53 protein-coding genes and 2 pseudogenes (2 of these 55 running past the window's edge) are annotated in these 55,974 nt (G+C 60.7%); 21 read left to right on the top strand and 34 right to left on the bottom strand.

Annotation, left to right across the window (positions count from 1 at the left end):
• From ABLU95_RS22825 to ABLU95_RS22785, 9 genes are all read right to left on the bottom strand, one after another.
• On the bottom strand, positions 1–30 hold the start of the coding sequence (locus tag ABLU95_RS22825) for an AzlC family ABC transporter permease (protein ID WP_004205700.1). 717 nt of this gene lie to the left of the window's left edge; the window shows 30 of its 747 coding nt (coding positions 1–30); it begins with the start codon at positions 28–30; its stop codon lies off the left edge, out of view.
• A gap of 181 nt (positions 31–211) precedes the next feature.
• A complete protein-coding gene (gene proX, locus ABLU95_RS22820) occupies positions 212–1,210 on the bottom strand; it encodes a glycine betaine/L-proline ABC transporter substrate-binding protein ProX (RefSeq protein ID WP_023290755.1) in 999 nt (332 codons plus the stop codon).
• A 77-nt stretch (positions 1,211–1,287) separates the two neighbouring features.
• The gene (gene proW / locus ABLU95_RS22815) at positions 1,288–2,355 is read right to left on the bottom strand and encodes a glycine betaine/L-proline ABC transporter permease ProW (protein WP_023290754.1); all 1,068 of its coding nucleotides are present in this window, start codon (positions 2,353–2,355) and stop codon (positions 1,288–1,290) included.
• On the bottom strand, positions 2,348–3,550 hold the full coding sequence (gene proV, locus ABLU95_RS22810; RefSeq protein ID WP_002914328.1) for a glycine betaine/L-proline ABC transporter ATP-binding protein ProV: 1,203 nt from the start codon (positions 3,548–3,550) through the stop codon (positions 2,348–2,350). The genes proW and proV overlap by 8 nt, the downstream gene beginning before the upstream one ends.
• A gap of 356 nt (positions 3,551–3,906) precedes the next feature.
• Positions 3,907–4,869 (bottom strand): class 1b ribonucleoside-diphosphate reductase subunit beta, encoded by a 963-nt coding sequence (nrdF, locus tag ABLU95_RS22805; protein WP_348880426.1) that lies wholly within the window; start codon positions 4,867–4,869, stop codon positions 3,907–3,909.
• A 10-nt stretch (positions 4,870–4,879) separates the two neighbouring features.
• Positions 4,880–7,021: a class 1b ribonucleoside-diphosphate reductase subunit alpha gene (nrdE, locus tag ABLU95_RS22800; protein ID WP_048298087.1), complete on the bottom strand. Its 2,142-nt coding sequence runs from the start codon at positions 7,019–7,021 to the stop codon at positions 4,880–4,882.
• Positions 6,994–7,404 (bottom strand): class Ib ribonucleoside-diphosphate reductase assembly flavoprotein NrdI, encoded by a 411-nt coding sequence (nrdI, locus tag ABLU95_RS22795; RefSeq protein WP_023290751.1) that lies wholly within the window; start codon positions 7,402–7,404, stop codon positions 6,994–6,996. The genes nrdE and nrdI overlap by 28 nt, the downstream gene beginning before the upstream one ends.
• Positions 7,401–7,646, bottom strand: a complete 246-nt coding sequence (gene nrdH / locus ABLU95_RS22790) for a glutaredoxin-like protein NrdH (RefSeq protein ID WP_348880425.1) — start codon at positions 7,644–7,646, stop codon at positions 7,401–7,403. Before nrdH ends, nrdI begins: the two co-directional genes overlap by 4 nt.
• A gap of 183 nt (positions 7,647–7,829) precedes the next feature.
• Positions 7,830–8,261 (bottom strand): carboxymuconolactone decarboxylase family protein, encoded by a 432-nt coding sequence (locus ABLU95_RS22785; RefSeq protein ID WP_087849604.1) that lies wholly within the window; start codon positions 8,259–8,261, stop codon positions 7,830–7,832.
• A gap of 88 nt (positions 8,262–8,349) precedes the next feature.
• On the opposite strand from ABLU95_RS22785, the gene ABLU95_RS22780 reads away from it, so the two are divergent.
• Positions 8,350–9,726, top strand: a complete 1,377-nt coding sequence (locus ABLU95_RS22780; RefSeq protein ID WP_048335065.1) for a PLP-dependent aminotransferase family protein — start codon at positions 8,350–8,352, stop codon at positions 9,724–9,726.
• 119 nt (positions 9,727–9,845) lie between these two features.
• On the opposite strand, the gene ABLU95_RS22775 is transcribed toward ABLU95_RS22780, so the two are convergent.
• Positions 9,846–10,193, bottom strand: coding sequence for a DUF883 family protein (locus ABLU95_RS22775; protein ID WP_032432206.1), 348 nt, complete (start codon positions 10,191–10,193; stop codon positions 9,846–9,848).
• Positions 10,194–10,342: 149 nt separating this feature from the next.
• Between ABLU95_RS22775 and ABLU95_RS22770 the strand changes: the two genes are divergently transcribed.
• On the top strand, positions 10,343–10,705 hold the full coding sequence (locus ABLU95_RS22770) for a DUF2002 family protein (protein WP_348880424.1): 363 nt from the start codon (positions 10,343–10,345) through the stop codon (positions 10,703–10,705).
• 78 nt (positions 10,706–10,783) lie between these two features.
• Here ABLU95_RS22770 and alaE read toward each other — a convergent pair whose 3' ends face one another.
• On the bottom strand, positions 10,784–11,233 hold the full coding sequence (gene alaE, locus ABLU95_RS22765; protein ID WP_004205719.1) for an L-alanine exporter AlaE: 450 nt from the start codon (positions 11,231–11,233) through the stop codon (positions 10,784–10,786).
• A 730-nt stretch (positions 11,234–11,963) separates the two neighbouring features.
• Here alaE and stpA point away from each other — a divergent pair.
• Positions 11,964–12,365, top strand: coding sequence for a DNA-binding protein StpA (gene stpA, locus ABLU95_RS22760; protein ID WP_086076428.1), 402 nt, complete (start codon positions 11,964–11,966; stop codon positions 12,363–12,365).
• Positions 12,366–12,440: 75 nt separating this feature from the next.
• Here the strand turns inward: stpA and ABLU95_RS22755 are convergent, their stop codons facing one another.
• Positions 12,441–12,620, bottom strand: a complete 180-nt coding sequence (locus ABLU95_RS22755; RefSeq protein WP_065883406.1) for a hypothetical protein — start codon at positions 12,618–12,620, stop codon at positions 12,441–12,443.
• A gap of 204 nt (positions 12,621–12,824) precedes the next feature.
• Between ABLU95_RS22755 and lpxO the strand changes: the two genes are divergently transcribed.
• A complete protein-coding gene (gene lpxO / locus ABLU95_RS22750) occupies positions 12,825–13,727 on the top strand; it encodes a lipid A hydroxylase LpxO (protein ID WP_065812313.1) in 903 nt (300 codons plus the stop codon).
• Here the strand turns inward: lpxO and ABLU95_RS22745 are convergent.
• The 3 genes and pseudogenes from ABLU95_RS22745 to ABLU95_RS22735 all read right to left on the bottom strand — a co-directional run bounded on the left by ABLU95_RS22745 (position 13,708) and on the right by ABLU95_RS22735 (position 15,242).
• Positions 13,708–14,254 (bottom strand): annotated as a pseudogene (locus ABLU95_RS22745) (rhodanese family protein). The gene lpxO and the pseudogene ABLU95_RS22745 overlap by 20 nt on opposite strands.
• Positions 14,255–14,261: 7 nt before the next feature.
• A complete protein-coding gene (locus tag ABLU95_RS22740) occupies positions 14,262–14,561 on the bottom strand; it encodes a metalloregulator ArsR/SmtB family transcription factor (RefSeq protein WP_002914277.1) in 300 nt (99 codons plus the stop codon).
• A gap of 75 nt (positions 14,562–14,636) precedes the next feature.
• Positions 14,637–15,242 (bottom strand): NAD(P)H-dependent oxidoreductase, encoded by a 606-nt coding sequence (locus ABLU95_RS22735; protein WP_048298082.1) that lies wholly within the window; start codon positions 15,240–15,242, stop codon positions 14,637–14,639.
• A 103-nt stretch (positions 15,243–15,345) separates the two neighbouring features.
• On the opposite strand from ABLU95_RS22735, the gene ABLU95_RS22730 reads away from it, so the two are divergent.
• Positions 15,346–16,242 (top strand): LysR substrate-binding domain-containing protein, encoded by an 897-nt coding sequence (locus ABLU95_RS22730; RefSeq protein ID WP_232689403.1) that lies wholly within the window; start codon positions 15,346–15,348, stop codon positions 16,240–16,242.
• Between the two features lie 32 nt (positions 16,243–16,274).
• Here the strand turns inward: ABLU95_RS22730 and ABLU95_RS22725 are convergent, their stop codons facing one another.
• Complete coding sequence (locus ABLU95_RS22725) at positions 16,275–18,062, bottom strand: sigma-54-dependent Fis family transcriptional regulator (protein WP_023290740.1); 1,788 nt, start codon at positions 18,060–18,062, stop codon at positions 16,275–16,277.
• 263 nt (positions 18,063–18,325) lie between these two features.
• Between ABLU95_RS22725 and ABLU95_RS22720 the strand changes: the two genes are divergently transcribed.
• The 5 genes from ABLU95_RS22720 (at position 18,326) to ABLU95_RS22700 (ending at position 25,678) form a co-directional block, all read left to right on the top strand.
• A complete protein-coding gene (locus tag ABLU95_RS22720) occupies positions 18,326–19,846 on the top strand; it encodes an aldehyde dehydrogenase family protein (RefSeq protein ID WP_032453792.1) in 1,521 nt (506 codons plus the stop codon).
• A gap of 699 nt (positions 19,847–20,545) precedes the next feature.
• On the top strand, positions 20,546–21,127 hold the full coding sequence (locus ABLU95_RS22715; RefSeq protein ID WP_348880423.1) for a fimbrial protein: 582 nt from the start codon (positions 20,546–20,548) through the stop codon (positions 21,125–21,127).
• A 197-nt stretch (positions 21,128–21,324) separates the two neighbouring features.
• A complete protein-coding gene (locus ABLU95_RS22710; RefSeq protein ID WP_218801914.1) occupies positions 21,325–21,984 on the top strand; it encodes a molecular chaperone in 660 nt (219 codons plus the stop codon).
• Positions 21,985–22,020: 36 nt separating this feature from the next.
• Positions 22,021–24,576 carry a fimbria/pilus outer membrane usher protein gene (locus ABLU95_RS22705; RefSeq protein ID WP_049013863.1) on the top strand — a complete coding sequence of 852 codons (2,556 nt, stop codon included), beginning with the start codon at positions 22,021–22,023 and terminating at the stop codon, positions 24,574–24,576.
• A gap of 7 nt (positions 24,577–24,583) precedes the next feature.
• Positions 24,584–25,678 carry a fimbrial protein gene (locus ABLU95_RS22700; RefSeq protein ID WP_348880422.1) on the top strand — a complete coding sequence of 365 codons (1,095 nt, stop codon included), beginning with the start codon at positions 24,584–24,586 and terminating at the stop codon, positions 25,676–25,678.
• On the opposite strand, the gene ABLU95_RS22695 is transcribed toward ABLU95_RS22700, so the two are convergent.
• Together ABLU95_RS22695 and ABLU95_RS22690 are read right to left on the bottom strand one after the other, a co-directional pair.
• A complete protein-coding gene (locus ABLU95_RS22695) occupies positions 25,675–26,364 on the bottom strand; it encodes a molecular chaperone (protein WP_348880421.1) in 690 nt (229 codons plus the stop codon). The genes ABLU95_RS22700 and ABLU95_RS22695 overlap by 4 nt on opposite strands.
• Before the next feature lie 36 nt (positions 26,365–26,400).
• On the bottom strand, positions 26,401–26,952 hold the full coding sequence (locus ABLU95_RS22690; protein WP_348880420.1) for a fimbrial protein: 552 nt from the start codon (positions 26,950–26,952) through the stop codon (positions 26,401–26,403).
• Positions 26,953–27,416: 464 nt separating this feature from the next.
• Between ABLU95_RS22690 and ABLU95_RS22685 the strand changes: the two are divergent.
• Positions 27,417–28,269: pseudogene (locus ABLU95_RS22685) on the top strand (transporter substrate-binding domain-containing protein).
• Between the two features lie 54 nt (positions 28,270–28,323).
• Here ABLU95_RS22685 and ABLU95_RS22680 read toward each other — a convergent pair.
• The 9 genes from ABLU95_RS22680 to speB all read right to left on the bottom strand — a co-directional run bounded on the left by ABLU95_RS22680 (position 28,324) and on the right by speB (position 36,885).
• On the bottom strand, positions 28,324–28,944 hold the full coding sequence (locus ABLU95_RS22680; protein ID WP_348880419.1) for a transporter: 621 nt from the start codon (positions 28,942–28,944) through the stop codon (positions 28,324–28,326).
• Between the two features lie 156 nt (positions 28,945–29,100).
• On the bottom strand, positions 29,101–29,895 hold the full coding sequence (locus ABLU95_RS22675) for an SDR family NAD(P)-dependent oxidoreductase (RefSeq protein ID WP_048335058.1): 795 nt from the start codon (positions 29,893–29,895) through the stop codon (positions 29,101–29,103).
• A gap of 60 nt (positions 29,896–29,955) precedes the next feature.
• Positions 29,956–30,888 carry a glyoxylate/hydroxypyruvate reductase A gene (locus ABLU95_RS22670; RefSeq protein WP_348880418.1) on the bottom strand — a complete coding sequence of 311 codons (933 nt, stop codon included), beginning with the start codon at positions 30,886–30,888 and terminating at the stop codon, positions 29,956–29,958.
• A 5-nt stretch (positions 30,889–30,893) separates the two neighbouring features.
• Positions 30,894–31,622, bottom strand: coding sequence for a class II aldolase/adducin family protein (locus ABLU95_RS22665; RefSeq protein WP_032453783.1), 729 nt, complete (start codon positions 31,620–31,622; stop codon positions 30,894–30,896).
• The gene (locus tag ABLU95_RS22660; protein ID WP_348880417.1) at positions 31,623–33,143 is read right to left on the bottom strand and encodes an amino acid ABC transporter permease/ATP-binding protein; all 1,521 of its coding nucleotides are present in this window, start codon (positions 33,141–33,143) and stop codon (positions 31,623–31,625) included.
• Positions 33,144–33,173: 30 nt separating this feature from the next.
• A complete protein-coding gene (locus ABLU95_RS22655; RefSeq protein ID WP_348875159.1) occupies positions 33,174–33,977 on the bottom strand; it encodes an ABC transporter substrate-binding protein in 804 nt (267 codons plus the stop codon).
• A 19-nt stretch (positions 33,978–33,996) separates the two neighbouring features.
• Positions 33,997–35,064, bottom strand: coding sequence for a 2-oxoglutarate and iron-dependent oxygenase domain-containing protein (locus ABLU95_RS22650; RefSeq protein ID WP_023290725.1), 1,068 nt, complete (start codon positions 35,062–35,064; stop codon positions 33,997–33,999).
• Complete coding sequence (locus ABLU95_RS22645; RefSeq protein ID WP_087775197.1) at positions 35,061–35,924, bottom strand: TIM barrel protein; 864 nt, start codon at positions 35,922–35,924, stop codon at positions 35,061–35,063. The genes ABLU95_RS22650 and ABLU95_RS22645 overlap by 4 nt, the downstream gene beginning before the upstream one ends.
• A 10-nt stretch (positions 35,925–35,934) precedes the next feature.
• Complete coding sequence (gene speB, locus ABLU95_RS22640) at positions 35,935–36,885, bottom strand: agmatinase (protein WP_348880416.1); 951 nt, start codon at positions 36,883–36,885, stop codon at positions 35,935–35,937.
• Between the two features lie 115 nt (positions 36,886–37,000).
• On the opposite strand from speB, the gene ABLU95_RS22635 reads away from it, so the two are divergent.
• Entirely contained in the window at positions 37,001–37,912 is a 912-nt protein-coding gene (locus tag ABLU95_RS22635; protein WP_002914199.1) for a LysR family transcriptional regulator, read from the top strand.
• 194 nt (positions 37,913–38,106) lie between these two features.
• On the opposite strand, the gene ABLU95_RS22630 is transcribed toward ABLU95_RS22635, so the two are convergent.
• Positions 38,107–38,730 carry a hypothetical protein gene (locus ABLU95_RS22630; RefSeq protein WP_348880415.1) on the bottom strand — a complete coding sequence of 208 codons (624 nt, stop codon included), beginning with the start codon at positions 38,728–38,730 and terminating at the stop codon, positions 38,107–38,109.
• A gap of 203 nt (positions 38,731–38,933) precedes the next feature.
• The gene (locus ABLU95_RS22625; RefSeq protein WP_214184106.1) at positions 38,934–40,055 is read right to left on the bottom strand and encodes an FAD-dependent oxidoreductase; all 1,122 of its coding nucleotides are present in this window, start codon (positions 40,053–40,055) and stop codon (positions 38,934–38,936) included.
• 185 nt (positions 40,056–40,240) lie between these two features.
• Between ABLU95_RS22625 and ABLU95_RS22620 the strand changes: the two genes are divergently transcribed.
• The 8 genes from ABLU95_RS22620 (at position 40,241) to ABLU95_RS22585 (ending at position 48,416) form a co-directional block, all read left to right on the top strand.
• A complete protein-coding gene (locus ABLU95_RS22620; protein WP_023290720.1) occupies positions 40,241–41,140 on the top strand; it encodes a LysR family transcriptional regulator in 900 nt (299 codons plus the stop codon).
• A gap of 120 nt (positions 41,141–41,260) precedes the next feature.
• On the top strand, positions 41,261–42,418 hold the full coding sequence (locus ABLU95_RS22615) for a prolyl oligopeptidase family serine peptidase (protein ID WP_102004640.1): 1,158 nt from the start codon (positions 41,261–41,263) through the stop codon (positions 42,416–42,418).
• Between the two features lie 22 nt (positions 42,419–42,440).
• A complete protein-coding gene (locus ABLU95_RS22610) occupies positions 42,441–43,361 on the top strand; it encodes a VOC family protein (RefSeq protein WP_044524437.1) in 921 nt (306 codons plus the stop codon).
• Positions 43,361–43,720 carry a Rieske (2Fe-2S) protein gene (locus ABLU95_RS22605; RefSeq protein ID WP_049115846.1) on the top strand — a complete coding sequence of 120 codons (360 nt, stop codon included), beginning with the start codon at positions 43,361–43,363 and terminating at the stop codon, positions 43,718–43,720. Before ABLU95_RS22610 ends, ABLU95_RS22605 begins: the two co-directional genes overlap by 1 nt.
• Positions 43,698–44,681 carry a fumarylacetoacetate hydrolase family protein gene (locus tag ABLU95_RS22600; protein WP_264980677.1) on the top strand — a complete coding sequence of 328 codons (984 nt, stop codon included), beginning with the start codon at positions 43,698–43,700 and terminating at the stop codon, positions 44,679–44,681. The genes ABLU95_RS22605 and ABLU95_RS22600 overlap by 23 nt, the downstream gene beginning before the upstream one ends.
• Before the next feature lie 3 nt (positions 44,682–44,684).
• Positions 44,685–45,476, top strand: coding sequence for a cyclase family protein (locus tag ABLU95_RS22595; RefSeq protein ID WP_264980678.1), 792 nt, complete (start codon positions 44,685–44,687; stop codon positions 45,474–45,476).
• 229 nt (positions 45,477–45,705) lie between these two features.
• Positions 45,706–46,908 (top strand): MFS transporter, encoded by a 1,203-nt coding sequence (locus ABLU95_RS22590; protein ID WP_264980679.1) that lies wholly within the window; start codon positions 45,706–45,708, stop codon positions 46,906–46,908.
• 197 nt (positions 46,909–47,105) lie between these two features.
• Positions 47,106–48,416 carry a carbohydrate porin gene (locus tag ABLU95_RS22585; protein WP_043521376.1) on the top strand — a complete coding sequence of 437 codons (1,311 nt, stop codon included), beginning with the start codon at positions 47,106–47,108 and terminating at the stop codon, positions 48,414–48,416.
• 137 nt (positions 48,417–48,553) lie between these two features.
• On the opposite strand, the gene ABLU95_RS22580 is transcribed toward ABLU95_RS22585, so the two are convergent.
• From ABLU95_RS22580 to ABLU95_RS22570, 3 genes are read right to left on the bottom strand one after another with little or no spacing between them, the layout of a single operon-like run.
• Entirely contained in the window at positions 48,554–50,998 is a 2,445-nt protein-coding gene (locus tag ABLU95_RS22580; RefSeq protein WP_264980680.1) for a glycoside hydrolase family 3 protein, read from the bottom strand.
• Entirely contained in the window at positions 50,973–51,596 is a 624-nt protein-coding gene (locus tag ABLU95_RS22575; RefSeq protein ID WP_048298064.1) for an NADPH-dependent FMN reductase, read from the bottom strand. Before ABLU95_RS22575 ends, ABLU95_RS22580 begins: the two co-directional genes overlap by 26 nt.
• Positions 51,597–51,616: 20 nt before the next feature.
• A complete protein-coding gene (locus tag ABLU95_RS22570; RefSeq protein WP_014907086.1) occupies positions 51,617–52,711 on the bottom strand; it encodes an LLM class flavin-dependent oxidoreductase in 1,095 nt (364 codons plus the stop codon).
• Positions 52,712–52,913: 202 nt separating this feature from the next.
• Here ABLU95_RS22570 and ABLU95_RS22565 point away from each other — a divergent pair, with 202 nt between their 5' ends.
• Positions 52,914–53,558 (top strand): TetR/AcrR family transcriptional regulator, encoded by a 645-nt coding sequence (locus ABLU95_RS22565; protein ID WP_012967405.1) that lies wholly within the window; start codon positions 52,914–52,916, stop codon positions 53,556–53,558.
• 11 nt (positions 53,559–53,569) lie between these two features.
• Here ABLU95_RS22565 and ABLU95_RS22560 read toward each other — a convergent pair whose 3' ends face one another.
• Together ABLU95_RS22560 and ABLU95_RS22555 are read right to left on the bottom strand one after the other, a co-directional pair.
• Positions 53,570–54,817 (bottom strand): MFS transporter, encoded by a 1,248-nt coding sequence (locus tag ABLU95_RS22560; RefSeq protein WP_348880414.1) that lies wholly within the window; start codon positions 54,815–54,817, stop codon positions 53,570–53,572.
• Between the two features lie 268 nt (positions 54,818–55,085).
• Positions 55,086–55,974, bottom strand: the 3' portion of a protein-coding gene (locus ABLU95_RS22555) for a GMC oxidoreductase (RefSeq protein WP_087775177.1). The gene runs 611 nt beyond the window's last position; only the last 889 of its 1,500 coding nucleotides appear in the window; its start codon lies off the right edge, out of view; the stop codon is at positions 55,086–55,088.

Below are 55,974 nucleotides of genomic sequence, written 5' to 3'. Positions count from 1 at the left end.
GGCACAGGTTAAGGGCGCGGGGTTTTCCATATGAATAACTTATCGCTGGATCCATGTGAAGGTGGCAAATTGACCGATGTCCCCACCTTAACAGAGCGCGACGCGCCTTAACACTATGAAAATGCCCGCAATCCGCTTTTCCCTGACCCAGACGGGATGAAAGGCGGGGAAGGGGGCCCGGATAAGGCGCCGGGCCTTATCCGGGAGCGGGTTACTGCTGCGCGGCGAGGGCGGCTTTCACCCAGCTGTCGAACAGCGGCTGGTGGGCTTTGATCCAACCATCAACATGACCGTTAATGTCGGCTTCAGAAGCATGGCCTTCGTGCATCATCGCATTCTCGGCATTGATGTCGGCGATCGGCAGCTTCATGACGCTAAACAGAGTGGCGGCGGCCGGATTTTTCTCCGCCCAGGCTTTGTTGGCGACGATGTGCATTGTGTTCACCGGGAAGCCATAGTTGGCGCCGTTGGCCAGTTTGGTATCGATGTTTTTCTGCTCGCCCGGCAGGGAGGAGAACGGCACCTGCAGCCAGACGACGTCTTTGCCAGGCTTCAGCACGTCGCTAACCCAGTACGGCGTCCAGGTGTAGTAGAGCACCGGTTTACCCTCTTTATAGCGGGCGATGGTGTCGGCCATCATCGCCGCGTAGTTGCCCTGGTTATGGGTAACGGTTTTGCTCAGGCCATAGGCGTCAATCTGGTGGTTAATCACCGCTTCGCAGCCCCAGCCCGGGGTGCAGCCGGTGAGGTCCGCTTTACCGTCGTTGTTAGTATCAAACAGTTTGGCGATCTGCGGATCTTTGAGCTGATCGATAGAGGTGATGTGGTACTGCTCGGCGGTTTTTTTATCGATCAGATAGCCCTGGGCGGCGCCTGAGACGTACACCCCCTTGCGGTAAAATTTGTTATCACCGCCCGCCGCGGCGTACATGTCATCGTGTAGCGGCTGCCAGTTGGTGGCGATAAAGGTCGTATCCCCGGCGGCAATCGAGGTATAGGCAACGTTATAGTCCACTTCGCTCGGTTTTTCGACGGTGTAGCCAAGCTTCTCCAGCGCGCGGCTGACCAGCAGGGTCTGGAAGCTCTCTTCGGAGATAGTGCTCTGCGCCGGCTTGACGGTAATTCCTTTGCCCGGCAGGTCGGCGGCGAAGGCGCTGGTGGCGATCAGGGTGGCAAAGGCGGCGGTGGCCATCATCGTGCTATGTCGCATGGTGGTTCCTCTTATTGTTTAACGGGAAGGCGGCTCCCCGGCATCGGCTGGTGCCGGGGTGCGGCGCTGTTATCGACTTATCGACAGAAAGGGCGAGTGAGAAGCCCCAGCGGGCCGGTGGTGTACCAGCGGCGGTTGCCGCGACTGCGGGCGTCGCGGCCGACGGCCTGGGTGAGGCGGTCAAGAATAATCGCCAGGATCACGATCCCCACGCCGCCGACGGTGGCCAGGCCCATATCCAGGCGGCCAATGCCGCGCAGCACCATCTGGCCAAGACCGCCGACGGCGATCATTGAGGCGATCACCACCATCGACAGGGCCAGCATTAGCGTCTGGTTAACCCCGGCCATAATGGTGGGCATCGCCAGCGGCAGCTGAACTTTAAACAGCAGCTGGCGCGGGCTGGCGCCAAACGAGCGCGACGCTTCGATCAGATCCGCAGGCACCTGGTTTATCCCGAGGATGGTCAGACGGACGATCGGCGGCAGGGCGAAGATAATCGTCACCACCACGCCGGGCACGTTGCCGATGCCGAACAGCATCACGATCGGCACCAGGTAGACGAAGGCCGGCGTGGTCTGCATGGCATCCAGCAGCGGGCGGATAATTTTCGCCGCTCGCGGACTGCGCGCCAGCCAGATCCCCAGCGGCAGGCCGATGATCATGCAGAACAGCAGGGCGGTGAGGACCAGCGCCAGGGTGACCATCGCCTGCGACCACGCGCCGATGGCGCCGATGGCAATCAGCGAGACCAGGGTGGCGACCCCCATGCCGAGGCTGGAGATCTGCCAGGCGATCAGCGCGAAGACGATAATCGCCACCGGCGCCGGCATCCCCAACAGCAGCTGCTGGAAGGCACTGAGGATGTAGTCGATCGGCACGCGGATCCCCTGGAACAGCGGGCGGAAGTGCAGCACGATCCAGTCGATGGCGTGGGTCACCCAGCTGTCGAGCGGGATCAGGGTCTTATGGAACGGATCCATGATATTGAACTGTTCCGGCTGCGGCGCCGGGGCGCTGTGCAGCCAGTCGGCGCCGCCGCCATTAGTCGGCGCGGCAGTTGAGGCGCCACCCCAGGCGTCTGCAGCCTGAGCGGCGCTGTCGGTTGCCGGGGCGCTGTCCCACGGATTGGTTTGATCAGCCATGATTCACCCCCTCGCGATCTAAAGCCTGGAGCAACATTCGTTTGGAAATGATGCCAATATATTGTTGTTCTTCATCCACCACCGGGACGGCGCACGGGGCGTGGCCGACGTGGGAGAGCAGATCGCTGAGCGGCGTTTGCGCCTCCACCGCCAGCGGGGCGTCAATCAGCGCCGCCTCGATCCCCTGGCCGGCGCTGAGCGCGGTTTTCAGAGAATCGATCGAGACAATCCCGACAAAGCGATTACCGCGCTCAATGACATAGCCATATTCCCGGTCTTCATCCTGTAATAATTTCAGCGCAGAGCGGGGGCCAAAACCTGGCGTTTTACGAATCAGGCCGACCGGGCTACGACGGGCAATATCTTTTGCGCTGAAGACCTGGCTAATATCGACGCCGCGGAAGAAGGTGCGGACATAATCATTGGCCGGATTATTCAATATTTCATCCGGAGTGCCGACCTGAACCACTTCGCCATTTTGCATAATGGCGATACGATCGCCAATTCGCATGGCTTCATCAAGGTCATGGGAAATAAAGACAATAGTACGCTGATGCTTAGCCTGTAATTTGATCAGCTCATCCTGCATTTCGGTGCGAATGAGCGGATCGAGCGCGGAGAAGGCTTCATCCATTAACAGAATATCGGGATTAATCGCCAGGGCGCGGGCTAAACCGACGCGCTGACGCATCCCGCCGGAGAGTTCATCCGGCCAGGCGTGGGCATAATTCTCCAGCCCCACCTGACGCAGCGCTTCCCGCGCTTTTTGCTCTCGCTCAGCGGCCGGGACGCCGGCAAGCGCCATGCCAAACGCCGTATTGTCGAGCACGCTCATGTGCGGCATTAGCGCAAAGGACTGAAAAACCATCGCAATTTTTTTACGACGCACCTCGCGCAGCTCGGCGTCCGACATTTTGGCGATATCGACCCCGTCAATCAGCACCTGGCCGCGGGTGGGTTCAATCAGGCGATTGAGAAGGCGAACCATGGTGGATTTCCCCGAGCCGGAGAGCCCCATGATGACGAATATCTCGCCTTCTTCAATGGCCAGACTGGCGTCTTTGACGCCAAGCGACAGCCCCGTTTTTTCCAGTATTTGCGCTTTGTTGAGTCCTTTCTCAATATATTTGAAGGCACGGTGAGGGTGCTCGCCAAATATCTTATAAAGATTTTTAATTTCTAATTTAATTGCCATGCAATAGAGAAGTTCCTGTTATTTGTTTATTGCGATATGGTACCCAATGGTGATAATGATCTTTTTACACCCTAACATACTCAGATTCTGTGACAACCCTCAATGGCGAACTCTCGGCAAAATGGAGGGAGGGACATGGCGGCACAGCCCCCGTGATATAAGGGCTGAGCGGTAATTTGTTGTGGGTAATATTTTTTGATTATCTTTGGATAATTAGACTGAAATGGGCCGGTTTTCTGCTAAATATGACGAAGTGATGACGGTTAGACCATGGAGAGAATATTTGGTGGATTAATCGCGATTCTGTGAAATTGATCACCAGGAATATGCGGGCGATATTCCTGGTGAAAGTACGGTTAAAAGTCCCAGTCGTCGTCGGCGGTCTCTTCCATTTTTCCTATCACGTAGGAGGAGCCGGAGCCGGAGAAAAAGTCGTGGTTTTCATCGGCGTTGGGTGACAGCGCCGCGAGGATCGCCGGGTTAACCGCCGCCATCTCCGCCGGGAACAGCGCCTCGTAGCCGAGGTTCATCAGCGCTTTGTTGGCGTTGTAGCACAGGAAGGCGCTGACGTCGTCGAACCAGCCGCTCTCGCCGTACAGTTCCCGGCTGTAGGCCAGCTCGTTGTCGTACAGATCCATCAGCAGATCGAGGGCGAAGTTTTTTAATTCTTCGCGCTTACCGGGGCTGACGATCTCCAGTCCTTTCTGATACTTGTAGCCGATGTAATAGCCATGCACCGCTTCATCGCGAATGATCAGGCGGATCAGATCCGCGGTATTGGTCAGTTTTCCCCGACTGGAGAAGTGCATCGGCAGCCAGAAGCCGGAATAGAAGAGAAAGGATTCGAGGAACACGCTGGCGATTTTTTTCTTCAGCGGCTCGTCGGCCTGATAGTAGCTCAGCATCAGCTGCGCTTTGCGCTGCAGGGGTTCGCAGCTTTCGCTCCAGGTGAAGGCGGCATCCACCTCTTTGCTGTGGCACAGCGTGGAAAAGATGGAGCTGTAAGAGCGGGCATGAACCGCTTCCATAAAGCTGATGTTCGACAGCACCGCCTCCTCATGCGGGGTCAGAGCGTCCGCCATCAGCGCCGGCGCGCCGATGGTGTTCTGAATGGTGTCGAGCAGGGTCAGCCCGGTAAAAACGCGAATGGTCAACCGCTGCTCCGCCGCGCTGAGGGTTTGCCAGGCGGGAATATCGTTCGACAGCGGCACTTTCTCCGGCAGCCAGAAGTTGCTGGTGAGACGATTCCACACCTCCAGATCTTTATCGTCATCGATGCGGTTCCAGTTGATCGCGCTGACGCGCGTTAAATGGGTCATCCTGTTCTCCTTACAGCGCGCAGGACACGCAGCCTTCAATTTCAGTGCCTTCCAGCGCCAGCTGGCGCAGTCGGATGTAGTACAGCGTCTTAATGCCTTTCTTCCAGGCGTAGATTTGCGCCTTGTTGATATCGCGGGTGGTGGCGGTATCCGGGAAGAACAGGGTCAGCGACAGCCCCTGATCGACGTGGCGCGTCGCCTCGGCGTAGGTGTCGATGATCTTCCGGGGGCCTATCTCGTACGCATCCTGGTAGAGGGCCAGATTATCGTTATTCATAAACGGCGCGGGGTAGTACACCCGTCCGGTTTTCCCCTCTTTGCGGATCTCAATCTTCGAGACGATCGGGTGAATGCTGGAGGTAGCATGGTTGATGTACGAGATCGAGCCGGTGGGCGGCACCGCCTGCAGATAGCGGTTGTAAATGCCATAGCGCATGACGTCGTCGCGCAGCTGGCGCCAGCTTTCCCGGTCGGGCAGGGAGATGCCGGCGCGGGCGAACAGCGCGCGGACCCGTTCGGTTTTCGGCTGCCACGACTCCTGCAGATATTTGTCGAAGTATTCCCCGCTGGCGTAGCGCGACTGCCCGAAGCCGGCGAAGCGCTGGCCGCGCTCGCGGGCCAACAGCATCGAGGTGTGCAGCGCGTGCCAGGTCACGGTGTAGAAGTAGATATTGGTGAAGTCCAGCCCCTCCGGGCTGCCGTAGGCAATGCCTTCCCGCGCCAGGTAGCCGTGAAGATTCATCTGCCCCAGGCCGATGGCGTGGGAGGCGGCGTTGCCAGCCGCCACGGAGGGGACCGACTGAATGTGGCTCATGTCGGACACGGCGGTCAGGGCGCGCACTGCGGTGGCGATAGTGAGGCCGAAATCCGGCGAGTCCATGGTGTGGGCGATGTTCAGCGAGCCGAGGTTGCAGGAGATATCTTCCCCGATATGGGCATAGCTAAGGTCTTCATTATAGGCGGACGGCGTACTGACCTGCAGGATCTCGGAACACAGATTGCTCATGGTGACCCGCCCGGCCACCGGACTGGCGCGGTTCACCGTGTCTTCAAACATGATGTACGGGTAGCCGGATTCAAACTGGATCTCCGCCAGGCGCTGGAACAGGTCGCGGGCGCGGATCCAGCGTTTGCGAACCCGATCGTCGGCTACCAGCTGTGGATAGAGGTCGCCGATGGCGCAGTCGGCGAAGGGTTTGCCGTACAGCCGTTCGACATCATACGGCGAGAAGAGCGCCATCTGCGCGTCTTCTTTCGCCAGCTGGAAGGTGATGTCAGGGATCACCACCCCCAGCGACAGGGTTTTGATGCGGATTTTCTCATCGGCATTTTCACGCCGGGTATCAAGGAAGCGCAAAATATCGGGATGGTGAGCGTGCAGCCAGACCGCCCCCGCCCCCTGGCGGGCGCCGAGCTGGTTGGCATAGGAGAAGGCGTCCTCCAGCATCTTCATCACCGGCACCACGCCGGAGGACTGATTTTCGATGCGCTTGATCGGCGCCCCGGCCTCGCGCAGATTGGAGAGTAAAAAGGCCACGCCGCCGCCGCGCTTCGACAACTGCAGCGCCGAGTTCACCGCCCGGCCGATGGACTCCATATTATCTTCAATGCGCAGCAGGAAGCAGGAGATCAGCTCCCCGCGCTGCTGTTTGCCGGCGTTAAGGAAGGTGGGCGTAGCCGGCTGGAAGCGGCCGCTGAGTATCTCCTCCGTCAGCTGCCGCGCCTGCTGTTCATCGCCCCGGGCCAGCGTCAGGGCCACCATTACGCTGCGTTCCGCGAAATCCTCGAGGTAGTGCTTGCCGTCAAAGCTCTTCAGCGCGTAGCTGGTATAGAACTTCCAGGCGCCGAGGAAGGTCTGGAAGCGAAACGCGGCGCGCCGGGCATGGGCGAACAGCGCCAGCACAAACCCGCGATCATAGCCGGCCAGCAGCTGGGGATCGTAATAGCCCTCGCGGACGAGCCAGCTGAGTTTATCCTCCTGGCTGGCAAAGGCTAGGGTGTTGGGCTGAACCTGGGTCGCCATAAAAGCCTCAACCGCCTGGCGATCTTTCTCAAACGGGATGCGGCCCTCGCTGTCGTACAAATTCAGCATCGCATTGAGGGCGTGAAAATCCACGGCGGCGGTTATACGTTCTGCGGTTGTCGTTGCCAAAATTCGCTGACTCCTTTACGCACGTTATCGATATCGTCGGGGGTTCCCATCAGCTCGAAGCGGTAGAGATAGGGCACGGCGCATTTCTGCGCGATGACATCCCCGGCGCGCCCCCAGGCGTCGCCAAAGTTGCGATTGCCGGCGGCAATCACCCCGCGGATCAGCCGACGGTTATGTACGTCGTTTAAAAAGCGGATCGCCTGACGCGGCACGGCGCCGGCGGTACCGCCGCCGCCATAGCTGGGAACGATGAGAATATAGGGCTCGTCTACCTGCAGAGGTTCACGCTCGTTCAGCGGGATGCGCACCGCCGGCAGCCCCAGGCGCTGCACAAAGCGATGGGTGTTCTCCGAACGGCTGGAGAAGTAGACGATGAGGCTCATGCGCTGGCCGCCGCGACGGAGGGGCGCAGGCGATTGATCATATCCGGGCGGAAGCCGCTCCAGCGCAGGTCGCCGGCGATCACCACCGGCAGCTGGCGAAACCCCTGCTCGCGCAGGGTGTCGGCGGCATCCGGCTGCTGGTCGACGTTGACCATTTTAAAGGCCAGTCCCCGGCTCTCCATGGCTCGTCGGGTGGCATGGCACTGCACGCAGTCATTTCGAGTGTAAATAGTAATGCGCATGATTCGTATTTCCATTTAATATAACAACACGGCGCTAAACGTAGCGTCGAACGTTGTGGGCCATTCGATAAGGAAATACTAGATGTAGTTATTTAAAACTTCAACCACTCAATATATAGCGTTTTTAGCAAAGCGTTCCCCCGCCGGGGTGGCCAGGCGGAGGAGGGGGAAGGCTGCGCGAAACTACAGACGCATGGCGACGGCGAGGCGGTTAAAGGCGTTCATCAGGCTGATGGCGAAGGTGAGATCGCTTATCTGACGTGGGGTAAAATGTTCGCGCAGCGGCAGGTAAACCTCATCTTCCGCATGGCTGGCGGCGATGTCGGTGACCGACTCGGCCCAGGCAAGCGCCGCGCGTTCGCCAGGGGTAAAATGGTCGCTCACCCGCCAGCCGGCCAGGGCATCCAGCTTGCTCTGCGCCATGCCGCCTTTGCGCAGCGCCTGGCTGTGCTTCTCAAGGCAGAAGGCGCAGCCGTTGATCTGCGACACGCGTAAATAGACCAGCTCCACCAGGGCGCTGCCCAGCTCGCTTTTCTCCATCGCGAGGCTGGCCTGCACCAGCCCTTTATAGACTTCCGGGCTCAGTTCACTGAATGGCTGACGTAATTGGCTCATGGTGTTCTCCTCTCTAAGACGGCAGCCAAAATAGCACTATAATGGACTGCAAAAGATAGCCATATTGTGATGAAAAAAGCAGACCATAATGGAAGCCAGCCACCTCCCTCTTTATCAACGCATCGCCCGCCAGCTGAAATCCGCCATTGAACGTGGAGAACTGGCTCCGGGCAGCCGTCTGCCCGCCAGCCGGGTGTTTGCCCAGGAGCAGGGCGTCTCCCGGGCGACCATCGAAAACGCCTGGGGCGAACTGGTCGCCCAGGGCTGGCTCGAGCGACGCGGGCAAGCGGGAACCTTTGTCAGCGAGCGGCTCAGTCCGCGCCAGCTGGCGCCAGTGCCGCCCGCGCAACCTGCCGCGCCGGCGGAGCCGTTGCCGTTTCAGATGGGGCTCCCGGCGCTGGATCTCTTTCCGCGCGGGCTGTGGGCGCGGGTGATGGGGCGTCGGCTGCGGACGCAGTCGCGGTTCGATCTGGCGCCCGGCGATCCCGGCGGCGACCCGCTTCTGCGTCAGGCGATCGTCGACTATTTGCGCCTGTCGCGCAGTATCGACTGCCAGCCGGAGCAGGTCCTGATCGCCGGCAACTATGCCACCGCCATGAACCTGATCCTGCGTACCCTGGCGCAGCCGGGGCAGCATATGTGGATGGAGGATCCGGGATATCCCTTTATCCGCCCGGTGGTCGAGGCCGGGCAGCTGGTGGTGGATGCGATCCCGGTGGACGACGAAGGGATGGATATCGCCTGGGGCCAGCGCCATCACCCGCAGGCGCGGTTTGCCCTGCTCACCCCGGCGCATCAGAGTCCGCTGGGAGTGGCGCTCTCGCTGCCCCGGCGTCGCCAGCTGTTGGCATGGGCCGCAGAGCGTGACGCCTGGATAATTGAGGATGATTACGATAGCGAGTTTCGCTATCGCGGCAAACCGCTGCCGCCGCTGAAAAGCCTTGATGCGCCACAGCGGGTCATCTACGCGGGCACCTTCAGTAAGTCGATGTTTCCGGCGCTGCGCACCGCCTGGCTGGTGGTGCCGACCGCGCTGGCGGCGCGCTTTCACCAGACCGTGGAGCGCCAGCCCTGCACCGTTCCCACCCTGTGGCAGCAGACGCTGGCGGATTTTATCCAGCAGGGCCATTTCTGGCGTCATCTGAAAAAAATGCGCGCCAGCTACAGCCAGCGCAGGGAGTGGCTGGAGTCGGCTCTGCAGGCGCAGGGCTTTCAGGTCACGCCGCAGCAGGGGGGGATTCAGCTGGTCATGCCGGTCAACGGCGACGATCGCCTGCTGGCCCAACGGGCGGTGGCGGCCGGGCTGGCGGTACAGGCGTTGAGCGACTGGCGGATGCGCCATACCGGCGAGGGGGGATTACTGATGAGTTTTACCAATATTCGCTCGCCGGCAATGGCTGGCGCGCTGGCCCGGCGGCTGAGGGAGGCGATCGGCGTCGGCGGCGTCACGCCCGCTGGCGCATAAAAAACCCCTGCGGCCAGAGGCGCGCAGGGGCTGACGCGTATTTGTTATCTTCATTGCTTTCCGTGAAGCTGGCGGGCTTCCGCGCGCTTATCGCGCGGCGGCAGCAAACGCTATAGCTATTATCGACGTAAATTGAGCAATACGCCAATAAATACCCCGACGGCGGCGGCGGCGCCCACGCTGTGCCACGGTTTATTGCGCACGTAGGTGTCGGCGCAGCCCAGCGCATCGCACGCTGCCTGGCGCGCATCCAGCGCCGCCTGCTGCACCCGGTTGTGGCCATTAAGGCGGGCGCGGGTCTCTTTTAACAGCGACTGCGCTTTGGCACGCGCCGCTTCCGCTTCCTCTTTCGCGTCACTGCCCCACGATTTCAGCACCTCTTCCAGCGTGTCCGCTAATTGGCTGACATCGTTATGAATATCTTCGGCGTTCTCGTCAAAATTGTTGCGGTTCACATGGTTAGCCATCGTTATCTCCCTTAATTCCATCGAGTGAGTAAGTGTAGGACAAGATTTTGAATTATGCTTACTGCTGTGGTTTCTGGAATATTCCGAAAGCACTGCCCTTAATGAATAAGGTAAGGTCAATGTGCGGTAAAAGATAACGAGGAATCAGTATGTATTTAAGACCCGATGAGGTGGCGCGTGTTCTTGAAAAAGCCGGCTTCACCATGGATGTTGTGACGCAAAAAGCGTACGGCTATCGCCGCGGCGATAATTATGTTTATGTGAACCGCGAAGCGCGCATGGGGCGAACAGCGTTAGTTATTCATCCAGCGTTAAAAGAGCGCAGCAATATGCTGGCTGAACCGGCTTCAGATATCAAAACCTGCGACCATTATGAACTGTTTCCGCTGTATTTAGCCGGGGATGCGCAGCAGCATTATGGTATTCCGCACGGCTTTAGCTCACGCATGGCGCTTGAGCGTTTTCTTAATGGACTGTTTGGCGAAGCCCAGCCGGCCATGTCGACGAATTAATTCGCTGGATAAAGACCCGGGCGAAGCTGGCTGGCGGGAGGAAGCGACTGGCAGAGCCAGTCGCTGTTACCGTGTCGGTCAGGCTTTTGCCTGCTGGTAGGGCGCCACGCGGAACAGGCGGCGGCAATAGTCGAGGAAGTAGCCGTAAGCGGCGCCCATCATCATTGAAACCGCCAGGTTCGAGCTCACCGCAGCGACAATCTGGTGCCAGTCCGCACCCACGCTCCACAGAATGGCGACATAAACCGGCGACTGAAAGGTCACGTAGGCCAGTACGTCGGCCATATTTTTCATCCAGCCGGCCGGAGTGATGCGCCGGGCCTGACGCATCGCGAAGTCGCGATAAATCCCGTAAGGGACAGCGATAATAATGTTGACCGGGATCGCCACCAGGCGCGACGATAACGACTGCTCAAACGTCATACCAGAGAGAAAAATTTCGATCATCATGTTGACGACGGTGCAGTAAACCACCATCGCAAAGGTGTCTGCAACCGCATGCCGCAAGCGGGAGTGCGCAGAGAACATCGGAGTGCTCCTCGAAAATGAAGTCAATAACGCCGAAAAATGCGCGTTGGTATAGCGTTTTTGGGCTGCCTGTTTTGATGTGCGTAGAGTATATCTCTGCATTAAAAGAGGCAACTAGCTATAAATTTTTATTTATTGCCTTTTTGTCGATAAAATACTCTGCGAAGGTCGGTTTTTTGCCCGTTACGCTACATTTATTGCTGGCTTTGTTAAATTCCTTTAATTTCAAATAGTTGTGTTGTTTTTTTCGCCATGGTATCTGACCAGGGGGTCGGCATCTGACCGCCCGCTGTGGCGCAAAATCGCGTTAGTCTGTGATTAGTGTCATGTTTAGATGTTTTTATGCCATTATGCCGGTTTTTGTGGTGAAAAATTCTAAAATGGTATGTGGCGTTTTATTCTTAATGACTGAGTAACTATTCATTCGGCCACGCGGAGAGGGCCTGCGCCTTCACCGACGATAAGAGGATAACCCGCTGACTATAAAGGTAATATCGCCTTCTTGATATATTTTCCTATCTCACCATCCGCCGCTTTTATTTATTCAGGGTCTTATTGGCCTGTGCTGGCGAAAAAGAACCGGGGATTTCCCGATATAAAGTAAGTGGAAAAGGTTTACTCTCTGCATAATATATTTATCTGGATAACCGAAGGCTGGAAATAAATAAACGTTTCTATTACACTTGCCGCGTTGTGTCTTTTAATTTGCTATTTGGAAATTTTTAATTTTATGTCTTCAATGTTACACAAACTGAATAATATCCGTTCACTGCGCGCGCTGTCCCGTGAATTCTCCATTGACGTGCTTGAAGAGATGCTGGAAAAGCTCAGGATCGTCACTGAAGAAATACGTACGCAACAGCAGCTGACGGCGCAGCAGCAGGCGGAATATCAGGAAAAAGTGAATACCTGGCTTGAGCTGATGCGCGCCGACGGTATTTCTCCTGACGAGCTGGTGGCCGATATTCAGCCGCCGATGGCGGGCGGTAAAAAGCGGAAACCGCGCCCGGCGAAATATCGTTATACCGATCATACCGGCGCCGAGAAAACCTGGACCGGCCAGGGAAGAATGCCGAAGCCGATTGCCCAGGCGGTCGCCGAGGGGAAATCGCTGGACAGCTTTTTGATTTAAAACCGATGCGGCCAGCGCCACGACGGCGGGGAGACCCACCGCCCGGCCTGGCCTTATGACCTGCAGCGAGGGGCTTCAGCAGACGCCGAAGTCCCCCTCTTCCTGATAGGACGTCACCTCGTCTGACTTCAGCGTATAGCGTTCTCCCTGCTCCTGCGCGGCCTGAACCACCACCAGAGCCTCGCCCTGCACTTCGACCACTTTCAGTTTTGGCCCGCCCGCACGCGGTTGTACCAGATCGCCGACAGAAAACATCATTCACTCCTCACTGTTAATACCACGGATGAACCTAAACCATAGCTCAACGCCCGCGCACTGAACACCGGGTGTGCTCTTTTTTGTTAAAACAATTTGGAGGTATATGTATTAATGTTGTTAATGTTTTGCTGGCGCCATACCGCTGCTGACAAGGGGGACGGCGAGGGTAGGGTTACCATCAATCAGGTCAGGAAAGACACCATGAAGTATATCATTCTGTTGATCATTGTTATTGCTGTGCTGTATGTCCATTACCGCGGACGGGTGCGCTATCGTTTCTGGCGACAGCTCTCCGACCATTCCACATTTACCGCGCCGTTGAATGGATTTATGTATTTATTTTCCCGCGTGCCGAATACGCCTTATCTGCGCCCGGAGATGTTTCCCGAGCTGGCGATATTGCAACAAAACTGGCTGGTTATTCGCGAAGAAGGCATCCGCCTCCAGCAGCTGGAGCAGATTAAAGCGGCCGATAAATATAACGATGCCGGATTTAACTCATTTTTTAAAACCGGCTGGAAACGCTTTTATCTGAAATGGTATGAGGATGCCCATCCCTCCGCCAGCCAGCTTTGCCCACAAACTACCGCGCTGCTGCGGGATATTCCGTCGGTGAAAGCGGCCATGTTCGCCACCCTGCCGGACGGCAGCCGTCTGCCGCGCCATCGCGACCCCTACGCCGGTTCCCTGCGCTTTCATCTTGGCCTGGCGACGCCGAACGATGACCGCTGCTTTATCGAGGTGGATGGTCAGCGCTACAGCTGGCGCGACGGGGAAGGGGTGCTGTTTGACGAGACCTATATCCACTATGCGGAAAATACCAGCGGTGAGAATCGGCTGATTCTGTTCTGTGATATTGAACGGCCGATGCGCTACCGCTGGGCGCAGAAGGTCAACCACTGGCTGGGGCGCTATCTGATGAGCGCCGCCTCGGCGCCCAACGACGCCAGCGATCGCACCGGCGGAATTAACCGGGCGTTTCGCTATATCTACCAGATCCGCATTGTCGGCAAGCGGCTGAAAAAATGGAATAAGACGGTCTATTACGTCGTCAAATGGCTGCTTTTCGGCGGCATTGCCTGGCTTATCTGGAGTGCGTTTTAACTCCCCTGGCGCCGGTTCCACGGCATGATCGCCAGCAGGCGCGCCATGCCGCAAAAGCCGGTCATCCCGGCGAAAGTGAGCCCGGCGCCGACCGCGCCGCTGAGCAGGAAAAAGCCGCCGTTCACGGTATAGCCCAGCAGCACCCCCAGTAAAATCAGAACGCCAGCGGCGATTTGCACCTGGCGCATCAGCGGCAGCGGTTGCGATTTATCTTCCTCAATCGGGAGCCCCGCGGCTTTCCATGCCTGAATCCCCCCCGCCAGCAGGCTAACCTGCGCCGGCGCGGCGGCGGCGGCCAGACGAATGGCGTTATTCTGCGTCCGGGAGCCGGCCTGGCAGTGGAAGATCACGCGCTCGCCGGCCCGGGCGTTTAGGGTCGCGCCGCCGTTCAGGGTGGCGAGCGGCACCAGCTCGGCATCGGGAATATGTTCGCGCGCGTATTCATCCGCATCGCGGATATCTATCAGTCTGGCACCCTGGGCAATCTGCACCCGGGCTTCGGCAGGGGTTAAGGTGGCGATGGTCATAGGATCCTCACGGGCAATAGAGCGTTTTCAGCGTGTTGATCACCTGCTGTACCGCAGGATGGGTGATGAAATAGTGGATGCGCTGAGCGTCGCGTTCGCTGTCGATCAGCCCCTCGTCACGCATCCGCGCGAGGTGCTGCGAGGTGGCGGAAGGGCTCAGGCCGGTAGCGCGGGCCAGTTCACCGGCGCTGGCCCGCGGCGCGTCGCATAGCATGCACAGGATCAGCAAACGGTGAGGGTTGCTCATCGCTTTCATCAGCGCGGCGGCTTCGCCGGCGCGGGCCTGCAGGTCTTCGGGTGTGGTCATGTATTTTAGCTTTTTCTAAATTTAGATAACTCTAAAATAAAAAAGCCGCCAGCGCCAGCCCTTTTTCCCCGCGACTCAGGCCGGAACGGCGAGATCGGCTATCTGCGCCCGGGCGCTGGCGATCCCGGCGTCGCGACCGTGCGGGCGGTTATCCAGCCCTTCGGCATAGATAAATTCCACCTCATGGATCCCCATCAGCCCCAGCACCGCGCGCAGATAGGGGGTGACGGCGTCGGTGGTTTCTCCCTGGTGAACACCGCCGCGGCTGCTGACGACCACCGCCCGGACGCCCTCGACCAGCCCCTGCGGCCAGCTGTCGGTGTAGCGAAAGGTTTCCCGCGCCCGCGCCACGAGGTCGAACCATTTCTTCAGATCGGTCGGGACGTTGAGGTTATACATCGGGGCGCCGATCACCAGCAGGTCGCTGGCTTTTAACTCGGCAATAAACTGGTCGGAGAGCGCTACCGCCGCGCGGATGGCCGGCCGCGGATCCGCCGCCCCGCGCAGGGCGGCAAACAGCGCGCCATCCAGCGTCGGCAGCGCCATAGCGCTGAGATCGTGTTCGCGGATCCGATCGTGGCGGCCCGCCGCCTGGCGCGCCGCGAGAAATTCGTTAATCAGCTGATTGGTCAGGGAAGTTTCGCCATTAATGCTGGACTTTAATACCAGAACGTTAGCCATGATGAGTGCCTCAAGTGAAGGATAGAAGCAGAGACTAACACTGTCTTTTTTCTCTCTGGAGTGACATTATTTTCCTCTATTGTATCCCGTAAGGAATCAATCTGTGCGCGACGATCTGAACGCGATCCCGGTGTTTGTCACTGTGGTCGAGAGCGGTAACTTTGCCAGCGCGGCGACGATCCTCCACGTGACGCGATCGGCGGTGGGAAAAACCATTGCCCGGCTGGAAGCGCGTCTCGGCGTGGCGTTATTCCAGCGCACCACCCGCAGGCAACTGCTGACGGAAGAGGGAGAGCAATTTTATCACCAGTGTCGGGAGGCGCTGGGACGCATTCGCGAGGCCGAAGAAGCGCTGCAGCGCGGCAAAGGCGAGGTGCAGGGACGGCTGCGGATTTCGCTGCCGGTGCTGTTTGGCCAGCGCTGCGTGGCGCCGCTGCTGTTCCGCCTGAGCCAGCGCTATCCATTGCTGAAGCTCGAGCTCCACTACAGCGACCGGCAGGTCAATCTGCTGGAAGAGGGGTTTGATCTCGCGGTGCGTATCGGGAGCCTGGCCGACACCGGGTCGCTACGGGCGCGGGCGCTGGGGGAGCATGGCATGGTGCTGTGCGCGGCGGCGGAGTACCTGCGTCGCCAGCCGGCGCCGCAGACCATCGCCGGGCTGAGCGAGCACCGCACCCTCGGCTATCTGCATAACGGTCAGCTGCAAAAATGGCAACTTTTCGACCCGCAGCAGGGAGAAGTGCGCTTCACCCCGGAGGCGTGGCTGGTGCAGGATGACTTTGCCGCCATCGCCGCAGCGGCGCAGCAGGGAATGGGCATCGCCTGGCTGCCGGACTGGCTGGTGGCGCAGGCGCTCGCCGACGGGACGCTGCAGCAGGTTCTGGCGCCCAGCGACCGTGTGCGTTTCGCCATCCACGCGGTGTGGCCGGAAGGGCCGTGGCTGCCGCAAAAAACGCGGGTGACGATCGATGCCCTGCGGGCGGGGCTGGGTCTGGCGTAGCGTCCTCGGCCGGCGCGCTTTAGGTCATCGCCTCAGCGGCGTGGCCGTCCGGCACGGGCGGCGCGGCGGTATAGCGTGCTGCGGGCGATGCCCAGCATCTGCGCCGCCCGGCTGACGTTGCCGTTGACCCTGGCGAGGGTATCGACAATCAACTGCTCGTCATGGGCCTGTAATCCCCCACGCGGCAGCGGCGCAGGCGCAGCGCGGTATGCGTCCGGCAGCGCATCGGGCGTCAGCGTGTCGCCCTCATCGGCCAGAGCCAGCATCACCTTCAGGACGCTCTGCAGCTGGCGCACGTTTCCCGGCCACGGCAGCTGGCTGAGGTGGGTCAGCAGCGCGGTGGACAGCGTCACCCGGCGCGAAGCGCCGCCCAGGTCGCGCCACAGGGTGGCGATAAAGGTTTCCAGCGCCGGCCACTCGCGTAGCGGAGGCAGCGCCAGGGCGTACTCCCGCAGGCGCCACAGCAGATCTTCGCGAAATTCGCCGGCGCTGACCCGCTGGGTCAGGTTGCGGTGCGTGGCGCAGATCAGGGCGAAGTTCACCGGCACGCTGCGGCTGGCGCCGAGCGGGGCGACCTCTTTCTCCTGCAGTACTCGCAGAAGGCGGGTCTGCAGCGCCAGCGGCATATCGCCGATCTCATCAAGAAACAGCACCCCGCCCTCGGCCTCGCGGATTTTGCCGATATAGCCGTTTTTGCTGGCACCGGTAAACGCCCCTGGCTGGTAGCCGAAAAGCTCGGACTCGATCAGCGATTCCGGAATGGCGGCGCAGTTAATGGCGACGAATTTACCGCTGCGCCAGCGGCTGTGCTGGTGCAGCGTGCGGCTGACATACTCTTTGCCGCTGCCGGTTTCCCCCTCAATACAGAGCGCGATGCCGGCGTTAAGCAGCCGGAGCAGCTTTTCGCCTTCCCGCGGGCTGGTGAAGGGGAGCTGCATGGCCGGCGGGGCACTCACCGCCACCCGGCGGCGGGTGGGCTCGCGCAGGCGATAGTGATAGCGGCCCTGCGGGGTGGTCAGGGGCAGGGGAACGCTGACCGCCGTTTGCGTCAGCGTCGGAAAAAGCGACGCAAAGGTGAGCTGGCCAAACTGCGCCGCGCTCAGGCCGAACTCGCGCATCGCCAGCCGGTTGCCAGCGGTAAGGACGTTGTCGGAAAAGACCAGCAACAGTTCCTCCACGCTGTCGAGTTTGTCCACCTGCCGGTGGAGGCTCATCAGCCACTGCTCAGGATGCAGGCTCTGCTTCACCCACAGATACTCAATCTGCTTTGCCGCCGCTTTCACCCAGCCAAAGGTGTGCTGGTGGGGAAAATCCGCCGGGCCGGAGATATCCAGCACGCCGGCGATGCTTCCGTCCGGCCGCTGGAGCGGCATCGCCGCGCAGTACAAATTCTGGTTGCGGGTGAGAAAGTGCTGACGGCCATCGATTTCGCAGCCGTCGTCAATCGCCAGCGCGGTGCCGATGGCGTTGGTCCCGCGTCCGCTTTCGCTCCACAGATTGCCCGGCGCCAGCGCGACGCGCTGAGCCTTCTGCATCGCCTGGGTATCGCCGACGGTATGGAGCACCAGACCGCCGGGGTCGGAGAGGATCACCACCGACTGCAGGTCCGCCACCTGGCGCGACAGGGCTTCCACCACCGGCTGCGCCAGCTGCTGCAGGCTGCGGTGGCTGGCGAGCCGGTCCGCCAGCTCGCCGGCGTCGAGGCGGGGAAAATCCTCGGTGGCGGGATCCAGACCGTAGCGTTGGCAGCGAGACCATGAATCGCTCAGCAGGGGATTGGCGTTAACCTCTGGGGCGAGAAGAAAGGGATTGCCTGGCACAGGGCACCTCTGGGTCGATGTTGCTGTGTTGCAATATTGTAGCTATTTGGTTTATTTGGTGTTGCGATTTGCAACACATAAGTGGAAACCCGTGCGACAGTGGCTGACCATCTGCCCAGTTAGTAAATGCAACCTGTTAATAAATAAACCTATTTAGAGAAAATGAAAAACTGGCATAACCCCTGCAAAGTGAGATGCGTTCGGCGGCAAGTTTAAAAAATCAATATGCCGCTGCGTCTCAACCCTACAGAAGGAGATTTGCGATGCGTTATGCACACCCTGGCCAGCCCGGCGCCCTGGTTTCATTGAAATCCGCTTACGGCAACTTTATTGACGGTAAATTTGTCGAGCCGCTGAGCGGTGAATTCTTTATGAATACCTCCCCGGTAGACGGCAGCAACATTGCGCAGTTTCCCCGGTCGGATGCCAGAGACATTGACTTCGCCCTCGACGCCGCCCACCGTGCGGCGCCGGCGTGGGGCAAAACCTCAGTGCAACAGCGCTCCAGGCTGCTGCTGCAGGTCGCCGACCGTATTGAACAGCATCTGGAATATCTGGCGGTGGCGGAGAGCTGGGACAACGGCAAACCGATCCGCGAAACGCTGAATGCCGACCTGCCGCTGGCGGTGGATCACTTTCGCTACTTCGCCGGCTGCCTGCGCGCCCAGGAGGGAAGCACTGCCGAAATTGACGAAACCACGGTGGCCTACCATTTCCATGAACCGCTGGGGGTGGTCGGTCAGATTATCCCATGGAACTTCCCGCTGCTGATGGCCGCGTGGAAGCTGGCCCCGGCCCTGGCGGCGGGTAACTGCGTGGTGCTCAAGCCGGCGGAACAGACGCCGCTGAGTATTACCCTGCTGCTGGAGCTGATCGGCGATCTGTTCCCGGCGGGGGTGCTGAACGTGGTGCAGGGCTTCGGCAAAGAGGCGGGCGAGGCGCTGGCCACCAGCAAGCGTATCGCCAAGCTGGCGTTTACCGGCTCCACGCCGGTCGGGCGACATATTCTCGCCTGCGCGGCGGAGAATATTATCCCCTGCACCGTCGAGCTGGGGGGCAAATCGCCCAATATTTACTTCGCCGACGTGATGGAGGGTGAAGAGGAGTTTATTGAGAAGGCGGTGGAGGGGCTGGTGCTCGGTTTCTTCAACCAGGGTGAGGTCTGTACTTGCCCGTCGCGGGCGCTGATCCATGAATCCATCTATGAGCCCTTTATGGCGCGGGTCATGGAGAAGGTGGCGCAGATCCGTCGCGGCGATCCGTTAGATACCGACACCATGATCGGCGCCCAGGCTTCCCGCCAGCAGTTCGACAAGATCCTCTCCTATATTCAGATTGCCCGGGAAGAGGGCGGACAAATCCTCACCGGCGGCGAGCGGGCGGCGATCGCGCCGGCGCTGGATAATGGTTTTTATATTCAGCCCACGCTGATTAAAGGTCGCAACGATATGCGCTCCTTCCAGGAGGAGATCTTTGGGCCGGTGATCGGGGTGACCACCTTTAAGGACGAAGCGGAAGCGCTGGCTATCGCCAATGAGACCCAGTTTGGCCTCGGCGCTGGGGTGTGGACGCGCGATACCAATCTCGCCTATCGCATGGGGCGCGGTATTCAGGCCGGTCGCGTATGGACCAACTGTTATCATGTCTACCCGGCACATGCGGCGTTCGGCGGCTATAAACAGTCCGGCGTCGGGCGGGAAACGCATAAGATGGCGCTGGATGCCTATCAGCAAACCAAAAACCTGCTGGTGAGCTACGGCACCGCGCCGCTGGGCCTGTTCTGAAGCCCATCTCATTACTGATTGATCCTCAGTCCGCAATCCGTTCGGGTTGCGGATTTTTTTTGCGTCAAAATAACCCGGTGAAAGCGAGCGGTTACGGTGGCGGATAACGGCAATACATTTGGGTTAATGAAGTAATGGCTTTCATTTGAAAACAAAAACACTTCCAGAACAAGAAATTACAGCGCGGGTCAGGAGCGCTTTGCCTTAATTTGTGTAGAAATGATGAAGATTAATACCAGGAAAATTCCTAATTTTTTAGTGGCAACGGGTTTGGGCACAATAAAACAAGACGCTTTTTTGAGCAATTACCTTTAAATTTGTTAATAAAATGGACGTGTTGTTGTTGAGAGGTATTTAATTTTCTTTTGTATAGATATGTAAATTAACATTGAAATGCCATTTCAAAAAATAACTTTATGCCGAGTATAGTCGTTAACCTGTATGTAACATTTCATCAGGTTGCCTTTTTTTACATCGGGTAATATATTTATTTCGCACATCAAAATAACTCTTTTTCTTCTGCTTGTTATTCATGGCCACCTTTCGGCGAAATAAAGCGGAGTTAAAGGACGTGTGCCGATTATCCTGCGGAAGGAACGCAATGAACATTTACAGGGAGGAACGGACGAGCCGTTTCGCGATAGCCATGGGGCTATTGTCGATCACGGGAAAATATATTCGTTAACGATGAGATAAATAATGAAAACGCAACTTCGTATTATGGCAATTCTCATGGGAGCGCTGGTTTCTGGCGCTGCAATTTCTGTTACTACGCCAACCATTAACGTTAACCCTGGCTCCAACGCGGGTACCCAGGGTACCGGCGGACAGGTTATCTTCAATGGATCAATCACCGACAGCTCCTGCAATATCGACAGCGCATCCACCAGCCAGACGGTGGATCTGGGCAAATGGGCCAGCACCTATTTTACCAGCACAGGTTTTGAAACCACCAAAACGCCTTTCCATATCAAAGTAAAAGATTGCCCTGCCAGCGTGACAAATGTCGCGGTGCTGTTTGACGGCGCGCGCGATCCGTCTGATAACACGCTGTTGGCGACCACCGGCGGCGCCGCTGGCGTGGCGATCAAGCTGTATGAAGATGACAAGTCTACGGCGGTCAGCCTCGGCAGCGTGTCTAAAGCCAAAAATGTCGTTACGGGCGCGACTGCCGGCACCGGCACTGCCGACCTCAAGTTTTTCGCCGACTATATCTCCACCGGTGCGGTGACGGCTGGCGATGCCAACGGTACGGCTAATTTCAATATGATTTATAACTAATCATATTGCGCGCTATTCAGAGTCAGTCCACTGCGTGCTGATTAATTGCAGATAGCTAAAGTGATAATTGTCATAAAGTCACGAAATATATTCGTGACGGTATAGTTATTTTTGCTAATTATCCCGACGGGTACTGGCTCTGATATTCCCTGCTTTATTTTATTGTTTGTTCAACCTTTACCTGATGGTAAGTCATAATGAAGAAAATAATTGCCGTTGCGGCCTTTCTGCTGTGCTCCACGGCAGCGCAGGCCGGTATTGTCATGGGTGGAACCCGTGTGATTTATCAGGAAGGGAAGCGTGAAGCCGCTATTTCAGTCACTAATGCCGATACCCATACGCCCTATCTGGTGCAGTCGTGGGTGGAAAATTACGCGGAAAACGATAAGGCCAAGGTGCCCTTTATTGTTACGCCGCCCTTATTCCGTCTCGATCCGGAGCAAAATAACGTCCTGCGCATTAACTTTATTGGCGCCTCGCTGCCCAGCGACCGTGAATCGGTCTACTGGCTGAACGTCAAGAGTATCGCCCCGACGCCCAAGGGCGAGGTGAACAAGCTGCAGGTCAATATTAAGTCGAAATTCAAAATCTTTTATCGACCCAACGGCCTGGCGGGCGACCCGGCTAAAGCCTGGCAGCAGCTGAAGTTTAGCCAGTCCGGCGGCCATCTGACGGTGGCAAACCCCACTCCCTATTTTGTCTCTTTTTACGCCGTCGAGGTGGGCGGGCAGGCAATCGACGAGCCTGGCATGGTGGCCCCCTTTGGCGAGAAAACGTGGCCGGTGAGCGGGCACGGCACCGTCAAATGGCGGGCGATTAACGACTACGGCGGCGTCAGCGATTACGCCCAGCAGTAATTCCCCTTTGTGATGAGCTTACCGGACGGCGCCAGCATGAAAAGAATAACAACAGCCAGGGTGCGGGAGTATGCCGCGTTGCCCGTCACCGCCGGACGGGCGCTGGCGCTGGCGACGCTGCCGACGATGATGTGCTGTCTCAGCCCGCTGAGCCGGGCGCTGGCCGACGACTATTTTGATCCGGCGGCGCTGGAGTTTGCCGACCCGCAGCAGCAAACCTCCGATCTGCACTACTTCGCCAAACCCGGCGGGCAGCAGCCGGGGACTTATCCTGTCACCGTGGTGGTTAACGACCAGGAGCTGGGCCAGGCCAATATCACCTTTGTTGACGATGGCGGGCAGCTGCAGCCGGTGCTGACGCCCGGGCAGCTGGCGGATTATGGGGTCAACGTCAGCGCGTTTCCGGCTTTTCAAACGCTGCATGAAGGTGAGACCTTCACCCGGATCGAGAAGTTTATTCCCGACGCCAGCAGCCGCTTCACCTTCGCTAACCAGCGCCTGACGCTGAGCATTCCCCAGGCGGCGATGAACGTGCAAAGCCGCGGCTATGTCGATCCCTCGCGCTGGGACGATGGCGTGCCGGCCGCGTTTGTCGATTACTATTTTTCCGGCGCGCAAATAAAGAATGCCGATGAAGGGGAGAGCAGCCGCTCAAACTATCTCAATTTACGCAGCGGCGTGAACCTGGGCGCCTGGCGGCTGCGCAATATCTCCTCAATGCAGTACGACCAGCAGCGCCGGCACTGGGATTCACAGAGCACCTGGCTGCAGCGCGACGTCCGCTCGCTGAAGAGTCTGCTGCGGATCGGCGATACTTACACCACCGGCGATGTGTTTGACAGCATCCCGTTTCGCGGCGTCCAGCTGATGTCTGACGATGAGATGCTCCCGGACAGCCAGCGCGGCTTTGCCCCTACCATCCGCGGCGTGGCGCACAGCAATGCCAAAGTGACCGTCTCCCAGCATGGGTATGTGATCTACGAAACCTTCGTGTCGCCGGGGGCGTTCGCCATCAGCGATCTTTATCCCACCTCGCAGAGCGGCGATCTGGAGGTGAAGGTGACCGAGAGCAATGGTTCGGTGCGCACCTTTACCCAGCCCTATTCCGCCGTGCCCTACATGCTGCGCGAAGGGCGCGGCAAATTCAGCCTCAGCGCCGGTCGCTACCACTCCGGGGCGGATTCGGTGCGCTCGCCGGAATTCCTGCAGGGCACCCTGTTCTATGGTCTGTCGGCGGGATTTACCCTCTACGGCGGCACGCAGCTGGCCCAGGATTATCAGTCGTGGGCGCTGGGCCTGGGCCGCGGCTTTGGCGAGTTCGGTTCGCTGGGAGGCGACGTCACCCAGGCCGTCACCCGTACCCCGTCGGGCAAGCGCTATGCGGGCCATTCGCTGCGCGCTCAGTATCAGAAAGATTTCGTCAGCTCGGGCACCACGTTCAGCCTCGCCAGCTATCGCTACTCCTCCAGCGGCTATTACGATTTTGCCGAAGCCAGCGCCCTCGAAAGCGCGCAGGGGCAGGTGGACAACCGGCGCCGCCGGGAGGAAGTGTCGGTGTCACAACGCCTCGGCGGTCTGGGCAGTCTGGCGGTTTCCGCCTGGTCGCAGGAATACTGGCACCGGCAGAGTCGGGATGAGACGGTGCATCTCGGGTTCTACAGCGCCTGGAAAGGGATCTCCTGGGGCGTGGGCTATTACTACACTCGCGCCAGCGGCCAGCAAAAAAATGACCGCTCCTGGTCATTCAATATCAATATTCCGCTGGGCGGTCCGCTGTCCGACAGCGCGGTGAGCTACAACACCACCTCGGACAGCAATGGCTATACCTCGCAGCAGGTGTCGCTGTATGGCGCGGTGCCGACGCGGCCGAATCTGTTCTACTCGGTTCAGCAGGGCTACGGCAACCAGGGGCGGGGCACCAACAGCAGCGTCGCCCTGGACTACCACGGCGGCTTCGGCAACGCGCAGCTCGGCTATCGCCATGACGCCGCCAGTAATCAGCTGACCTGGGGAGGCGCCGGCTCGGTGGTCGCGCATCCGCACGGCGTGACCTTCGGTCAGACGGTGGGCGAGAGCTTCGCCATCGTCCGCGCGCCGGGGGCTGCCGGCGTGGCGGTGCAAAACGGCAACAATGTGCACACCGACTGGCGCGGTTATGCTGTGGTGCCGTCTCTGACCACCTACCGGAAAAATGTCATTACCCTCGACACGGAGTCGATGGCGGATGATACCGACGTCGACCAGCAGGGTCAGACGGTGATCCCCGGCGGCGGCGCGGTGGTGATGGCCAACTACCGGACCCGCATAGGCAACCGGGTGCTATTTACCCTGCGCAACGCGCAGGGGCCGTTACCCTTTGGCGCCAGCGCACGGTTGGTCGGGACGGAGGAGAGCGGCAATGCGCCGGGCGGCATGGTAGCCGACGGCGGTCAGGTGTACCTCAGCGGCGTGCCGCAGGAGGGAACCCTGGCGGTGAGCTGGGTCGTCAATAACCAGTCGCAGAGTTGCACGATGCATTTTCATCTTGCGGATAACCCACAGCAGAGTCTGAATACGGTGAAAACCGTCTCCGGGCTGTGCCAGTCACGCTGAGGCGGCTATGAAATCTGTTTTTCGTCTACTTCCTTTTCTCTTTTTGCTGGCGCTGAGCGGCTATCTTCCCGGCGCGCGGGCTGAAAACTGCCGCGCGAATATCGGCCAGACCACCGTCAATATTCCCAATATCAAGTATTTGCCCACGCTGCCGGTCAATACCCAGATGACCAGCGCGATGGCGGATAACGGCAGCGGGATCCCCTTTTCCTGCGACCTGCAGCTGCCGACGGCGAGCGCCAAACGCATTGTCTACAAACAACTGAAAACCGGCGGCTCGCCTGTGGTGATTAACGGACAGCACGTCTACCCCAGCGCCATCGACGGCATCGGCTACTCGCTTAGCTTCCAGTGCGCCGGCGGCCCGATGCGCGCTATCGACGGCAGCCACTCCGCTGGCGGCGAGTCGGTGGTGGTCTGCGACAGCACGATGCTCCCGGCGCTCATGACGCAGCAGCAGACGACGGTCAGGATCGCGGTAACCTTCTATAAGACCGGTACGGTACAGCTGGCTGACGGGACGCATACCAACTCGCCGCCGCTGCCGCAGGTGGGGGAGGTGACCATTGAACAGCAGGCCAACGGGAACGCCGGCTTTGTCGCCAGCGAGCCGGTCAGCATTGATATCGCCGCCCTGAACGTGGACATTGGCAGCAGCGGCAGCTGCCAGGTGGCGACCTCAACGATCCAGGTCAGTCTGGGCACGGTAAATCGGGCGGAGTTTCACGGTAAAGGGAGCACCGGCGGCCAGGCGAAGCGCTTTTCGATCCCGGTGTTCTGTCCGACGCCGACCGATGTGCGCATCGGCTTTTTCGGCGTCAGCGTGGAGAGTGATACCCTGGCGCTAAGCAAGGCCAGCAACAGCGCCAGCGGCGTCGGCGTGAAGCTGACCTACGGCAATAACCCCGGCGCGGCAGTGTCCGATGGCACCAGCGTTAAAATCAATGAGGCCAGCAACTTGCCGATCCTGAAAAGGGTAACCGGCAGTAACGCCGGCACGGCTGAGGCCATTAATTTTAACGCCCAGTATGTGCAAACTGACGCCACGGTGACGGCGGGCACAGCCGACAGCATGGTGACCTTCGCCCTCGAGTATAACTAGCGTGGGGCCGGAGCATAGGCCGCCTGAAGGGGGATCGCCACCACCGCGCCGTCATCGTCGATATAGTTCAGCTTGTACAGGCGAGCGCTGTCGGTCGTTGACACGGTATAGCTGCTGTACGGCCGGAGCATCACGTTTCTCATTGGCGAAATGTGGCCTTTATTATCGATCAGCGCCCCGTTGACCAGGGTGATATGCAGTGGGCCTGAGTTAGTCAAGCGCAGGTTATTGCCGCTCTGCTGCCACTGCAGCTTTTGCACCTCTCTGGCGAGGGTGGTGGCGATGGCAGGAGGACGATAAAACAGCTTCAGGCGGGTGCGGACGATAAACTGCAGCGTATGGTTACCGTCTGACGGCGGCGGATTCTCCTGAATATTGACCCAGTACAGGCTTTCCCGATCGGCGGGGAGCCCGCCGCCGTGATAGATAAAGCGCAGCTGGGCGCTTTGCTGGGGGGATAAATAGACCAGCGGCGGGGTCGCCACCATCGGCAGGTCGACGCGCGACCTGTTGAGCCCGGCGTCCAGCCAGATCTGCACTTTATAAGTTGTGCGGCTGCGGTTATGAATGTTCAGGGTGGCGGCTTTGTCTTTTCCTGAGTAGACCACCCGCGTGGCATCGATGGAGATCCCGGCGCAGGCCTGAAAGGTCATGACGCTAAACAGAACAGCCAGCTGTATTTTCATCTTCGCTCCCTTTGCGTCTCATCCCTGACCGGGAAGCTATTCTTGCATAATGGTGAACCGGGCCGTTGCGTTGCCGTCGCCGGGGAGTACGTGGGCTTTATCCCAGGTATAATAGAAGGCTTTCAGCCTGAAGGTGCCGGAGCCGCCGTCCACCGGGATCTCGATGCGGGGATCGTGCTGCGGATCGAGGTGTGCATCAAGGCCGAGCGGCGTCCCCGTACGGTCGGTGAGCAGAATACCCACGCTACCGGCCGGCTTACCGCTATCGTTGAGGGCCAGCACATGATTTTCAGGCGTGGCGGTGGGAGAGGGGCCATCCACCACAATGTAGTAGGTGCCTTTCTCGCAATCTTTGACGCGAATATCGACGCCGACCGCTGGCCCGGTACCCGACTGGCTATTTTTCAGTCTCGACAGCGGAATATTGCCCATGCTGATGTCGATGGCTCCGTTATTGCCCGCCCCTTCGAGTTTGCAGGCGCCGTTCACGACCCTGCCGATGAAATTTAGCGTACCGTCTGCCGCGTAAACCGGGCTGACGGCCAGTCCGACGAAGAGCATCGCCAGACCCAGCATGGTTATTTTCATGTTCATTCCTCCTGTCGTGCCGGTAAACCTGGCGCCAGGGTCATTATTTTACGGGTCAGATACGGCACAAAATGATTTTAATCGGGCATGTTTTTTATTAATTCATTTATTTGGCAAATATATTGTCGTCTGGAATTAATATATGCTTGTTATTTATTACCTGCGTTTTCCGGGATAGTACTGTGGAGGAATGCTGGAGTAAATAAGACGGTAGTTATCGGTGTCTGAACGCGAAATATCGTGCATTTAAATAAATTATTCATTAATTCAATTAGTTACTTCTCTCTTGCTGCTGTTTTTTGTGCTTAATTCGGCACGATGTCAGTCTGGAAAATACGATCGCTGGCGTAAAGCTACGCCCGGCGGATGAGAAATCATTCACCGGGCGATAGCCCTGTTTCGTTGTCAGATTTGCGATCGGCAACCCGATCGTCGGGTTGTATGTCCCGATGTTTAAAAATAGGATGAATTCCCTGTTACGCGCTGCGGATGGTGTTGACTGAGAAGCGGCCGGCCACCCCGGCGCGAAAACCCGATAACAATAAGGATGGCGAGATGAAACTGACGGTGGGGCTGGCGCTGACGCTGGCGATAATGACCTGTGGCGCCCAGGCGCGCGATATGCAAACCATTGAGCGCAGCGGTGAACTGAAGGTCGGCGTGCCGGGCGACTACGCCCCGCTGGCGTTTCGCAATGCCGCCGGCGAGCTGCAGGGCTATGACGTGGACATGGCCCGCGATCTCGGGCGCACGCTGGGGCTGAAGGTGAGCTTCGTCTACACCAGCTGGCCGGCGCTCGCCGCCGATCTGCAGGCGGACAAGTTTGATATTGCGATGGGCGGCGTGACGCAGACCCCGGCGCGGGCGAAGGACTTCGCCCTCAGCCACCCGGTGGTGGCGAACGGTAAAATCGCCTTAGCCAACTGTCAGGCCGCCCCCCGGCTTGGATCGCTGGCGAAGATAGACCGTCCGGAGGTGAAGGTGGTCGTCAACCCTGGCGGCACCAACCAGAGCTTTGTCGATGAGCATATTAAGCAGGCGCAGATCATTCGCGTGAAGAACAACGTCGATAACCTGGAGGCGCTGCGGCAGAAAACGGCCGATATGATGGTGACCGATCTGATCGAAGGCGACTATTACCAGAGCAAAGAGCCCGGCGTGTTCTGCGTCGCCAACGAGACACCGTTCGCCGGCACCGCCAGCGACAAGGTGTATATGATGAGTAAAGATAATCCGGCGCTGCTGGAGAAAGTGAACCAGTGGCTGGATAGCCAGGATAAAGAGGTTCTCAAACGGAAGTGGAAAATTCGCGGTTAAGCGCTGAGGCACCCACCGCCGACGGGCGCGTCCGGCGGTGGTTGTCGGCCGCGGTCAGCGCTGCGGCGACAGCGTCTGTCGCGCCAGGTCGCGGAAGTAGCAGGCGTAGCCGAGGGTGGCGGTCAGGCACAGCATATAGCCAAACGACTCGCTGCCTTCCTCCACCGTATTTTTCACCACCCGTGCGTAGTTCTCATCCAGCACGGCGTACCACAGGCCGTGCATACCGAACAGCTGCGAGAAGACCAGAATCGCCAGCAGGCCGCTGATCATCATCCCGTAATACGGGGTGCGGGTATAATCCGCCAGCTGCGACAGGGTCTGGCGCAAATGGCGCAGCGGCATCAGCAGGGACCCTGCGGTAGCCAGCAGGGCAAACCACACCCAGCTGCCATGGGAGAGTAAATCAAACAGGCCATCCAGTTCGCGGATCAGCATGGCGAGGAAGAAGCCGCCGATGAGGATATTGCTATAGCGCAGGTGGGCATATTTGCGCGCCAGCAGAAGATGAACCAGCACGATGACGGCCAGCACGCTCTCCTGAACCACTTCGGTGAGCGACACCTCCGGGATGTCGTTGCCAAATACCCGAATATCCACCCACAGGCAGAGTACCGCGATGGCGGCCGCGACCGCCGCGCCGAGAAAGAAAAGCAAGCTTCGTAACAGAGACATTAACACCACAACTTATTTTTAAAACAAATATCATAAGTTTTGGGAATACATGTTCCTGTTCACTTTGTGCGACTTTGCGGCTGTTTTTTAACGTTTTGCGCTTTTTAGCGCCGGGAAAGACGACAGGGGAGGGGGACTCCCCTGAATGAGAGGACGTCAGAGAATATCATCCACCACGCCGCCGTCAACGCGCAGCGCGGCGCCGGAGGTGGCCGACGCCTGCGGCGAGCAGACGTAAACCACCATATTGGCGACCTCTTCCACCGAGGCCGCCCGCTGGATCACCGAACTCGGACGATGGGTCATGACAAACGCTTTCGCCAGTTCCTCCAGCGACTGGCCGGTTTTCGCCACTTCGTCTTTCAGCATTTCGGCAAAGCCGTCGGAAATCGTCGGCCCCGGCAGCACGCTGTTAACGGTCACTCCGCTGCCGGCGACATATTTCGCCAGGCCGCGGGCCAGCGACAGCTGGGCGGTCTTGGTGACGCCATAGTGGATCATGTCCGCCGGGATATTGCGCGCCGATTCCGAGGAGATAAACACCACCCGCCCCCAGCCTTTACTGACCATCGCCGGCAGCAGCCCTCGCGACAGGCGCACGCCGGACATGACGTTGGTCTGCCAGTAGTTTTCCCAGGTCGCGTCATCGGTGGCGTAAAAATCCTGCGGGCCGTAGATCCCGGCGTTATTGACCAGAATATCGACGCCGGTCACGGCCTGCAGCAGCTGTGCCGCGCCGTCAGCGCCGCTGAGGTCGGCGACGGCGGGGCGCGCTTTCGCCCCCGGCACCTCATTTTGCAAGCGGGCGATCGCGGCGTTCACACTCTGCTCGCTGCGCCCGTTAAGGATGATCTCTGCGCCGCTCTCCGCCAGGCCTTTGGCGATAGCAAAGCCAATACCCGCCGTGGAGGCGGTGACCAGCGCGACTTTCCCCGATAAATCAATCTTCATGTTCCTGCCTTCTGGTTGTGGATCTCCCATTAAGCGTAGCAGCGGCGGTATCGGTGAGGATCAGTAACCGGCGTGCTTATTGACCAGGTTTTTGAGCTGCAGCCCGCGACGCTGGCGCTGAATGTTCTCCAGCAGCTGGCGGGCGATCACCTCGGCGGGGGCCGCAGAGGCCATATGCGGGGTGATCACCACCTGCGGATGGCGCCACAGCGGATCGTCCGCCGGCAATGGCTCCTGCGGGAAGACGTCGAGCACCGCTCCGGCGAGCTGGCCGCTCTCCAGCGCCGCCAGCACATCCTCATTGACCATATGCTCTCCACGCCCGCAGTTGATTAACACCGCCCCGGCGGGAAGCCGGCTGAAGAGCGGCGCGGCGAGAATACCCCGGGTCTGCGCGGTGAGCGGCAGGAGGTTAATCAGCCCGTCAAGCGACCCGAGGAAGCTGTCGAGCGCCTCCTCGCCGCGGTAGCAGGTGACGCCAGCCAGCTGCTTCTCACTGCGCGACCAGCCGGAGACCCGATAGCCAAGACGGGCCAGCTGGTCGGCGATATAGCCGCCAATTTCGCCGAGGCCCATAATGCCGATATGGAAGTCGGCGGCGGCGCGCTGGGGATAGAGCTTCCAGGTTTGGGTCCGCTGGTGGGCCAGCGCCCGGTCAAAATAACGCTGGAACCACAGCACGCCCCACAGGGCATATTCGAACATGCCGTGACGAAAGTCCTCATCGATCACCCGGCACAGCGGGATATCGCTGGCGAACAGCGCGGGCGGCAGATGATCGACCCCGGCGGACGCGGCCTGGATCAGCTTCAGCCCCGGCGAGCGGGTCAACAGCTGCGGGCTAGGGAACCAGCAGCTGGCGTACTGCGCGTCCCGCGCCGCCTGGTGATGGGGCAGGAGCGCGGTGACGTCGGGAAACTGCTGCAGGGCGGCGCAGATATCGCGGGCGAAATCCGCGTCGTTACAATCCACCACGATAGTGATATCGGACATAGGCGTTAGTCTTTGTAAGAAGTATCGAGACGGTCAAGACGGCGCAACCACGCCTGCCAGACCTGTTGACGTTCATGCTCCACGCCCATCAGCTGCTCGCAGGCGTGCTGGCTGAGGTGCGGGGCGATGGTGTGGATCGGGCTGAGTGCCGCCAGCTGGGCGGCGGCCATCTGGATCTCGCAGGCACGATTGAGGTAGAACATGATGTAAAAGGCGTCAGCCACGGTACGGCCCACCGACAGCAGGCCGTGGCTCTGCAGGATCATGGCGATATTATTCCCCAGCGAGCGCTGAATGCGCGCCCGTTCGTCGAGGTCAAAGGCCACCCCTTCATAGGGGTGGTAGCCGACGCGCTGGTAAAACTCAGTGCTGATCTGGTTGAGCTGCAGCAGGCCGTCCTCGCAGGCGGCCACCGCCATCCCCGGCAGGGTGTGGGTGTGGATCACGCAGTGGGCGTCTTCCCGGGCCATATGCACCGCGCTGTGGATGGTGAAGCCCGCCGAGTTAGCCGGCGCCTCGCCCTCTACGACCTTGCCCTGCATATCCACCACGATCAGATTGCTGGCGGTGACCTCATCAAACATCATGCCGAAGGGATTAATTAAAAAGCGCGGCTCGCCGTCGCCGGGCAGGCGCACGGAGAAGTGGGTGTAGAGGGTATCCTCCCAGCCGAACAGCGCCGCCAGACGGTAGGCGGCGGCCAGCTGCTGGCGCAGGTGTTGCTCAGTTGCCATTTAGTGCACTCCCATAAATTCACGGATTCGTTGCAGAGAAGGGGCCTCCAGCGGGCTGCGGATCACCTGCGGGGCGATGTCGGCCTGCACCACGCCGTTCTCCATCAGCACCACGCGGTCGGAAATCGACAGGGCGAAGTCCATCTCGTGGGTGACAATCAGCATGGTCATACCTTCGCGGGCCAGCGACTGAATAACCTTCAGCACCTCGCCCACCAGCTCGGGATCCAGCGCCGAGGTCGGTTCGTCAAACAGCATGATGTCCGGCTTCAGCGCCAGCGCCCGGGCGATCGCCACGCGCTGCTGCTGGCCGCCGGAGAGCTGTCCGGGGTACTTGTGGGCATGGGCCAGCAGACCGACGCGGTCGAGCAGCGCCAGGGCCTGCTCGCGGGCGACCGGCTGATCCAGCAGCTGGTGGTAGCGCGGGGCCAGCATCACGTTGTCGAGCACCGTGCGGTGGGGGAACAGGTTGAAGCTCTGGAAGACCATGCCGATGCGCCGCACCCCGGCGCGCATCTGGCGCTTATCGACGATGGCTCCGCCTTTCAGATAGTCCTCGCCGTAGAGAATGATCTCCCCGCCATCAATGCTTTCGAGGGCGTTGATGGTGCGGATCAGGGTTGTTTTGCCGGAGCCGGACGGGCCGATGATGCTGATCACCTCCCCGTTATCTACCTGCAGGTCGATGCCTTTCAGCACCTCATGCTGGCTCCAGGATTTGCGGATGTCCCGCAGATCCAGCGCCGGCGGCGCGCCGTTGACGGCCGGGGTGGTGATCGCTTCCGTCATCGCCGGCAGGCTCTGGCGCAGCGCCTGGCATTCCGCCTCGCTGAGCGTTTGCGGACGCTTGCGCTGAATATCGAGGCTATTCTCCAGCGCCCGGAACAGCCAGGTGAAGACGGTAACCACCATGACGTAGTACACCGCCACCGCCAGCAGCGTCTCCATCACGAGGAAATTTTGCGCATACAAGCGCTGGCCGGTGAGCAGCAGCTCGGGTAAGGAGACCACCGATAAAATCGAGCTCAGCTTAATGATGGTAATGTATTCATTGATCAGCGTCGGCAACGAGATGCGAAACGCCTGAGGAATAACAATCAGCCGCTGGATGCCGATAAAGCTGAAGCTCAGCGCATGGCCCGCCTCGCTTTGCCCTTTGGCCACCGACAACAGCCCGCCGCGGTGGATCTCCGCCATATAGGCCGCTTCGGTGACAGTCATCGACACCAGCCCGGCGATAAACGGCACCCCGAGCAGCGGCTGGGTCACCGGAAACAGCTGCGGCAGGTTGTAGACAAACACCAGCAGCACCATCAGCGGCACGCTGCGGAAAAACCAGATATAGAGTTCGACGGGGATCTTGATCCAGCGCGGCGCCGAGAGCTTCGCGCAGGCTAGCAGAAAACCGACCACCAGGCCGATCCCCCAGGACAAGGTGCTGATCACGATAACCGTCACGCACGCCTGCCAGAATGCCCCAATGCTAAATAATGAAAAAAAGTATCCCCAATCGAACGCCATACTGACTCCTGTTGCGCAGTGCTTATTGTCTTAATCGATGCTTTCTAAGTTGTATTTTTTGATCAGCGCGGCATATTTGCCGTTGGCTTTGAGCGTGGCGAGGGTGGCCTTGATCGCCTCCGCCAGCTCGGTGTTGCCTTTGGCGACATAGATCCCCAGCGGCAGCGGGTAGACGAGGCGCGTCGAGCTTATCCCCAGGCGACCGCGGCTCTTATCGACGATAATCTGCGCCGCCGGGGCTATCTCAAGCTGGGCGTCGATGTTCTTCGACAGCAGCGCCTGGGAGGCTTCCGGCGCCGTCGGGAACTCCTGAATAGTGATGGCCGGTTTGCTGTTTTTCAGGCACCACTCATCGGAGTGTTTTTTCAGGCTGGTCACCCAGGTGGTGCCTGCCTGCAGGCCGACCTTCACGCCGCACAGCTCATCTTCGGTTTTCGGCTGCACCGCGCCGCCCTTCAGGGCAATGATCGACGCGCCGGAGAGGGCGTAAGGGATGGCGTCGGCCTGCTTCTGGCGCTCCGGCGTCACGTACATCCCGGAGATCACCGCATCATATTTCTTGCCGATGCCGAGGATCAGACTGGTGAACTTGGTGTCGATCAGCTGCGGTTTGGCCTGCAGATGCTCGGCAATCAGCGTCGCGAACTCCGGGTCGAGACCGACGATATTGTTATTGCTGTCATAGGACTCAAACGGCGGGTAGGTGACCTCCATCCCCACCTTAAAGACGCCCTCGGTCAGCAGTTCCGCCGCCTGGGTGACAGAGGAGAAACAGGCGCTGACGGCGAGGGTAAGCGCGACGCGGCGCGAGATTTTTTTCAGGGTGCTAGTCATCATGGATCCTCACGGGTGGTTAGGGTTTTTTTTGCTGTGCCTGTTTTTTCAGATGGCCAAAGGTATGGGTGCCGCGCGCGCGCGCCGGCAGCTGGAGCTCGCCGCGATTGACCTTCTCGCGCAGATAGCGATAGGTTTGCAGCGCCTGGCTCCACATATGCTCGCCGATGCTCAGCTCCTGATATTCGCTGGCTTCGCCGGCGGCGAGAAAGGTCGGCAGCGGGCGGATCAGCGTGTGGTAATCGCAGGCGAAAAACAGCGGGAAGGAGTACCGTTCCTGCGGCACTTTGCGCACCCGGTGGGCTGTAGCAACAAATGTGCCAGCGCTGAGCACTTCCAGCATGTCGCCGATATTGATCACGAACGCCTCTTCTCCGGCGGCGTTCGTGACGGGAGGCGCGTCGATCCACACGCTTTCTTCATTGAGGACTTCAAGCCCGGGCTGGTCGGCGAGCAGCAGGGTGAAGCACTCATAGTCGGTGTGTGCACCAATTCCGGGAACATCTTCGACGCTGGCGTCGAACGGGTAATGGATGAGCCGCAGCTTGGCCGGCGGGCAGGTCACCATCGGTTTGAAATACCCTTCCGGCAGACCGAGCGCGAGGGCGAAAGCGTCGAACAGGCGGTGGCCGAGGGCGAAGACCGCGTCGTAGTAGGCCAGCACCCGCGCGCGGAAATCCGGCAGGTCGGGCCACTCGTTGGCGCCGATCAGCGGCGTACCGGCGAGCACCAGCGGATGGTCGTCCGCCGCCTGGAAGCCAATATCGAAGGCCTCTTTATGGTCCGGCTTGCCGGCGCCGTAGATCTCTTCTCCTTCCGGGACGTAGCCCTTATGGCTTTTGGAGCGGCCGATGTAATAGTTCATCTTCTCCGCCATCGGCAGAGCGAAGATCTGCTTCGCCGCCTCGCGGACGCCGGCGATCAGCGCCGGGTCGATGCCGTGGCCGGTGATGTAGAAAAAGCCCACCTCGCGCGCCGCGCGGCCGATGGCGTCGGCCACCGCCTGGCGCCTGGCGAGATCGTCGCCGGCCAGATCGCGGATATCGATGGTCGGGAGTTCAGTAAAAGCGTGCTTCACGGCGGTCATGGCTGCGGTTCCTGTTCAGTGAGCGTTAAAAACTGCTGAAAGTGGGCCTGCTGGCGCGCGGCCATCCAGGCGTTGAGCGACCAGAGGTCGGCCACCGGAACGTTGGTGAACGGCAGATGGTGCAGATAGCCGTCGGCGCCAAACTCCGGCGTCAGGGTGGTCTGCGGGTAGCCGCGCCGGCGCTGCGAATGCCAGATTTGCTCCCAGAAGCGCTCGGCAAAGGACAGCGCCGGCTGATACTCCGGCGCCGCCGGGTGCGGCACCTGCGGCCCCTGGTCGTAGCCCACCCGGGCCTGCACGTGATGCACGCGGTCGATAAAGGCGCTGAAGTCATCGCAGGGGTCATCCAGCAGGCGCTCGCTGACCACCACCCAGTGGCTGATGTCGGCGGTTAAGCGCAGCTGGGGGAGCTGCTGAATGATCTCCAGGGTGAGCCACGGGCTGTACAGCGAGGTGGCGCGATGGGTTTCAAAGCTGCAGGTCAACCCAAACCCGGCGGCCAGCTCGTGCGCCTTGCCGAGAAAATCGACCTGCTGCGCCAGCGGCCAGCGATCGTTGCCCGCCAGCAGATTGACAAAGCGCGGGTTGAGGCCGCTGGCCTCGGCGAAGCGGATCCGCAGGCGCGCCAGATGCTGCTCCGGCGTTTCATGCTGAGCGGGGAGCACCCCGCCGCCGCTGAAGAGAATGGCGATATACTCCAGCCCCGACGCCTGCAGGCGGTCGGCGAGCTGCCGCCGCTCCTCCGCGGTTAACGGGACGCGGGCTTCGATACCGCAGCAGCCGACGCGCTGCAGTTCATCCAGCGTTTGCGGCCAGGGGGTCGTCACTCCCCAGAGGGTGCGAAAGCATTTCAGCTCCATGGCGGCTTCCTCAGGCGTACTTCACGCCGGGCAGGACGCAGAGAATCTCGTACAGCAGGTTGGCCGCCAGCTGGGAGGTATTACCGCTCACGTCATAGGGGGGCGAGACTTCAACCAGATCGGCGCCAATCAGGTTCAGGCCGCGGCAGCCGCGGACGATCTCCAGCGCCTGAATGGAGGTCAGGCCGCCGACCTCCGGCGTCCCGGTTCCCGGGGCCCAGATAGGATCGAGGCTGTCGATATCAAAGCTGAGATACACCGGCCCGTCGCCCATCTGCTGGCGGACTTCGGCCATCAGCGGCGCCAGCGAGGTATGCCAGCACTGCTCCGCCTGCACCAGGCGAAAGCCCTGGTCGACGCCCCACTGGAAGTCCCCGGCGGCATAGCCCTGGGCGCGCTGGCCAATCTGCACCACCCGCTTGAGGTCGAGTAGTCCCTCCTCAACGGCGCGGCGGAAGGTGGTGCCGTGGGCGATTTTCTCACCGAACATCTCATCATTGGTGTCGGTATGGGCGTCGACGTGGATGAGCCCCACCGGCCCATGTTTTTTGGTCAGCGCCCGCAGGATGGGCAGGGTAATGGTGTGGTCCCCGCCGAGGGTGAGGGGGATCAGCGGATAACTATTCAAACCGGTGTAGTAATCTTCAATAATTTGCACCGATTTGAGCAAACTGTAGGTATTGATCGGCACATCGCCGATGTCGGCTACCGACATCGAGTCGAACGGCGCGGCGCCGGTCGCCATATTGTACGGACGGATCATCACCGATTCGGCGCGAATATAGCGCGGTCCGTAGCGCGTGCCTGAGCGCTGCGAGGTGCCGATATCCAGCGGAATGCCGACAAATGCCGCATCAAGTCCCTGTAAATCTTCGATAAACGGCAGGCGCATCATCGTGGCGCGGCCGGCGAAGCGTGGCATCTCATTGCCACCCTGCGGTTGGTGAAAGAGGTTATCCATGTCTGCTCCTGAATCTGACGGATGAAACGTAACAGGAGAGATAGTGCGCAACCCGCGCTGGACTTTACATCGTCTGGCGTAAATACTCAGTTCATTTATTGGTGAACTAAATACGATGCATCACGACGCCAGCCTCAATATTCGTCAGCTGCAGGTTTTCGAGGCGGTGGCCCGCCTGGAGAGCTACAGCCGGGCCCAGCAGGAGCTGGGCATTTCGGTCTCCGCCATCAGCAATGCGATGTCGCAACTGGAGGGGCAGCTCGGCTTCACCCTCTGTCAGCGTGGGCGCGGCGGCTTTTCCTTAACGGAAAAAGGACAGCAGTTTTTACAGCAGGCGATCCGCGTGCTGAGCGAACTCAATGAGCTGGAGCGGCAGTCGGCCCTGCTCAAAGGGGAGCACAGCGGCACCCTGTGCATTTCGACGCTCGACTCCATCGAGACCGAAACGGCGCTCTCGCTGCCGGTGGTCTTGCGCAGCTTCAGCGACAAATTTCCCCATGTGCATATCAAACTGATTATTCGCACCCCGGCGGAGCAACTGAACGGGGTGCTGAACAACCATATCGACCTGGCCATCGGCAGCTACAACTCGCAGGTGCATAACATCATCAGCGAGCCGCTGTATCGCGAGCAGCACTGGCTCTATTGCAGCGATCTGCACCCGATGTTCTTCAGCCGCCAGCTCGATAAAGAGCAGATCAGCCAGTGTCCGCTGGTGACCCGCAGCTACTGGAACACCAGCGATCTCCGCCGCCGGGGCTTCAGCAAAGGCAGCGCCACCGTTGAGACCGTCGACGCCCAGCTGCTGCTGATTCTTTCGGGGAAATATATTGGCTATCTGCCGGAGCATTACGCCTGGCCGTGGATCAAAGAGAACCGCCTGCGGGTGCTGTTGCCCAACGAGTTTGGCTTTCAGTCGCCGTTCTCGGCCATCTGTAAGCGCGGGCGCAGTAATGAACCCTATCTGAAAGCGTTCCGCGATCTGCTGAAGAAAAACACGGTGGCGCGGCCGAAGTGGAATTATTAAGCGGGGCGGACGCTTCCCTCCGCCGTGGTGGCGGGGTTCGCGCTCAGCGCGCGGTCCGGCGGGGGTGTTTTCCTGTTCAAAAAACGAACGGTGGCCGGTAGCCCGCTTGTGCTGGGGCTGCCGGGCAACTGCCTCCAGGTTATCCACAGGGTTAGGGGCCGCTGATGTGGACAGGTCGCCGGGCGGTGGGCGGGTTAGCGATTCGCTTTGATGGTTTTTTCCGCGATCGAGAGGGTGGAGAGTTTATGCAGGCAGATCAGCGCCAGACAAACCCCACAGGCGAACAGATAACTTGCCATACTCAATTTTTGCAGACGCGATAAATGATTAATCCGCTCAATCACCGCCGGGCTGGCGAGGCCTTCATACAGGAAAGGCAGAGCCGTTAAGAAGCCGCCAATAAAATAGAGCGCCAGACTGATGACTTCGACGCATTTGCGATAGAGCCAGAAGCGATAGCCCCGCTTTTTCCATTTGAATATCCGCTTTTCATTATTGACGGAAATTAAATGCTGGCACTTGCTGTAATTATCAATATCGCTGACCGGATTTTTGCATTTCAACAGTATTTTTCGTTGTTCCATGGTCAGGTTTTTATCTTTGGTCAGCGCGGCGATACCATATTCGTACGCTATCCGTTGCAGATCGGGGTCGTCGCTGTTTTTATGCAGCGCCGTGGCGAACTCACTGATATTTTTGCGCGAGGTGAATATTTTATCTTTAGGGAATACCCAGCCAGAACGCACGGCAAAAATTTGAATAATCAGCGGGATAATAGCGATAGCATATTTTAAGATCTCAGTCGGAATAATATTCATCTCCGTATTTTCCTTATCCATGATAAAGGCGGGCTGAAATATACCTTAGCCATCATGATGGAGGGGTGTCAAATATCACGAGGCACGCCGGTATATTTTCCATGGCGAAAGGTGAGCGTCTGGTGAAAGAGGGGAGAGGGCGGTCGTGTCGACTAATGAACAAGAGAATACTCCGCCGGCCTGGCCGGCGGAGGGGGCGTCGTTTATATCGGTCTCGCCGTCAGGGTCATCATATCGCCGATCGCCCGCTGACGGTCAAAATGGCGATCGCGGTGGATCTCGCTCTCGCCCACCTGCAGCGAGGCGGCCCAGATCTGCTGACAGCGCGGCCGGCGGCGGGCGTCAAAATGCGCCAGCGCGGCTGCGACGCTGTCGGTCTGCTGCAGCGCTTCGCGCAGCACGATGGCATCCTCAATTGCCATGCCCGCCCCCTGACCGAGATGCGGGGTGGTAGCGTGAACCGCGTCGCCCACCAGTACGACTCGTCCCTGATACCAGGGATCGTCGACGAACAGCTCCTCCAGCGGCTTATAGACGACCTCGTCGTTGTTAACGATATGCTCCCGCAGGCTCCCCGGTAACCCCGCGCCGGGCGGCAGACGGCGGCGCATCTCCGCCGCCAGCTGGTCGCGGGCGTAGCGGGGGTTATCCGCTTCGTGGGAGGTGATAAACAGATACATCAGATCTTCCCCCAGCGGCACCAGCCCGCAGTTGCAGCTCTCGCCCATAAAGCACATCAGATGGTCCACCTCCGGCGGACGCGGAAAGTTGTAGCGCCAAACGCCCTGACCGGTAAAGCGGGGACGATAGCGCTCGCCATACAGCATGCCGCGCACCCGGGAGTAGATCCCATCGGCGCCAACCAGCAGATCGTAGCGCCCCTCGCCGCCGCGGCTGAAGCTCACCTCCACGGCATCGTCAACCTGACGGATGGCGTCAATGCTCTCGCCAGTGGTCAGTCGGACCCCCAGCTCCCGGGCGGTGGAACAGAGGACGTTGTGCAGGGCCAGGCGGGAGATGCCGACGTTGGCCGGGAACTGTTCACCCGCCAGCCGCTGGCCGGGAAAGCTGGCCAGCTGGTGGCCGCTCAGGGTGTGCACTGAGACGCTGTCAAACGGCCAGGCGGCGTCCAGATAGCGTTCCAGCACCCCAAGCCGCTGCATTTCCCGCACGACATTGTTCTGCTGAATGATACCGACGCCGTAGACCCGCCACTGCGGCTGGATCTCCACCACGTCGACGGCGACGCCGGCCTGGCGGAGGGCGATGGCGGTGCACAGACCGCCGATGCCGCCGCCAACGATTAATACGTTATTGATGTTCATCGTAGCTGTTTTCTCCAGGGTACAGAGTAGAGGACGTTAACCAGGCCAGCGGCGCGCTGACTAATCGCGATAAAGAATGATCGCTATCGCAAAAAACGATATCGCCGTGGAAATTGAAAACAAAAAGTTGCAGAAAAGTTAAATTAAGCCACAGGATAAGCACGCCATTTCTCGCCGGGGGACCCATGCGTTACCAACATCTTGATCTGAACTTACTGGTGGCACTGGATGTGTTACTCGATGAACAGAACATCACCCGCGCCGCGGGCCGGTTGCATATGACCCAGTCTGCCACCAGCGGGGTGCTCAACCGGCTACGCACCTACTTTGAGGACGATCTGCTCACCCAGGTGGGCAGAAAGATGCGGCCCACGCCGCTGGCGGAAGAGCTGCGGGAGCCGGTCCGCGACGTGCTGATGAAAATTCAGACCTCCATTGCCCGCCGGCCGGTGGATGAGCCGGCAACCAGCAAGCGCCATTTCCGCATTATGGCCTCGGATTACGTTATCAACGTGATGCTGAAGGATGCGCTGCAGGCGGTACACCTGCAGGCGCCGAATATGACCTTTGAGTTTTTCTCGCCGGACGCCCAGTCCACCGGCATGCTCAACCGCGGCGAGCTGGATATCATCGTGGCGCCGGAGCGTTTTATGGCCGCCGACCATCCCGCCGAAGCGCTGTTTGACGAAGAGTTTGTCTGCCTGGCCTGGGCGGACAATCCCCACACCGGCGAGGCGCTGACCCTTGAAGCCTGGCAACAGCTGGGGCACGTGTCGGTGGTCTTTGGCCGCGAGCGGCAGCCGGGGCTGGAGGGCAATCTGTTTGCCGAGTCGGGGCTGAGCCGCCGTATCGAGGTGGTGACCCACAGCTACCACTGCGTTCCGCAGCTGCTGATCGGCACCTCGCGGATCGCCACGCTGCACCGGCGGCTGGCGGAGCAGTACGCGGCGATGCTGCCGCTGCGTCTTTTCCCGGTCCCGGTGACGCTGCCGGTCATGCGCGAATTTATTGGCTGGCACCGCTCGCTGGATAACGATCCTATCTTCGGCTGGCTGAAAGCGAAAATCGTCGCCAGCGCACGCTAACCCACTGGTATTGCTCCCGTCGATACCTGACATCCTGAGACATGATTGGTCGCCCGCAGGTGCTTTATGTGACAGTGCCTGCGCTACAGCGATTGCGACTGAATGTTGAAGGATGACCCTATGTTTCGCTATTTCCCTAAAAACTATGTCTGGAACCTGTCGGTGGATCTCTCCATCGAGATGGGCGCCCGCATCGGTGAGATCGAAGAGATGTGCGCGCCGCTATTGGCCGCGTCCGAGCATCCCGACGCCGAAGGCACCCGCGCGTTCCGGGAAACCTGGTCCCGCATGGCCGATAAATTATGCGCGCTGGCCGGCGAAGATGAGGCGCGGGGACGGCGGCTGTCGGCAGGAGAGAAATATCTTCGGGCGGCCAACTATTACCTGACCTGCGAGCGCCTGCAGGCGCATGGCGCGCCGGACCGCGATGCGCTGTACCGCCGCTTTCTCGATGTCTTTGCCGCCGGGCTGCACCATACCCATGCCAACTGTCAGCGGGTGACTATCCCCTACGAGGGCAAAACCCTGTCGGCGCTTTACGTCCGCGCCGAAGGGACGACCGGCCGCGTGCCGCTGCTGGTGCAGGTCAACGGTCTCGACTCCACCAAAGAGATGAAATATCTGGTGGGGCTGCCGCAGTGGCTGGCGCGGCGCGGGGTCTCCTCGCTGGTGGTCGACCAGCCGGGAACCGGCGAAGCCCTGCGTCTTCACGGCATGCAGGCCCGCTATGACAGCGAGCACTGGGCCAGCCGGATCGTTGACTGGCTGGAACAGCACCCGGAGGTGGATGCCGGGCGCATCGGCATGGAAGGGGTCTCGCTGGGCGGCTATTACTGCCCGCGGGCGGTGGCGTTTGAGCCGCGCTTCGCCTGCGGCGTGGTGTGGGGCGCCAATCACGACTGGCGGGAGGTACAGCAGCGCCGCCGCGAACGCGAAGGCGATTTTCCGGTACCGCACTACTGGCAGCATGTGCGCTGGGTGTGGGGGGGTGAGGATATCGACGCTTTTATGCGCATCGCGGAGAACGTCCATCTCGACGGCATTCTCGACCGCATACGGGTGCCTTTCCTCGTCACCCATGGTGAAAAGGACTCGCAGATCCCGGTGAAATGGGCGCAGCGCACCTACGACCAGCTGGTGAACAGTCCACGCCGCGAGCTGAAAATTTTTACTGACCGCGAGGGCGGTGTGCAGCACTCCAGCTTCGACAACTCGATTAACGCCGGGCACTACATCGCTGACTGGGTGGCGGAAGCCCTCGGCGGCCGGGTGGCCTGAACACGCATAAGGAACAACCGCGATGAATATTCTTGGTCCGGATTATCTGGTATTTGGCGTCGATGACCTGGCGGGCTGCCGACAGTTTCTTCTCGACTACGGTTTACGCGAGCAGGAGAACGGTTTCTTTAGCGCGCTGGATGGCACCGGGGTGCTGCTGCGGGAGCGTGACGATCCGTCGCTGCCCGCGGCGCTGCCCAGCGGCAGCCAGCTGCGGGAAACCGTCTATGGCGTGGCGGATAGCGCCACCCTTGAGGCGATCGCCGAGACGCTGCGCCGCGATCGCGAGGTGAAGCTCGGCGCCGACGGCGTGCTGCGCTGCGTCGATGATGCCGGCTTTGCCCTCGGGTTTCGCGTCAGCCAGCGCCAGCCGCTGCAGCGGGAAGGGGAGAAAATCAACGCCCCGGGGGATCGCGCCGGGCGGCCGGTCAACCAGACCGGGGCCAGCGCTGACATGGCGGCAGAGCCGCGCTCGCTCTCCCATGTGGTCTATTTTGTGCCGGACGCCGCGCGCGCGGAAGCCTTCTATCAACGGCTGGGCTTTGTCTGTACCGATCGCTTCACCCACGTCGGCCCCTTCCTGCGGCCCGCCGGCACCCAGGATCACCATACCCTGTTTCTGATCCAGGCCCCGCCGTTTATGACCGGTATTGAACACTTTACCTTTCATCTCGGCGGCCCCACCGAGCTGATGATGGCCGGCAGCCGCTTTCAACAGAAGGGGTATCAGACCTTCTGGGGGCCGGGGCGCCATCAGCTGGGATCGAACTGGTTCTGGTACTTCAACAGCCCGCTCGGGTGTCACATCGAATACGACGCCGATATGGATCAGCACGATGACCACTGGCAGCCGCGCGAAGCGCTGCCGGGAGCCGATAACTCGCAATATTTCCTGCTGGGGTATCGAGAGAAGTGGGCCCCCGGTCCGGATAACGCCCGCTGATGGTTCGCCTGTGCCGTGCCGACAGTCTGGCCGAGGGCCAGGCGCGGGGATTTGACCCTACGGGCAGCGGGCAGGCGACGGTGATTGTCTGCCGCTATCAGGGAACGCTCTATCTGTGGCGTAACCGCTGTCCACATCTGGATACCCCGATGAACTGGCGGCAGGATGCTTTTTTTAACGCCCGTGGCGACCGGCTGGTCTGCTTCGCCCACGGGGCGATTTTTATGCCGGACAGCGGCCTCTGCGTGCAGGGCGCCTGCGCTGGCCAACGTCTGAGTCCGCTGGCTGGCGAGGTGGACGCCGACGGCTGGCTCTGTCTGCTGGAGGAGGCAGGTCATGAAACTGGCAACACGAGATAACGGTGAACGCGACGGCTGCCTGGTGGTGGTCTCGGGCGATTTGACGCTGATGGCCGATGCGGCGGATATCGCTCCGACGCTTCAGCAGGCGCTGGAGCAGGCCGCGCGGGTCTGGCCTGCGCTGCAGGCGCGCTATCAGGCGCTCAATGCGCGCCGCTACCCGGCGGCGCAGCCCTATGATCCCCGGCGCCTGCTGGCGCCGCTGCCCCGCGCCTGGCAGTGGCTGGACGGTTCGGCCTTCCTCAGCCATGGCGAGCGCATGCAGCGGGCCTTTCATCTGCCGCCGATTGCCGGCGCCGACCAGACGCCGCTGATGTATCAGGGCAGCGGGGACGACTTTCTTGCCCCCCACGCCGGGATAGTCTGCCGCCGGGTCGAGGACGATCTCGACTTTGAGGGCGAGTTCGCGGTGGTGGTGGACGAGGTACCCCAGGGGTGCTCGCCGCGGCAGGCGCTGAGCTGTATCCGCCTGATCGTCTTGCTCAACGATATCAGTCTGCGGGCGCTGGCGCCGCGCGAGATGCAGACCGGGTTTGGTTTTATTCACGCCAAACCCGCCTCGGCCTTTGCGCCGGTGGCCCTTACCCCGGATGAACTGGGAGAGGCCTGGCAGCACGGGCGGGCGGCGCTGACGCTGCAGGTGACCCGCAATGGCGAGCCGTTTGGCTGCCAGTCGGGCAGCGAGATGCATTTCCATTTTGGCGAACTGATTGCCCATGCGGCGCAGACCCGCCGCCTGCGCGCCGGGACGGTGGTGGGTTCCGGTACGGTGTCCGGGCCGGACGCCAGCCGCGGCGCCAGCTGTATCGCCGAGGTGCGGGCCATAGAGATGCTGGCCTTCGGCGAGCCGCGCACGCCGTTTTTGTCCCCGGGGGAGCGGGTGACGATGGAAGCCCACGCCCCCGATGGCCGGCCGCTGTTTGGCGTGCTGGATCAACACGTTGTGATGTTAACGGAGTAAACCATGATCAATCTTTTACAGGGGCGTCGGCTGATCGACCTCTCCGTCACCCTGGACAACAATCCCTGGACCGACCCGCCGCCGCTGCTGCCGAACATTGAGTATCAGGATCATCAGCAGGGATGGCCGGAAATGGCGGCGATGTTTCCGGGACTGGAAAAAGCGCAGATGCCGGGAGAGGAGGCCTGGGCCTCGGAGCGCCTGACCGTGACGCCGCACAATGGCACCCATATGGATGCTCCCTGGCACTATAGCTCAACCACCAACGGCGGCGAACCGGCGTTTGGCATCGATGAGCTGCCGCTGGAGTGGTGCCTGCGCCCCGGCGTCCGGCTCGATTTTCGCCATGTCGCCGACGGGTCGATCCTGCAGCCGGAGGATCTGCAGCGCGAGCTGGCGCGGATCGATTATCGCCTGTCGCCGCTGGATATTGTGTTAATCAATACCGCCGCCGGCGCCCGCTACGGCCAGCCGGATTATCTGCAGCGCGGCTGCGGCATTGGCCGGGCGGCAACGCTGTGGCTGCTGGAGCAGGGGGTACGGGTGGTCGGCACCGACGCCTGGAGCTGGGATGCGCCCTTCCACTTTACCCGCGAACGCTTTCAGGCCAGCGGCGACGCCGGGCTGATCTGGGAAGGACATAAAGCCGGCAGGGAGATCGCCTATGGGCAAATGGAGAAGTTGAGCAATCTGGAGCAGCTTCCCGACCACGGCTTCTGGGTGAGCTGTTTTCCCTACAAGATCCGCCGCGGCTCGGCCGGTTTTATCCGCGCGGTGGCGATTGTCGACGCCTGAGGGAGTCGATGGTTATGTTAATTTAATGTGAATGCATTGTATTAATTGTGATAGCAATCGCAGTCCATGCCACCTGCATCCGGTAGGGTAGAACGGTATGTGTGCTGAGTTCGCTGCGGCGTGTTCAGCCAGGATACCGGGGCGACAGAGCGCCTTTCTTTATCGATAAAAAATAGAACTGTAATTCATATTCTAAATAAAAAGCAGTGACGGAGAGCGGAAGATGGTGATGCACAAGGTTTCAGCAACCCCGCGCGAGGCGGGGGCCGTACAGGCGATTTTACTGATGTTGGCGGCCCTGTTGCCGATCATGGGGACCTTGACCATGCTGCCGGTGATGCCGCTCCTGTTCGGCCATTTTGCCGCGCAGCCGCACGCCCAGCTGCTGGTGCCGATGATCATCACCATACCGGCGGTGAGCATGGCGCTGCTGGCTCCGCTGGCGGGGCGGGTGGGCGATCGCCTGAGCCGTCGTCGCCTGCTGATTGCCGCCACCGCTCTGTACGCGGGGTTTGGCCTGCTGCCGGTGATGCTCGACGATCTGTATGCCATTCTGCTGGCGCGGCTGGTGATGGGCATCGCCGACGCCTTTATTCTTACCACCGCCAATGCGCTGATTGGCGACTACTTTGCCGGCGAGGCGCGCAGCAAATGGCTGGCGGTGCAGAGCGGCATCGGTTCGATACTGTCGACGCTGATCGTGCTGGGCGCTGGCCTGCTGGGCACCCTGGGCTGGTATGGCCCGATCTACCTGTATGCGCTGGCGATCCCGGTCTTTATCGGCCTGTGCCTGTTCACCGCTGAGCCGGCGACCCGCCGTCGCGCGGACAGCGTCGCTGACGAGGAGCCTGTCGCTTTTCCACGGCGCAAAATGGCGACGATCGGTCTGATTACGCTCGCCAGCGCGATCCTCTACTTTCTCGAGCCGCTGCAGATAAGCCAGGTGTTCAGTCAGCTCGGGCTGACCTCCAGCAGCCAGATCGGCATCGCCACCGCCGTTGCGGGCATTGGCGTGCCGCTGGGCGCCTGGCTGTATGGCCGCAGCGCCAGGCAGCGTGTCGACAGGCAGTTTTTCCTTTTTTACGCCATTTTTGGCCTCGGTCTGCTGTTTATCGCCGTGGCCCGCAATCCGCTGGCCGGCGTGGCAGCAGCGTTCGTCGCGCAGGTTGGTAACGGAATGCTGATCCCTCTGATGCTGGCCTGGATGTTGGAAGCCCTGCCGGCGCCGCACCGGGCGACGGGGATCGGCATCTGGCACACCTTCTTTTTCCTCGGCATGTTCATCAGCCCGGTTCTGATGACCTTGCTGAACGGCATGACCGGCAGTATGCAGGACAGCCTGCTGCTGTTTGCGCTGCTGACGCTGGCTATCGCCGGCGCGACGGGTATCGCCAGCGCCCGGATGGGGGGCCGCCGCGCGCTGGCTCGTTAATTTCACCTGACGACATGATTACCACACGCCCGCCGGTCTCCCGGCGGGAAGGGGAGGCCATTATTTAGAAAAAGCGTACACCTTATTTAGCGTTAACTTTCAGCCTAATTAATCCCTGTAAATAAACGTATTGTGACTAATTTATTTTTCACGATATGGCGCATCTTACCTGCAAAAAATAAAAATGAGGGTTTATTATGAGTCTCTGCTGTACCGACGTAAGTAAGAAAATAGTGTTTCCACTTTCGGCGCTGACGCTGGCGATATTCTCCAGCACCGCGCTGGCCGATACCTGGACCTGTGAGCAACTGGATAAACTGAATACCCGCTCCGCGCAGGTCGTCAGCCCTCCGTCGACCTGCGAATCGCTCATCGGCGATATTGGCGGCTTTCGCAGCGCGCTGGCCGACCGCGGGTGGGGCGTCCAGTTAAGCTGGAACCCGATGGTGATGTACGATCTGAAAGGCCAGTCCGCTGACCCGCAACAATATGCCGGGCAGAATTTTACCTGGTCGCAAAATATGTCGCTGAACGTCACCTACGATTTAAGCCGAATTGGTTTTAGCAAAGACGCGCAATTTACTTTTTCTCCCCAGTGGGCGACCTCGAATTATCATGATAGCTATCCGGAACTGCATAATATTGCGGTGCTGGCGGTGAACCAGCCCTTATTAAACGGCCAGCTGGAACTGCAGTATGGTTTTTATCCGTTAATTCGTCAGTTTTACGGCATGGTGCTGGGGGGGAACTCCTCCTCCGCCGCGCTGGGGCCGACCAGCGTGATCCCGGTGCAGGTGGGGATCAGCCTCAACGCGCCGACGCCGACCTTCACCGCCATCGTCCGCGACAGCGATAAGAAGTTCTATAACAACTTTGCCGTCAGCCGCAGTATGTCGCCTGCCGGACATCTCGACGACGTGGAGCAGAACCCCTCGGGGCTGAAATGGCACGTCGATGGCGCCAACCCGATCCTGGTGAATGAGTTTGGCTTTAAGCAGGCGGCGGGCGAGTCGCAGCGATCGCTGTGGTTCCGCGCCGGGGCTATCTATAACACCTCGCACTACCAGTATTTTGACCAGCCCGGCGACAGCAGCAGTAACTATGCGTTCTACGTCGCCAACACCATGCAGCTGACCCAGCCGAAAAAAGGGCTTCCGCTGGGGCTGTATCTCGATGTGAAAGCGGACTACGCGCCGGACGATCGCAATGCTTACACCAGCGACTTCCAGGTGACCTTCTTTGACATCGGCCTGTTTCCCGGCCGCGAGCAGGATATGACCTCGCTGGGCTACACCCGCTCCTTTATCAGTAAGAAGTTCCGCGATTATGTCGGCGAGGCGGGGATGGAAGCGCCGCAGAGCATCAACGCCATCTCCCTGTCGCACGCCCTGCGTGTGACGAAAGGGATTTACTGGATCAACGGTATCACCTGGCAGGATAACCCGACGCTGGTGCCGAAGCATGAGTCGGCGGTCCTCTGGCAGTCCTCGATGTACTGGAACTTCTGACCACAGACCACCTGAGGATTTTAACCCCGCCCGCCGGTACGCTGCCGCCGGGCGGTTTTTTTTTCGCGAATCGGCTGGCGCAGGAATAAAAAAAGAGGGCCGGCGTGTTGCCGACCCTCTTTGACATCGATCCGGGCTTAGCCCCGGTGGCTGATTTTCCCGTCGGGAGTCAGCACGAAATCGAAGGTTGCCCGGATATCGTCGCTGGCGAAACCCACCGCCAGCTGCCAGGGGCCGCTGGCCAGGCGCCATTCCTGGGCTGGCACCTGCCAGCGCTGCAGCGCGTGACGCGGCAGGGCAAGGGTCAGGGCGGCTTCCTCGTGCGCCGGGACGCTGACCGCCGCAAACTCCGCCAGCGCCGACCAGGCCGTCTCCGGCCCCCGCAGGTAGAGCTGGACCACTGCTTTTCCAGCGCGGGCGGCGCGGTTTTCCAGCCGGCAGCGCAGTTGCAGAGCGTCCACCTCGTCGCCTGTCAGCGCGGCGGCGCTCAGGGTGATATCGGCATACCCCAGACCGTGACCAAAGGCCCAGGCGGCGGGGCGTTCGCGGGCGTTAAACCAGCGATAGCCCACCTGCTGGCGCTCGTGGTACCAGAGATCCCCTGCGGCGTCCGGCGTCAGGCTGCGCACCGGATAGTCGTCCAGACGCTGGGCGAAGGTCACCGGCAGGCGACCGCCAGGCTCACGATCCCCGGCCAGCACCGAGGCCAGCGCCGGGCCAAACTCCTGGCCCGGATACCAGACGACCATGACCGCCGCCGCGTCGGCGAGACACCCGGTATCCACCGGATGGGCGACGTTGAGCACCACCACCGTCCGCGGATTCGCCGCGCAGACGGCGCGGATCAGAGCGACCTGATGCGCCGGCAGCGCGGTAGCGTCCCGGTCGATACTCTCCAGACCGGCATCGGCCGTTTCGCCTATCACCAGCACCACGCTGTCGGCCGCCCGGGCATGGTCGACCGCCTGCTGCAGCAGGTCGATGGTTTGCGGGGGCTGGCAGCCGAACCAGATGCCGTGGGCGATACTGCTGCCCAGCGCCATCTCGGCCCGGAAGGTCAGGGTTTCCCCCGCCTGCAGCGGGAAGTCGAGACGGGTATGCGGGGCTTGCATCAGCTTGCCCATGATATCTCCATCCAGCGCCTCGCCGTTAAAGGTCGCCATGCGCTCGCCGTTCAGCTGCAGGGCGATCTCCCCGGTGCCGCCGATCCAGAAGCCGTAGCGGCCGCTCACCGGCGCGGTGAACTGGCAGCTTACCGTCACGGTGGCGCGTTCGGTCAGGCGCAGCATGTCGCCGACGCCCGGCATATCGCGGAACCAGATCAGCGAGGAGGCGTCGCGCACCTCCTGATGAACCACGCCCCCGTCGGCGGTGGCGTAGGCAACGTCCAGGCCGCGCTCGCCGGCGGCGGTGCGCAGCGGCAGATGATGCAGAGGCGGGATGCGGTAATCGCTCTCCACCCCCTGGGCATAGCTTACTTCGACCCCGGCGGCGGAAAAGCGCTGGCGAATGGCCTCCAGAGGAGAGATCAGCCCCGGCATCAGCGCCACTCTGGCAAAGGTCCCGCCCTGGAAGCAGGGCGTCGTGGCGTTGGGGCCAATCACCGCCAGCCGCTGTCCCGCCTGCGCGGCGAGGGGCAGCAGTCGCTGGCGATTGTGCAGCAGGACAAACCCCGCCGCCGCCGCCTCTTCGAGGGTGTGACGCCGCTGCGCCTCGGCGGCGGCAGAGCCATCCCAGGGCAGGGGATGGCTGACCCGTTCGGCCAGCCGCGCCAGCCGGACGGCGGCATCGTCCAGCCGCCGGGCGTCGCTGTCGGTGTCCATCAGCGCGGGCAGCAGGCGCTCGCCCATATGGCGGGCCGGGCCCGGCATCTCCAGATCCAGCCCGGCGCGGAAGCTGGCCGGGCCGTTCTGGGTGCCGAACCAGTCGGACATCACCAGCCCGTCCCAGCCGAGATCGCGCTTCAGCCACTGGCTGATGGCCTGATGCTGCTCGGCGCAATAGATCCCGTTTACCCGGTTATAGGCGGTCAGCATGCCCCAGACGCCGCGGCTGGCCGCCACTTCGAACGGCCAGAAATAGACTTCGCGCAGGGTGGCTTCATCGACGACCACGTTCATGGTCCGCCGATCGGTTTCCGAATCGTTGCAGACCATATGCTTGACGATGCAGCCCACCCCCTGGCGCTGGACGCCGTCGATCCACGCCGCGCCGAGCTCGGCGATATGCCGCGGGTCTTCGCCGAAAAGCTCAAACGCGCGGCCGGCAAGGGGGCTGCGCAACAGGTTCAGGTTAGGCGCCAGCAGCGCCTGCGTTCCGGTGCGCAGCGCCTCCTCGCCGATGACGCCGCCAACCCGGCTGACCAGCTGGCGGTCCCAGCTGGCGCCAAGCGCCAGCCCGCAGGGGCTGAGCAGGGCAATATCCCGCTCGTCAACCCGGCCGCCGGTGATCCCCATCGGGCCGTCGGACAGGGTGACTGAACCCAGCGTGGAGTGGGGGATAGGGTGGGTGGACCACATCCCCATCCCGGCGGTGAGCCGCGCTTTTTCGGCAACGCTAAGCGACAGACTGAGCGCAGGCATCGGCATGTCTCCGTAAGGGGGCAGCGGGGGCGAAGGCCAGCGCTTGTTCGGCTACGGTGGCCAGCGCGCGCTGGACCGCGTCGTCGGTGCAGCGGCCCTCGCTGTCGAACAGCGACACGCCGGCGGTGTTGAGGGTCACCCCCAGCGGAGTCGGCCAGCCGCGCAGGGCGTGAACGATCCCGCGCATGGCGCCGAGGGTGGTGTTGCAACCCTGCCAGCCGGCGGCGGTGACGATGCAGCCCACCGCCCGGCCATCAAGATAGACCCGGCTGTCGCCGCGCAAATCTTCCAGCAGGTCGATGGCGTTCTTCACCAGGCCAGACACCCCGCCGTGGTAGCCCGGCGAGGCCAGCAGAATGCCGTCGGCCTGGCGCACGGCGTCGACAAACGCCGTCTCCTGCGGCGTGCGGGTGGTGACTTCCGGGTTAAACGGCGGCAGGGCCGCCAGTTCAGCGCCGCCGAACAGCTGGGTCTGCGCGCCGAGCGTGCGGGCGTGGGCCAGCGCGGCGGCGAGGGCGCGCTCGGTGCTGGAGCCCGGGCGGGTGGTGCCGCCGATGCCGATCAGCAGCGGCGGGCGTGAGAAAGCAGGTTTATTCATAGCAGGATCTCCCGGTCGGATTAGCGAAAGCGCGGCAGGATCTGGTCCGCAAACAACGAGATCGACTGCTGGCTCAGGCGCAGGCGTTCCTCGGTCAGCGGGCCGTTGGTGAAGCCGAGCAGCACGTTGCCGATGCCCAGCTGCTGATGGCGTTCCAGCTCCTCGGCGACGGTCTCCGGGCTGCCGTACAGGCACCAGGTTTTGATCCACTCTTCGCTGAAACAGTCCGGATGGCGGTGCAGCGTCACGCCGCTGAACTCTTCCGCCCGCTTGTTGTACTCATATTCCCGGTCGATGGCCTGCTGGTACCAGCCCATGATCTGCAGCATCTCTTCGCGGGCCTGCTCGTCGGTGGGGGCAATATGGACGCACTGCCAGGTGTGGGTGGTCCACGAGAGGCAGTGGTTCACCACCTCGTCGCTATGGCCGGCGTTGAGCAGGGCATCGCGGTAGCGGGTGAAATAGTGGGTCAGCTGGCCAAACGGATCGTTGCTGGCCGGGATCGGCGGAGTAAACGCGGGAATAAAGGCCGGCCAGCCGTTATCGGCGGCGCGCTGCATGCTGGTTTCACGCAGCGCCACCGGCATAATGCGGTTGAACGGTTTTTGCCAGGGGGCAGGAACGATGCGCTGGACTACCGCGCCCTTATAGTGACCGGTTTCGAAAATGATCGGGTCGTCTTCAATATTTTTCTCCCACAGCCGCTGGACCAGATCGAGGTTCTCCTGCAGCAGGCTGGAGGCGTCCTTGTAGTTCACGCCAAAGCCGATCATCTCTTCCGGCGTGGTGCCGCTGCCGATGCCCACCAGCAGGCGGCCTTCGGTGAGTTGATCCAGCAGGTTAACGCGCTCGGCGAAGCGCACCGGGTGGTGCAGCGGGACGGTGGTCACCGACATGCCGAAGTGGATCTTTTTCAGCTGGCCGGCCAGGTAAGCGGCGAAGACAAACGGATCGCTGGACATCGGCGCATAGCCGGTGAAGTGATGGTCTGGCATAAAGACCGCATCGAAGCCGCGATCTTCGGCCTGGCGCGCATGATCGATCAGCGACTGCATGACAAAACGATCCTGCTCGGGGGCGGTGGAACGGCCGACGAGGAAAACAGAGAAACGCATAGCAACTCCTGGGTTGTGTGGTGGTTGTTATTATTAAATAGAACTAGAATTATGATTCTAGTTGTTTATCAAAGAATGAAAATGACCGCCATCACACTTTTGCCACATCGCCGACGGGGGAGTCGGGTGGGCAATTTGCAGCGTGGTCGCTAACTGCAATACACTGCGGGGGTTTTCTATGGATAAAGAGGTGAGAACTGCGATGACCGATCTTCCCGCGATGCGCCAGCCGAAACAGGACCGGAGCCGGGTGGCGCTGGAGCGGCTGATGGCCGCCAGCCGTGAAATCCTGCATGAAGGCACCTTTGAGCTGCTGACCATTGCTGAAATCAGTAAACGCTCGGGCGTTTCTGTCGGCTCGATCTATGCCCGCTTCGGCGGCAAAGAAGATCTGTTTATCGCCGTCATGATGGAGGTGATGCAGGAGCTGGACGCCGAATGGCAGCAGCTGATCCAGCAGCTGCACGCGCGCAATCTGCCGCTGCGCCAGCGGCTTCCGGCGCTGATGGATGTCCAGGCGGAGTATCTGCGTCGCCATGCCGGGATCCTGCGGCCGTTTATGGCGCGGGCGGATGATGAGCGCGTGGCGGGGATTGGTAAAGCCGCTTACCAGAAAAATGAGCAGACCTTTATCGACCAGCTGCTCGACGCCGCGGCGGAGATCCGCCACCCGGAGCCAGAGCAGGCCGCCCGCTTCTGCTTTACGGTTTCGTATGCCGCGCTGGCGCGCTTCCTCGGCCTGGGGTCAGCGGCAGAAGCCGCCGGCGAGGGCGACTGGGAACAGCTCAAACGCCATCTGGGCATGATGTGTCTGAGCTATCTGGTTACTCCCGTCGAGGCCGGCTAAGCCGCGGGATTTTACTTCGCTAACTGCCAGGCGCTGGCCTGCTTGTGCTGACGCAGGCGCTGGCTATGGCGGGAGAAGGTATAAAGAAATATCGCGGCGGCCAGCACCAGCGCTGCGATGCCGAGCGTCAGGAAGGCGCTCAGCACATCGTTCCCGGCCCGCAGGCGGATCGCGCCGACGATAATCGGGCTGACGAACATGCCCGCGAAGAAGGCCCCGGACCAGGCGCCCATCGCCCGGCCGCAGTAGGCGGGCGGAATCAACGATCCTACCCAGTAAATCATCGCATTAATCGCCATGCCGGCACCCAGCTGCTGGATGGCGGAGCCGATCCCCATGGCGATCAGCGTCCGCGATTCGCCCACCACCAGCATTCCGATCCCCATCAGGCAGAGCATGATGGCGAGCACGCGCTCCGGCGTATAGCGGCGGGAGACCAGACCGAACAGCAGCGAACCGACCGGCACGGCGAGGCTGACCAGCGACATAATCAGGCCGATACGCTGCGGGCTGGCGTTTTGCAGGGTATGAAAGGCGTTGGCGCCGTTGATGGTGTACACGTAATAAATGATGGCGCAGACAAAGGTGAGCACGCTGAGGGCGATCACTCGCGGCCACGGAAACGGATTATGCTGCGCCGCCTGGGCGGCGTGCTGCGTACGGGCCGCCTGAGCGGGTTCGAACATCCAGAAGTACATCGCCAGAAACAGCAGGATGGCGACAAAGTAGATCATAAAGGCGCCGTTCCAGCGCAGGGCGGTCAGATAGCCGGAGCTGGCCAGCACCAGCACCGCCAGCGCCGGGCCAATCACCCCCTGCACCGTCAGCCAGAAGCGGCGCTGTTTGTCGTCAAAGTAATCGATCAGCATGGTGTTGGCGATGGTCAATACCACCGCCTCCGCCAGCCCGACGCCGAGGCGGCTGCAAAAGATGCCGGTCAGGGAGGTGATGTACAGCGGCATTGTGCCGCAGATGCCATACAGCAGCGTGGCGCTGAGCAGCAGTTTGCGGCGGCCAAATTTATCCGCCAGCCAGCCGGTGCAGGGCCCGGCGATGGCGATCACCAGACCGGGCGCGGTGAGCATCAGCGGCACCAGGGTTTCGACATAAGGCACGCCGGCAAAGTGCTGGATCAGCGTCGGGACCGCCGGCGCCAGGGAAACGATCGCCAGGATGGGCAGAAAGGCGGTCAGGGCGATGATGATGCCCTGGATCGCGCCGGCTTGCGGCGCGTGGGGCGGATTCAGACTATGGCTCACGACGTTCTCCTTTTATCGCGCGGGTCGCCTGTCGTTGGCGGCGGCGCGGTTTTTTAGTATGCAGGTCAGGGATACAGGTGGCGGCGGGAATAGCCGCGGATTTAAGAGTAGGAGCAGGAACGGCGCGGAGAAAAATTGTGATTACGTATGTGATCCATCACAAACAAAAATACCATTGGTTTTATGTGGTTTTTGCGGCAATAAAAAGGCGACCGGTGTCGCCTTTCGCGGGGAGCGGGGCCGCTTGTGCCCCGGTGAGCCAGAGGCGCTACAGCAGCCGCGCCACGATATCGTCAGCGGCGAGGATCGCCAGCGCGACGCTGGTCAGCGTCGGGTTGCAGGCGGTTGAGGTGGGGATCGCGCCGTTGCCGCCGACGTACAGATTGTGAAAACCCCAGACCCGCGAGTGGCGGTCGGCCACGCTGTTGCCGTCGTTCGCTTCTCCCAGGCGACAGGTTCCCTGGTAATGCAGCGAGGTGCCCGCCGGCAGGATCATGGCCTCCCCGCCGGGCGCCACGCGGCCCAGCGCGGCGCCGACGCGTTCAGTCACTGCCACCGCCTGCTGTAAACGGCGGCGATCGCCGTCGGTTAACTGATAGTTCAGCTGCATTTTCGGCAGCCCTACGGCGTCGGTGTCATCACTGAAGACGATCCGATCCTCTTCGCGCAGCTCCTTGGCGAGGAACAGCCCCAGGCCCACCACCGGCTTCGCCGGGGTACCCGACGGCTGGGCAAAGGCGATCGGCGAAGTATCCATCTGCATCAGCTGACCGTGGAACGGAAAATCGGGCTCATGGAACGGCAGCCAGGTGACGCCGGAGACATTGTCCCGTCCGTCGCGCACCGGGGAGGTCGGCGCGACGGCGGCCGGCGGGGCGTCCACTTCAATCAGAGCGATCACCTGCGGCTGATCGTTGAGCCAGCGCCCCAGCGCCCGCGGACGGATGCCCGAGGCGTACAGCAGCTGCGGCGTACGCAGCGCATCGGCGGCGACCACTACCGCTTTGGCCGTCACCACATACTGTTCGCCGGTACGCAGATCGCGCAGCTCCGCCCCGCGGGCGACGCCGTCCTCGCTGAGGATCCGCGTGCACAGGGTGGCGGTGCGGATCTCCACCCCGCGCTGGCGGCGGGTCTCTTCCTCCGCCAGCTCGCCG

It is taken from the genome of Klebsiella sp. GG_Kp146 (assembly GCF_040061975.1).
GTDB lineage: Bacteria > Pseudomonadota > Gammaproteobacteria > Enterobacterales > Enterobacteriaceae > Klebsiella > Klebsiella quasipneumoniae.
The sequence above is the reverse complement of the archived record's forward strand: the minus strand, read 5'-3'. Positions and strand labels throughout refer to the sequence as shown.

What these genes read in the sequence shown, in the direction of transcription:
- proX (WP_023290755.1), bottom strand. Translation starts at nt 1,210, where the DNA reads ATGCGACATAGCACGATGATGGCCACCGCCGCCTTTGCCACCCTGATC.
- proW (WP_023290754.1), bottom strand. Translation starts at nt 2,355, where the DNA reads ATGGCTGATCAAACCAATCCGTGGGACAGCGCCCCGGCAACCGACAGC.
- proV (WP_002914328.1), bottom strand. Translation starts at nt 3,550, where the DNA reads ATGGCAATTAAATTAGAAATTAAAAATCTTTATAAGATATTTGGCGAG.
- nrdF (WP_348880426.1), bottom strand. Translation starts at nt 4,869, where the DNA reads ATGACCCATTTAACGCGCGTCAGCGCGATCAACTGGAACCGCATCGAT.
- nrdI (WP_023290751.1), bottom strand. Translation starts at nt 7,404, where the DNA reads ATGAGCCTCATCGTCTACTTCTCCAGCCGTTCGGAGAACACCCATCGC.
- nrdH (WP_348880425.1), bottom strand. Translation starts at nt 7,646, where the DNA reads ATGCGCATTACTATTTACACTCGAAATGACTGCGTGCAGTGCCATGCC.
- ABLU95_RS22785 (WP_087849604.1), bottom strand. Translation starts at nt 8,261, where the DNA reads ATGAGCCAATTACGTCAGCCATTCAGTGAACTGAGCCCGGAAGTCTAT.
- ABLU95_RS22780 (WP_048335065.1), top strand. Translation starts at nt 8,350, where the DNA reads ATGGAAGCCAGCCACCTCCCTCTTTATCAACGCATCGCCCGCCAGCTG.
- ABLU95_RS22775 (WP_032432206.1), bottom strand. Translation starts at nt 10,193, where the DNA reads ATGGCTAACCATGTGAACCGCAACAATTTTGACGAGAACGCCGAAGAT.
- ABLU95_RS22770 (WP_348880424.1), top strand. Translation starts at nt 10,343, where the DNA reads ATGTATTTAAGACCCGATGAGGTGGCGCGTGTTCTTGAAAAAGCCGGC.
- alaE (WP_004205719.1), bottom strand. Translation starts at nt 11,233, where the DNA reads ATGTTCTCTGCGCACTCCCGCTTGCGGCATGCGGTTGCAGACACCTTT.
- stpA (WP_086076428.1), top strand. Translation starts at nt 11,964, where the DNA reads ATGTCTTCAATGTTACACAAACTGAATAATATCCGTTCACTGCGCGCG.
- ABLU95_RS22755 (WP_065883406.1), bottom strand. Translation starts at nt 12,620, where the DNA reads ATGTTTTCTGTCGGCGATCTGGTACAACCGCGTGCGGGCGGGCCAAAA.
- lpxO (WP_065812313.1), top strand. Translation starts at nt 12,825, where the DNA reads ATGAAGTATATCATTCTGTTGATCATTGTTATTGCTGTGCTGTATGTC.
- ABLU95_RS22740 (WP_002914277.1), bottom strand. Translation starts at nt 14,561, where the DNA reads ATGACCACACCCGAAGACCTGCAGGCCCGCGCCGGCGAAGCCGCCGCG.
- ABLU95_RS22735 (WP_048298082.1), bottom strand. Translation starts at nt 15,242, where the DNA reads ATGGCTAACGTTCTGGTATTAAAGTCCAGCATTAATGGCGAAACTTCC.
- ABLU95_RS22720 (WP_032453792.1), top strand. Translation starts at nt 18,326, where the DNA reads ATGCGTTATGCACACCCTGGCCAGCCCGGCGCCCTGGTTTCATTGAAA.
- ABLU95_RS22715 (WP_348880423.1), top strand. Translation starts at nt 20,546, where the DNA reads ATGAAAACGCAACTTCGTATTATGGCAATTCTCATGGGAGCGCTGGTT.
- ABLU95_RS22710 (WP_218801914.1), top strand. Translation starts at nt 21,325, where the DNA reads ATGAAGAAAATAATTGCCGTTGCGGCCTTTCTGCTGTGCTCCACGGCA.
- ABLU95_RS22705 (WP_049013863.1), top strand. Translation starts at nt 22,021, where the DNA reads ATGAAAAGAATAACAACAGCCAGGGTGCGGGAGTATGCCGCGTTGCCC.
- ABLU95_RS22700 (WP_348880422.1), top strand. Translation starts at nt 24,584, where the DNA reads ATGAAATCTGTTTTTCGTCTACTTCCTTTTCTCTTTTTGCTGGCGCTG.
- ABLU95_RS22695 (WP_348880421.1), bottom strand. Translation starts at nt 26,364, where the DNA reads ATGAAAATACAGCTGGCTGTTCTGTTTAGCGTCATGACCTTTCAGGCC.
- ABLU95_RS22690 (WP_348880420.1), bottom strand. Translation starts at nt 26,952, where the DNA reads ATGAAAATAACCATGCTGGGTCTGGCGATGCTCTTCGTCGGACTGGCC.
- ABLU95_RS22680 (WP_348880419.1), bottom strand. Translation starts at nt 28,944, where the DNA reads ATGTCTCTGTTACGAAGCTTGCTTTTCTTTCTCGGCGCGGCGGTCGCG.
- ABLU95_RS22675 (WP_048335058.1), bottom strand. Translation starts at nt 29,895, where the DNA reads ATGAAGATTGATTTATCGGGGAAAGTCGCGCTGGTCACCGCCTCCACG.
- ABLU95_RS22670 (WP_348880418.1), bottom strand. Translation starts at nt 30,888, where the DNA reads ATGTCCGATATCACTATCGTGGTGGATTGTAACGACGCGGATTTCGCC.
- ABLU95_RS22665 (WP_032453783.1), bottom strand. Translation starts at nt 31,622, where the DNA reads ATGGCAACTGAGCAACACCTGCGCCAGCAGCTGGCCGCCGCCTACCGT.
- ABLU95_RS22660 (WP_348880417.1), bottom strand. Translation starts at nt 33,143, where the DNA reads ATGGCGTTCGATTGGGGATACTTTTTTTCATTATTTAGCATTGGGGCA.
- ABLU95_RS22655 (WP_348875159.1), bottom strand. Translation starts at nt 33,977, where the DNA reads ATGACTAGCACCCTGAAAAAAATCTCGCGCCGCGTCGCGCTTACCCTC.
- ABLU95_RS22650 (WP_023290725.1), bottom strand. Translation starts at nt 35,064, where the DNA reads ATGACCGCCGTGAAGCACGCTTTTACTGAACTCCCGACCATCGATATC.
- ABLU95_RS22645 (WP_087775197.1), bottom strand. Translation starts at nt 35,924, where the DNA reads ATGGAGCTGAAATGCTTTCGCACCCTCTGGGGAGTGACGACCCCCTGG.
- speB (WP_348880416.1), bottom strand. Translation starts at nt 36,885, where the DNA reads ATGGATAACCTCTTTCACCAACCGCAGGGTGGCAATGAGATGCCACGC.
- ABLU95_RS22635 (WP_002914199.1), top strand. Translation starts at nt 37,001, where the DNA reads ATGCATCACGACGCCAGCCTCAATATTCGTCAGCTGCAGGTTTTCGAG.
- ABLU95_RS22630 (WP_348880415.1), bottom strand. Translation starts at nt 38,730, where the DNA reads ATGAATATTATTCCGACTGAGATCTTAAAATATGCTATCGCTATTATC.
- ABLU95_RS22625 (WP_214184106.1), bottom strand. Translation starts at nt 40,055, where the DNA reads ATGAACATCAATAACGTATTAATCGTTGGCGGCGGCATCGGCGGTCTG.
- ABLU95_RS22620 (WP_023290720.1), top strand. Translation starts at nt 40,241, where the DNA reads ATGCGTTACCAACATCTTGATCTGAACTTACTGGTGGCACTGGATGTG.
- ABLU95_RS22615 (WP_102004640.1), top strand. Translation starts at nt 41,261, where the DNA reads ATGTTTCGCTATTTCCCTAAAAACTATGTCTGGAACCTGTCGGTGGAT.
- ABLU95_RS22610 (WP_044524437.1), top strand. Translation starts at nt 42,441, where the DNA reads ATGAATATTCTTGGTCCGGATTATCTGGTATTTGGCGTCGATGACCTG.
- ABLU95_RS22605 (WP_049115846.1), top strand. Translation starts at nt 43,361, where the DNA reads ATGGTTCGCCTGTGCCGTGCCGACAGTCTGGCCGAGGGCCAGGCGCGG.
- ABLU95_RS22600 (WP_264980677.1), top strand. Translation starts at nt 43,698, where the DNA reads ATGAAACTGGCAACACGAGATAACGGTGAACGCGACGGCTGCCTGGTG.
- ABLU95_RS22595 (WP_264980678.1), top strand. Translation starts at nt 44,685, where the DNA reads ATGATCAATCTTTTACAGGGGCGTCGGCTGATCGACCTCTCCGTCACC.
- ABLU95_RS22590 (WP_264980679.1), top strand. Translation starts at nt 45,706, where the DNA reads ATGCACAAGGTTTCAGCAACCCCGCGCGAGGCGGGGGCCGTACAGGCG.
- ABLU95_RS22585 (WP_043521376.1), top strand. Translation starts at nt 47,106, where the DNA reads ATGAGTCTCTGCTGTACCGACGTAAGTAAGAAAATAGTGTTTCCACTT.
- ABLU95_RS22580 (WP_264980680.1), bottom strand. Translation starts at nt 50,998, where the DNA reads ATGCCTGCGCTCAGTCTGTCGCTTAGCGTTGCCGAAAAAGCGCGGCTC.
- ABLU95_RS22575 (WP_048298064.1), bottom strand. Translation starts at nt 51,596, where the DNA reads ATGAATAAACCTGCTTTCTCACGCCCGCCGCTGCTGATCGGCATCGGC.
- ABLU95_RS22570 (WP_014907086.1), bottom strand. Translation starts at nt 52,711, where the DNA reads ATGCGTTTCTCTGTTTTCCTCGTCGGCCGTTCCACCGCCCCCGAGCAG.
- ABLU95_RS22565 (WP_012967405.1), top strand. Translation starts at nt 52,914, where the DNA reads ATGACCGATCTTCCCGCGATGCGCCAGCCGAAACAGGACCGGAGCCGG.